Annotated in this window: 44 protein-coding genes (2 of these 44 running past the window's edge); 33 read left to right on the forward strand and 11 right to left on the reverse strand. The window is 70.8% G+C overall.

Going from position 1 to position 57,671, the window contains the following annotated elements; genetic code table 11:
- The 3 genes in view from ACX114_RS16515 to nadC are tightly spaced (at most 53 nt apart) and all read left to right on the forward strand, a layout consistent with a single transcriptional unit that may run on beyond the window.
- Positions 1 to 589, forward strand: partial view of a response regulator gene (locus tag ACX114_RS16515; RefSeq protein WP_459299048.1) — the 3' end only. 668 nt of this gene lie to the left of the window's left edge; 589 of the gene's 1,257 nt are visible here — the last part of the coding sequence; its start codon lies off the left edge, out of view; it ends in the stop codon at positions 587 to 589.
- A gap of 53 nt (positions 590 to 642) precedes the next feature.
- Positions 643 to 4,107, forward strand: coding sequence for a valine--tRNA ligase (locus tag ACX114_RS16520; protein ID WP_459299049.1), 3,465 nt, complete (start codon positions 643 to 645; stop codon positions 4,105 to 4,107).
- Between the two features lie 9 nt (positions 4,108 to 4,116).
- Positions 4,117 to 4,995, forward strand: coding sequence for a carboxylating nicotinate-nucleotide diphosphorylase (gene nadC, locus ACX114_RS16525; RefSeq protein ID WP_459299050.1), 879 nt, complete (start codon positions 4,117 to 4,119; stop codon positions 4,993 to 4,995).
- 78 nt (positions 4,996 to 5,073) lie between these two features.
- Here nadC and ACX114_RS16530 read toward each other — a convergent pair whose 3' ends face one another.
- The gene (locus tag ACX114_RS16530) at positions 5,074 to 6,693 is read right to left on the reverse strand and encodes an alkaline phosphatase family protein (RefSeq protein WP_459299051.1); all 1,620 of its coding nucleotides are present in this window, start codon (positions 6,691 to 6,693) and stop codon (positions 5,074 to 5,076) included.
- A gap of 93 nt (positions 6,694 to 6,786) precedes the next feature.
- On the opposite strand from ACX114_RS16530, the gene ACX114_RS16535 reads away from it, so the two are divergent.
- The 4 genes from ACX114_RS16535 to ACX114_RS16550 all read left to right on the forward strand — a co-directional run bounded on the left by ACX114_RS16535 (position 6,787) and on the right by ACX114_RS16550 (position 9,285).
- Entirely contained in the window at positions 6,787 to 7,197 is a 411-nt protein-coding gene (locus ACX114_RS16535) for an acyl-CoA thioesterase (RefSeq protein ID WP_459299052.1), read from the forward strand.
- A 41-nt stretch (positions 7,198 to 7,238) separates the two neighbouring features.
- Entirely contained in the window at positions 7,239 to 8,204 is a 966-nt protein-coding gene (gene glpX, locus ACX114_RS16540; RefSeq protein ID WP_014396138.1) for a class II fructose-bisphosphatase, read from the forward strand.
- 43 nt (positions 8,205 to 8,247) lie between these two features.
- On the forward strand, positions 8,248 to 8,673 hold the full coding sequence (locus ACX114_RS16545) for a type II toxin-antitoxin system RatA family toxin (protein WP_459299053.1): 426 nt from the start codon (positions 8,248 to 8,250) through the stop codon (positions 8,671 to 8,673).
- Between the two features lie 432 nt (positions 8,674 to 9,105).
- On the forward strand, positions 9,106 to 9,285 hold the full coding sequence (locus ACX114_RS16550; protein ID WP_043321424.1) for a hypothetical protein: 180 nt from the start codon (positions 9,106 to 9,108) through the stop codon (positions 9,283 to 9,285).
- A gap of 105 nt (positions 9,286 to 9,390) precedes the next feature.
- On the opposite strand, the gene ACX114_RS16555 is transcribed toward ACX114_RS16550, so the two are convergent.
- Positions 9,391 to 10,479, reverse strand: a complete 1,089-nt coding sequence (locus ACX114_RS16555; protein WP_459299054.1) for an ADP-ribosylglycohydrolase family protein — start codon at positions 10,477 to 10,479, stop codon at positions 9,391 to 9,393.
- Between the two features lie 80 nt (positions 10,480 to 10,559).
- On the opposite strand from ACX114_RS16555, the gene eno reads away from it, so the two are divergent.
- Genes eno through ACX114_RS16570 form a run of 3 tightly spaced genes read left to right on the forward strand, consistent with a single transcriptional unit; the run spans position 10,560 to position 13,578 of the window.
- Positions 10,560 to 11,858: a phosphopyruvate hydratase gene (gene eno, locus ACX114_RS16560; protein ID WP_459299055.1), complete on the forward strand. Its 1,299-nt coding sequence runs from the start codon at positions 10,560 to 10,562 to the stop codon at positions 11,856 to 11,858.
- 2 nt (positions 11,859 to 11,860) lie between these two features.
- Positions 11,861 to 12,652: a 5'/3'-nucleotidase SurE gene (gene surE / locus ACX114_RS16565; protein WP_459299056.1), complete on the forward strand. Its 792-nt coding sequence runs from the start codon at positions 11,861 to 11,863 to the stop codon at positions 12,650 to 12,652.
- A 44-nt stretch (positions 12,653 to 12,696) separates the two neighbouring features.
- Positions 12,697 to 13,578 (forward strand): peptidoglycan DD-metalloendopeptidase family protein, encoded by an 882-nt coding sequence (locus tag ACX114_RS16570; protein ID WP_459299057.1) that lies wholly within the window; start codon positions 12,697 to 12,699, stop codon positions 13,576 to 13,578.
- On the opposite strand, the gene ACX114_RS16575 is transcribed toward ACX114_RS16570, so the two are convergent.
- Entirely contained in the window at positions 13,575 to 14,585 is a 1,011-nt protein-coding gene (locus ACX114_RS16575) for a 2-dehydropantoate 2-reductase (RefSeq protein WP_459299058.1), read from the reverse strand. The genes ACX114_RS16570 and ACX114_RS16575 overlap by 4 nt on opposite strands.
- A complete protein-coding gene (locus tag ACX114_RS16580) occupies positions 14,582 to 16,111 on the reverse strand; it encodes an acyl--CoA ligase (protein ID WP_459299059.1) in 1,530 nt (509 codons plus the stop codon). Before ACX114_RS16580 ends, ACX114_RS16575 begins: the two co-directional genes overlap by 4 nt.
- A 129-nt stretch (positions 16,112 to 16,240) precedes the next feature.
- Here ACX114_RS16580 and ACX114_RS16585 point away from each other — a divergent pair, with 129 nt between their 5' ends.
- From ACX114_RS16585 to ACX114_RS16610, 6 genes are all read left to right on the forward strand, one after another.
- Positions 16,241 to 17,023: an SDR family NAD(P)-dependent oxidoreductase gene (locus ACX114_RS16585; protein ID WP_459299060.1), complete on the forward strand. Its 783-nt coding sequence runs from the start codon at positions 16,241 to 16,243 to the stop codon at positions 17,021 to 17,023.
- Between the two features lie 63 nt (positions 17,024 to 17,086).
- Positions 17,087 to 18,124, forward strand: coding sequence for a hypothetical protein (locus ACX114_RS16590; protein ID WP_459299061.1), 1,038 nt, complete (start codon positions 17,087 to 17,089; stop codon positions 18,122 to 18,124).
- 17 nt (positions 18,125 to 18,141) lie between these two features.
- The gene (locus tag ACX114_RS16595) at positions 18,142 to 19,284 is read left to right on the forward strand and encodes a tetratricopeptide repeat protein (protein WP_459299062.1); all 1,143 of its coding nucleotides are present in this window, start codon (positions 18,142 to 18,144) and stop codon (positions 19,282 to 19,284) included.
- A 2-nt stretch (positions 19,285 to 19,286) separates the two neighbouring features.
- The gene (locus ACX114_RS16600) at positions 19,287 to 20,609 is read left to right on the forward strand and encodes an AHH domain-containing protein (protein WP_459299063.1); all 1,323 of its coding nucleotides are present in this window, start codon (positions 19,287 to 19,289) and stop codon (positions 20,607 to 20,609) included.
- A 14-nt stretch (positions 20,610 to 20,623) separates the two neighbouring features.
- Entirely contained in the window at positions 20,624 to 21,193 is a 570-nt protein-coding gene (locus ACX114_RS16605; RefSeq protein WP_459299064.1) for an imm11 family protein, read from the forward strand.
- A gap of 36 nt (positions 21,194 to 21,229) precedes the next feature.
- Positions 21,230 to 22,027: a hypothetical protein gene (locus tag ACX114_RS16610; protein WP_459299065.1), complete on the forward strand. Its 798-nt coding sequence runs from the start codon at positions 21,230 to 21,232 to the stop codon at positions 22,025 to 22,027.
- Positions 22,028 to 22,065: 38 nt separating this feature from the next.
- Here the strand turns inward: ACX114_RS16610 and lexA are convergent, their stop codons facing one another.
- Positions 22,066 to 22,734 carry a transcriptional repressor LexA gene (gene lexA / locus ACX114_RS16615; protein WP_014396152.1) on the reverse strand — a complete coding sequence of 223 codons (669 nt, stop codon included), beginning with the start codon at positions 22,732 to 22,734 and terminating at the stop codon, positions 22,066 to 22,068.
- A gap of 196 nt (positions 22,735 to 22,930) precedes the next feature.
- Between lexA and ACX114_RS16620 the strand changes: the two genes are divergently transcribed.
- From ACX114_RS16620 to ACX114_RS16645, 6 genes are all read left to right on the forward strand, one after another.
- Positions 22,931 to 26,269: a response regulator gene (locus tag ACX114_RS16620; protein WP_459299066.1), complete on the forward strand. Its 3,339-nt coding sequence runs from the start codon at positions 22,931 to 22,933 to the stop codon at positions 26,267 to 26,269.
- Positions 26,266 to 28,104 (forward strand): sensor histidine kinase, encoded by a 1,839-nt coding sequence (locus tag ACX114_RS16625; protein ID WP_459299067.1) that lies wholly within the window; start codon positions 26,266 to 26,268, stop codon positions 28,102 to 28,104. Before ACX114_RS16620 ends, ACX114_RS16625 begins: the two co-directional genes overlap by 4 nt.
- Positions 28,105 to 28,136: 32 nt before the next feature.
- A complete protein-coding gene (locus ACX114_RS16630) occupies positions 28,137 to 29,105 on the forward strand; it encodes a FecR domain-containing protein (RefSeq protein WP_459299068.1) in 969 nt (322 codons plus the stop codon).
- A gap of 183 nt (positions 29,106 to 29,288) precedes the next feature.
- Positions 29,289 to 31,193, forward strand: a complete 1,905-nt coding sequence (locus tag ACX114_RS16635) for an Ig-like domain-containing protein (RefSeq protein ID WP_459299069.1) — start codon at positions 29,289 to 29,291, stop codon at positions 31,191 to 31,193.
- A complete protein-coding gene (locus tag ACX114_RS16640) occupies positions 31,190 to 34,825 on the forward strand; it encodes a flagellar motor protein (RefSeq protein WP_459299070.1) in 3,636 nt (1,211 codons plus the stop codon). The genes ACX114_RS16635 and ACX114_RS16640 overlap by 4 nt, the downstream gene beginning before the upstream one ends.
- 24 nt (positions 34,826 to 34,849) lie before the next feature.
- Entirely contained in the window at positions 34,850 to 37,936 is a 3,087-nt protein-coding gene (locus ACX114_RS16645) for a hypothetical protein (RefSeq protein ID WP_459299071.1), read from the forward strand.
- On the opposite strand, the gene ACX114_RS16650 is transcribed toward ACX114_RS16645, so the two are convergent.
- Entirely contained in the window at positions 37,920 to 39,275 is a 1,356-nt protein-coding gene (locus ACX114_RS16650; RefSeq protein WP_459299072.1) for a DUF4388 domain-containing protein, read from the reverse strand. The two genes, ACX114_RS16645 and ACX114_RS16650, sit on opposite strands and share 17 nt — an antisense overlap.
- Before the next feature lie 27 nt (positions 39,276 to 39,302).
- Here ACX114_RS16650 and ACX114_RS16655 point away from each other — a divergent pair, with 27 nt between their 5' ends.
- Positions 39,303 to 39,692 carry a VOC family protein gene (locus ACX114_RS16655; protein ID WP_459299073.1) on the forward strand — a complete coding sequence of 130 codons (390 nt, stop codon included), beginning with the start codon at positions 39,303 to 39,305 and terminating at the stop codon, positions 39,690 to 39,692.
- A gap of 59 nt (positions 39,693 to 39,751) precedes the next feature.
- On the forward strand, positions 39,752 to 41,194 hold the full coding sequence (locus ACX114_RS16660) for a GspE/PulE/PilB domain-containing protein (protein ID WP_459300183.1): 1,443 nt from the start codon (positions 39,752 to 39,754) through the stop codon (positions 41,192 to 41,194).
- Between the two features lies 1 nt (position 41,195).
- Here the strand turns inward: ACX114_RS16660 and ACX114_RS16665 are convergent, their stop codons facing one another.
- From ACX114_RS16665 to ACX114_RS16685, 5 genes are all read right to left on the reverse strand, one after another.
- Positions 41,196 to 42,155, reverse strand: coding sequence for an alpha/beta fold hydrolase (locus ACX114_RS16665; protein ID WP_459299074.1), 960 nt, complete (start codon positions 42,153 to 42,155; stop codon positions 41,196 to 41,198).
- A gap of 35 nt (positions 42,156 to 42,190) precedes the next feature.
- Entirely contained in the window at positions 42,191 to 43,114 is a 924-nt protein-coding gene (locus tag ACX114_RS16670; protein WP_459299075.1) for a serine protease, read from the reverse strand.
- A 144-nt stretch (positions 43,115 to 43,258) separates the two neighbouring features.
- Entirely contained in the window at positions 43,259 to 44,425 is a 1,167-nt protein-coding gene (locus tag ACX114_RS16675; protein WP_459299076.1) for a hypothetical protein, read from the reverse strand.
- A gap of 230 nt (positions 44,426 to 44,655) precedes the next feature.
- Complete coding sequence (locus ACX114_RS16680) at positions 44,656 to 46,608, reverse strand: serine/threonine protein kinase (RefSeq protein WP_459299077.1); 1,953 nt, start codon at positions 46,606 to 46,608, stop codon at positions 44,656 to 44,658.
- 40 nt (positions 46,609 to 46,648) lie between these two features.
- Positions 46,649 to 47,041, reverse strand: a complete 393-nt coding sequence (locus ACX114_RS16685) for a PEGA domain-containing protein (RefSeq protein WP_459299078.1) — start codon at positions 47,039 to 47,041, stop codon at positions 46,649 to 46,651.
- 349 nt (positions 47,042 to 47,390) lie between these two features.
- On the opposite strand from ACX114_RS16685, the gene ACX114_RS16690 reads away from it, so the two are divergent.
- From ACX114_RS16690 to ACX114_RS16730, 9 genes are all read left to right on the forward strand, one after another.
- Complete coding sequence (locus tag ACX114_RS16690) at positions 47,391 to 48,392, forward strand: isopenicillin N synthase family oxygenase (protein ID WP_459299079.1); 1,002 nt, start codon at positions 47,391 to 47,393, stop codon at positions 48,390 to 48,392.
- Positions 48,385 to 49,116 (forward strand): PIG-L deacetylase family protein, encoded by a 732-nt coding sequence (locus tag ACX114_RS16695; protein WP_459299080.1) that lies wholly within the window; start codon positions 48,385 to 48,387, stop codon positions 49,114 to 49,116. Before ACX114_RS16690 ends, ACX114_RS16695 begins: the two co-directional genes overlap by 8 nt.
- Positions 49,113 to 51,026 (forward strand): glycosyltransferase, encoded by a 1,914-nt coding sequence (locus ACX114_RS16700; RefSeq protein WP_459299081.1) that lies wholly within the window; start codon positions 49,113 to 49,115, stop codon positions 51,024 to 51,026. Before ACX114_RS16695 ends, ACX114_RS16700 begins: the two co-directional genes overlap by 4 nt.
- A gap of 38 nt (positions 51,027 to 51,064) precedes the next feature.
- Positions 51,065 to 52,168, forward strand: coding sequence for a class I SAM-dependent methyltransferase (locus ACX114_RS16705; protein ID WP_459299082.1), 1,104 nt, complete (start codon positions 51,065 to 51,067; stop codon positions 52,166 to 52,168).
- Between the two features lie 222 nt (positions 52,169 to 52,390).
- Positions 52,391 to 53,890 carry a methyl-accepting chemotaxis protein gene (locus ACX114_RS16710; protein WP_459299083.1) on the forward strand — a complete coding sequence of 500 codons (1,500 nt, stop codon included), beginning with the start codon at positions 52,391 to 52,393 and terminating at the stop codon, positions 53,888 to 53,890.
- A gap of 114 nt (positions 53,891 to 54,004) precedes the next feature.
- Positions 54,005 to 55,144 (forward strand): proprotein convertase P-domain-containing protein, encoded by a 1,140-nt coding sequence (locus ACX114_RS16715; protein WP_459299084.1) that lies wholly within the window; start codon positions 54,005 to 54,007, stop codon positions 55,142 to 55,144.
- Between the two features lie 99 nt (positions 55,145 to 55,243).
- Positions 55,244 to 55,675, forward strand: a complete 432-nt coding sequence (locus ACX114_RS16720; RefSeq protein ID WP_459299085.1) for a MauE/DoxX family redox-associated membrane protein — start codon at positions 55,244 to 55,246, stop codon at positions 55,673 to 55,675.
- Between the two features lie 43 nt (positions 55,676 to 55,718).
- Positions 55,719 to 56,210: a tenascin-X gene (locus ACX114_RS16725; protein WP_459299086.1), complete on the forward strand. Its 492-nt coding sequence runs from the start codon at positions 55,719 to 55,721 to the stop codon at positions 56,208 to 56,210.
- Between the two features lie 23 nt (positions 56,211 to 56,233).
- Positions 56,234 to 57,671 carry the 5' portion of a hypothetical protein gene (locus ACX114_RS16730; protein WP_459299087.1) on the forward strand. Its footprint extends 71 nt past the window's final position, so 1,438 of the gene's 1,509 nt are visible here — the first part of the coding sequence; the start codon lies at positions 56,234 to 56,236; its stop codon lies beyond the right edge, outside the window.

Below are 57,671 nucleotides of genomic sequence, written 5' to 3' on the forward strand. Positions count from 1 at the left end.
GGGGGCGCGTCCTCCGCCGGGTGCGCCGCCTCCGGGCATGGGTGCGCGTCCGCCGGGTGCGCCGCCTCCGGGCGCCATGCCTCCGGGTGCGCGTCCTCCGCCGGGTGCGCCGCCTCCGGGCGCGCGTCCGCCGGGTGCGCCGCCTCCGGGCATGGCCGCGCGTCCTCCGGGCCCTGGCGCCCCGAACATCCCGGGCGGCTTCCCGCGTCCTCCTGGCGCCGCGCCGCTGCCGTCCGCGCCTCCGCCCGCGGCGGTGCCCCCGGCCGCCCGTGCCCGGGATCCGTTCGGGCTGGGCGCGCCGGCCGCTCAGGCGCGCACGGAGAGCATCCGCATCGAGGACTCGCTGCCCGAGCCCAGCGGCGCGGAGGAGATCTCCCTGGACATCGGTGGCCCCGCGGCGCCTGCCGCCACGCCCGCGCGCGCCCGTCCGGCCGCGGATGGCGGCGAGGCCCAGCTTCGCGAGGCGCTGTCGAAGGCGTCCCGCGAGGTCATCGAGAAGATTGCCTGGGAGGTCGTTCCGCAGCTGGCGGAGACCATCATCCGGGAAGAGCTGGAGCGGCTCATCAAGGACCGCGAGACCCAGCATTGATTCGCAGTTCCCTCTGATTCCCCGCCGGCCCCGTCGGGGGCCGGCCGCTTGCAATGACTGACACGACTGAACTGTCCAAGGCCTACGAGCCCTCCGAGGTGGAGGCGCGGTGGTACAACCACTGGCTGGAGCGTGACTACTTCCGCGCCGAAGCCCCTTCCTCCAAGCCGCCGTTCAGCATCGTGCTGCCGCCGCCCAACGTGACGGGCAGCCTGCACATCGGCCACGCGCTCACCGCGACCATCCAGGACATCCTCACGCGCTGGAAGCGGATGAGCGGCTTCAACGCGCTCTGGCTGCCGGGCACGGACCACGCGGGCATCGCCACGCAGATGGTCGTGGAGAAGGAGCTCAAGAAGACGGAAGGCAAGAGCCGCCACGACCTGGGCCGCGAGGCGTTCCTCGAGCGCGTCTGGACGTGGAAGGGCAAGTTCGGCGCGCGCATCGGCGAGCAGCACCGCTACCTCGGCGCGTCCCTGGACTGGAGCCGCGAGCGCTTCACCATGGACGAGCAGTCCTCGGCCGCGGTGCGCGAGGTGTTCGTCCGGCTGTACGAAGAGGGCCTGATGTACCGGGCCCAGAAGCTGATCAACTGGTGCCCGTCCTGCCGCACGGCCCTCTCCGACCTGGAGGTGGAGCACGAGGAGAAGAACGGCTCGCTCTGGCACATCCGCTACCCGGTGAAGGACAGCGACCGCTCGCTCACCGTGGCGACGACGCGCCCGGAGACGCTCCTGGGCGACACGGCCGTCGCCGTGCACCCGGATGATCCGCGCTACCTGGGCCTCGTGGGCCGCAGCGTGTCCCTGCCGCTCACCGACCGCGAGATCCCCATCATCGCGGACGGGGAGCTGGTGAACATGGAGTTCGGCACCGGCGTGGTGAAGGTCACGCCCGCGCACGACTTCAACGACTACCAGACGGGCCTGCGCCACAAGCTGCCGATGCTGTCCATCCTGGACGAAGCGGCGCGCATGACGAAGGACACCGGCAAGTACGCGGACCTGGATCGCGCGGAGGCGCGCAAGCAGGTGCTGGCGGACCTGACGGAGCTGGGCCTGCTGGAGAAGGAGGAGCCGCACAAGCTGAACGTGGGCACCTGCCAGCGCTGCGCGACGGTGGTGGAGCCGCGCCTGTCTCCGCAGTGGTTCATCAAGATTGAGCCCTTGGCGAAGCCGGCCATCCAGGCCGTGGAGGAGGGCCGCACCAAGTTCGTCCCCGAGTCCTGGACGAACACGTACTTCCACTGGATGAACAACATCCACGACTGGTGCGTGAGCCGCCAGCTGTGGTGGGGCCACCAGATCCCCGCGTGGTACTGCGGCGCGTGCACCCCGGCGGAGGAGCGCTCGAAGGACACGGCGGACGTCATCGTGTCGCGCACCCCGCCGGAGTCCTGCCCGAAGTGCGGCGGCAAGGAGCTGACGCAGGATCCGGACGTGCTGGACACCTGGTTCTCGTCCGCGCTGTGGCCGTTCTCCACGCTGGGCTGGCCCAAGCAGACGGCGGATCTCCAGACCTTCTACCCGACGTCCGTGATGGAGACGGGCCACGACATCATCTTCTTCTGGGTCGCCCGGATGATGATGATGGGCCTGCACTTCATGGGCGATGTGCCCTTCCGCACCGTGTACCTGCACGCGATGGTGCGCGACGAGAAGGGCGAGAAGATGTCCAAGACGAAGGGGAACGTCATCGATCCCCTGGACGTCATCCTCGGCGCGAAGGCGGAGTCGTTGCAGCCGTCCCTGCGCAACCGCTTCCCGCAGGGCATGCCCGCGCACGGCGCGGACGCGCTGCGCTTCACGCTGGCGTCGCTCACGCAGCAGGGCCGTGACATCAAGCTGTCGATGGACCGCCTCGGTGGCTACAAGGCGTTCTGCAACAAGCTGTGGAACGCCAGCCGCTTCGCCCTGATGAACATGGGCGACTTCAGCCTGGACAAGACGCCGCTGGAGGGCCGCAAGCTGACGCTGGCGGACCGGTGGATCCTCTCCCGGCTGCAGAAGGCGACCCAGGAGACGCGCGCGTCGCTGGAGGCGTTCGGCTTCGCGGAGGCCGCGTCCACGCTGTACCAGTTCCTGTGGGCGGAGTTCTGCGACTGGTACATCGAACTGGCGAAGGGCTCGCTCTACGGCGAGGACGCGGAGGCCAAGGACACCACGCGCGCGGTGCTGGTGACGTGCCTGGACCGCATCCTGCGGCTGATGCACCCGTTCATGCCGTTCATCACCGAGGAGATCTGGCAGAAGCTGCCGATGTCCCGGCCCACGGAGAGCATCTGCATCGCGGCGTACCCTGAGCCGGAGGCGGCGTGGGTGGACGCGGACGCGGAAGGCGAGATGGCGCCGGTCATCGCGGCCATCGAGGGCCTGCGCACGCTGCGCGGCGAGAGCAACCTGCCGCCGTCCGCCAAGGTGAAGGCGGTGGTGCAGAGCCCGGACGCGACGACGCGCGAGTTGCTGGAGCGCTGGCGCGCGTACCTGATGCCGCTCGCGGGCCTGTCCGAGGTGGTGGTGGGCCCCCCGGGCGCCAAGCCTCCGCAGGCGGCGGCGTTCGTGAGCGGCAACCTGGAGATCTACGTGCCCCTGGCGGGCCTGGTGGACCTGGACGCGGAGCGCGACCGCCTGAAGAAGGAGATCGCCCGCGCCGAGCAGGAGCTCGCCAGTCTGCAGCGCAAGCTGGACAACCCGAACTTCGTGGCCCGTGCTCCGCCGGACGTGGTGGAGAAGGACAAGGCCCGGGTGACGGAGCTCCAGGAGCGCACGGTCAAGCTGCAGGATCACCTCCAGCGCATCGCCCCGGAGCCCCCCATGTCCGAGACGCCGTCGCCGTTGCCGGGCAGCACCGAGTCCGAAGCCCCTGAAGCGTCCGAGTCCCCCGCGCCCGAGAGCGCCCCGGTGCCCGAGAGCGCTCAGGTGAAAGTGGCCACCGAGCCGCGGGCGCCGAAAGACGAAGAGGTGAACCTGGGCCAGGAGCTGAAGGGCGAGATTGAAGCCGAGGAGGCTTCGCAGGCGCCCCAGGCCGCGGATCCGGTGGTCGAGGAGGCCCTCAACAAGCTGCGCGAGGGCACGAAGGAAGGGCTGTCCGCGGCGGACCACCACGACCTGGGCGTCGCGTACATGAGCATGGGGCTCGTGGACGACGCGATGCGCGAGTTCGACCGGGCCAAGGAGGGCGGCGACGCCCGCGAGGCGCCGCAGGGTGCGGCGCCGGTGAAGAAGGCCCCGGCGAAGAAGGCGGCGAGCAAGAAGACGGCCGCGAAGAAGGCGGCGGTGAAGAAGGCCCCGGCGAAGAAGGCGGCGGGCAAGAAGACCGCCGCGAAGAAGGCTCCGGCGAAGAAGGCTTCCGCGAAGAAGGCGGCGGGCAAGAAGACGGCCGCGAAGAAGGCGGCGGTGAAGAAGGCCCCGGCGAAGAAGGCCTCCGCGAAGAAGGCGGCGGGCAAGAAGACGGCGGCGAAGAAGGCCGCGGCGAAGAAGACCACTCGGGGCAAGCCGGCTCGCAAGGCGCGCCGGTAGGAGGCGGAAGTGCAGCAGGATTATCTCGATCGGCTCATCGCGCTGTCCCTCGACGAGGACCTGGGTGCCGCGGGGGACGTCACCTCGCTGGCGGTGGTCCCCGCCGAGGCGGAGGGCAGCGGTGAGCTGGTCGCGAAGGAGCAGATGATCGTCGCCGGCCTGGACGCCTTCGTCCGCGTCTTCCACATGGTGGACGCGGAGGTGGAGGTGGAGGTCCTCAAGCGCGACGGCGAGGAGATCAAACCGAAGGTGGTCGCCGCGCGCGTCCACGGCAAGCTGCGCTCGCTGCTGGCCGCGGAGCGCACGGCGCTCAACCTGGTGCAGCGCGCCGCCGGCATCGCGACGCTGGCCCAGCAGGCGATGACCTCCGTGCGAGGCTCGAAGCTGCGGGTGCTGGACACGCGCAAGACGCCGCCGGGCATGCGAGGCCTCGCGAAGCACGCGGTGCGCATGGGCGGCGCGTCCAACCACCGCTTCGGCCTCTTCGACGGCATCCTCATCAAGGACAACCACATCGCGGCGGTGGGCGGTGACATCACCGAAGCGGTGCGCCGCGCGAAGCTGAACGGCCCCCGGCTGGTGAAGATTGAAGTCGAGGTCACCAACTTCAAGCAGCTGGAGGAGGCCATCGCCGCGGGCGCGGACGTCATCATGTTGGACAACATGGACGACGCGCAGATCCGCGAAGCGGTGAAGCTCACGGCGAGCCGCGTGCCCATCGAAGTCTCGGGCGGCGTCACGTTGGACCGGCTGCCGAGGCTGGCGAAGCTGGGCGTGGACTTCGTGTCGATGGGCGCGCTGACGCACTCGGCGCGGGCCATGGACCTGTCGCTGGAGATCGCGACGACGAAGAAGCCCGCACGCAAGTCCCGCTCCGCGCAGGGCTGAAGCGCTCAGCGGTCTTCACGAATCCAAGGGCAGGCCGCGAGGTGCGGTCTGCCCTTTTCATTCAGGCCTACCGAACGCTCACCGCGCTCCCGTGAGTGCCTCCACGCGCGGCTTGCCCTCCGTCGACGCGGGCATCCCCATCTCCAGCAGCGCGGACAGGGTGGGGGCCACGTCCACGGGGTTGATCTCCTCCAGGAACAGCCCCGGCTTCACGCCCTTGCCCGCGAACACCACCGGCACCTGCGTGTCATACGAGTACGGCGTGCCGTGGTTCGTGCCGCGCGGGTAGTCGCTGACGACCTGGAACGGCTTCGCCATGAACACCACGTCGCCGCTGCGCACCGGGTAGTAGCCCCGGCGCATCGCCGCCATGAGCCCGCCCTGGTCCGGCGCCGTGTCCAGGTCGTCCTTGGCCACCGCCCACACGGCATAGGGCTGCTTCGCCAGCCACGCCGCCGCCGCGCGCCGCACCGCCACCGCGTCCACCTGGCCGGACTCCAGCGCCTTGCCGCCCAGGTACACGTCCAGCTCCAGCAGCTTCACCGTCACGTCCACGTTGAACTTCGCCTTCAGCTCCTGCGCCAGGCCCTTCGCCGCCTCCACCGGGTTGAGCCGCGCCGCCGGCACGCCCGCCTGCGCCCACGCCTCCGGAATCTCCGCGCCGCCATGGTCCGCTGACAGCGCGATGACCAGGTTCGCCTTGCCCCCCGCTGCGCGCTCGGCCGCGGCGATGAGCTCTCCCATCGCCTGATCCAACCGCAGCATCGTGTCCTGCATCTCCCACGAGTACGGACCGAACGCGTGGAACACCGCGTCCGTGCCGCTGAAGCTCACCGCGAGGATGTCCGGCACGTCGTCCTTGCCCAGCGCCTCGCCCTCCAGCGCCGCCTTCGCCGCCTGCACCAGCAGGTCGTGCGAGTACCCCGACACCGCGAACGCCCGGTACGACGCCGGCCCGGGGGCCTGCTGCCCGCCCTTCAGCGCATGCGGGAACACGCGCCCCATGCCGTAGGCCTCCGGCTCCATGGGGCGGTCATCGTCTCCGATGTATTCGGCGCGCGGACGCAGCAGCTCCCACGTCTTGCTGAACGCCGCGTCCGGCAGCTTGCGCGCGTTGAACGCCTGCATCCACGCGGGCTCCGCCTTCGCGTACCAGGTGCTCGTCACCATCCGCCCCGTGGCCTCGTCGAACCACCAAGCCTGGCCCTGGCGCCCGGCCAGCGGGATGGCCGCCCGCGACTTGTACGACAGCGCCACCACCTTGCCCCGGCCCTGCGTGGACACCCGCAGCCGGTCCGCCAGCGTCTCCGCCATCAGGTTCACCGGGCTGGTGTCCGAACCCGGGGGCGTCTCTCCGTTCAGCACCGGATGCGTCGGGTCCGTGTAGACCTGGACCGCCTGCCCGGCCGCGCGGTCGTAGATGTCGTTGTCCACGATGCCGTGGCGCCAGGGGTTCGCGCCCGTGGCCAGCGTCGCGTGTCCCGGCGCCGTCCGGGCCTCCGCGTAGGCGTACCGGGCGTAGGGGTAGTAGGCGCCCGTGGAGAGCAGCCGGCCCAGGCCTCCTGTGAGGCGCGGACGGTTTCTCAACAGGACGTCGCTGCCCATGGCGTCCACGCTGATGAACAGCGTGAGCTTCGGGGCCTTGGCGGAGGCGGGCAGGGCGAACAGGACGAGGAGGGCGGCAATCAGGCGCGACATGGGGCGGCAGCCTCTCCGGCCGGATGAACAGAAGCAACCAACATGCGCGCCCACCGCTTGGACACGTCACCCCGCCCTGATATGGGCGCCTCAATGGTCGAGGCACGGCTGCGCGTCATCTACGGCGACACGGATCAGATGGGGGTCGTCTACTACGCGAACTACTTCCGCTACTTCGAGTTCGCCCGCAGCGAGTTCTTCCGTGCCCACGGAGGCAGCTACCGCGAACTGGAGGGCACCGGGCTCCTCTTGCCCGTGGTGGAGGCCAGCGCCCACTACAAGGCGTCCGCGCGCTACGACGACATGCTCCTCATCCGCACCACCCTGGGAGAGTTGCGCCGCGCGTCACTCGTGTTCACCTACGAGCTGCTGCGCGACGGTGACTCCCCCACGCTCCTGTGCACCGGCCGCACCATGCACGCCTGCGTGGGGCGTGACGGCAAACCGCAGCGGCTGCCCGAAGCCATCGCCCGCCTGAAGGCCGCGGACGACTCCGACATCTGACTTTTTCCCTTCCCGAATTCCCGAACGAGGAGCACCCGACAATGGATCGCAACCTGGCAATGGAGGTCGTGCGCGTCACCGAGATGGCGGCCATCGCCTCCGCCCGCCTCATGGGCCGCGGCAACAAGGACGAGTCCGACCAGGCCGCCGTGGACGCGATGCGCCGCGCCTTCGACGCGCTGAACATCGACGGCACGGTCGTCATCGGCGAGGGCGAGCGCGACGAGGCGCCCATGCTCTACATCGGTGAGCGCGTGGGCGCCCGCAACGCCGGCGCCCCCGAAGTGGACATCGCCCTGGACCCGCTGGAAGGCACCAACCTGTGCGCCTACGGCCGCCCGGGCTCCATCTCCGTCGTGGCCATGTCCAGCCACGGCGGCCTGCTCAACGCGCCCGACACGTACATGGAGAAGCTGGCCGTGGGTCCGCGCGCCAAGGGCGCCATCGACCTGACGAAGTCCCCCACGGAGAACCTGCGCTCCATCGCGGAGCGCATGAAGCTCTACGTGGAAGACCTCACGGTCATGATTCTGGACCGCGAGCGCCACGCCGACCTCATCAAGGAGGTCCGCGCCGCGGGCGCGCGCGTGCGCCTCATCGAGGACGGTGACGTGGCGGGCGCCATCGCCACCTGCTTCGAGGGCTCCGGCGTGGACGTGCTCATGGGCATTGGCGGCGCGCCGGAAGGCGTCATCGCCGCGGCCGCCATCCGCGCCACCGGCGGCGACATGCAGGGCCGGCTGGTGCCCCGCAACCAGGGCGAAATCGAGCGCGCCAAGAAGATGGGCATCAGCGACATCCACAAGATCTACACCGCGGAGGAGCTGGCCCGCGGCGAGGTGATGTTCGCGGCCACGGGCGTGACGAGCGGCGACTTCCTCAAGGGCGTGCGCTTCTTCGGCGGCGGCTGTGAGACGCACTCCGTCGTCATGCGCAGCAAGACGGGCACCGTCCGCTTCATCCAGTCCATCCACAAGTTCGACAAGAAGCCGGGCTACGCGCCGTAAGCTGTCCGTCAGCCTCGTCCCTCACTCCACCGGAGACTCCGCCATGGCCGGCGCCACGCGCACCATCACCATCAACGCTCCCGTCGAGAAGGTCTTCGACATCATCACCAACTACGACCGCTACGCGGAGTTCCTCCCGGAGGTGAAGAAGGTCTCCACCTCGCAGCGCCAGGGGAACACCGTCCAGGTGCACTACGAGGTCGATGTGGTGAAGCGCATCAAGTACACCATCCGCGTCACCGAGGAGCGCCCCAAGCGCATGTCCTGGACCTTCGTCGAGGGCGAGGTGATGAAGGACAACAAGGGCAGCTGGACGCTGGAGCCCGAGGGCGAGGGCAAGACGCGCGCGACCTACAACGTCGAGATGGCCCTGGGCGCCCTCATCCCCAAGGCCATCATCAACACCCTGACGGAGACTCAGCTCCCCAAGATGCTGGAGGCCTTCAAGCGCCGCGCTGAAGCGCCCTGACGTCTTGCGTCGGCGCCTTTCGTCGACGCCCTTCGTCACCGCTGACCAACCGCGTCAGTTTTCCGCCCGCCTGCCTGTCATCCCGTACGGCCCGTGCCGTGCAAGGGAGCAGGAGGGCGGGCGGGCCCTTTTCGGCTGGAGCCGTGCCACGCAAGGGGCGGGGGGCCACCTGAAATGAGTCGTGTTGCGGCGCGCGGCGGACGCATTAGGATCAGGCGAATTTTGAACGTCCACGGACGTCTCCCTGACATCCGTGGCACGGTTGCTCTGTCCCGGATGTCGGGAGCTGGACGAGCAGCCATGCGGAATCAGGGTCGCGTCCCCAGAAAGAAACCGGGGTTCTTAATTTGCATCAAAGAGATGTGGAAGTGGTAAGGGGGCGGGACGGCGGGCGTACATTGGGGTACGTAGGCTGAGGGAGAAACCGAACCCATGCTCGACGCGTTCATCATTGAAGAAATCAAGCGCCGCGAGCGGCTCCGCCGCGAGGATTACGAGCGGCCGGTGGTGGAGCTCCCACTGCCTGCACCCGATGACCGTCCCCACCGGAGGACGGACACCGAGGAAGAGAAGCCGTCGCGAGGCGTCGTCGTCATCGACCTGCTCGGCTGATGACCCCATCCCACCCGTGGCCCCGGAGCCACGGCGTGTCCTCAAGCCCGCGGTCGGGCCGTCCCTTCCGGACGACCCCCGCGGGCTTCGCATTTGCGGGCCTCCTCACGGCGGGGCCAGCAGCAGCAGGTGCCGGGGGTGGTACACCTCCCACAGCACCGTTCCCTTCTGGAGGGGGTTGTAGGGCTGGAGGGCCAGCAGGACCTTCTGGCGCCACTCCTCCGGCAGCGCACCCTCGCCATGGAAGGCGCCCACCAGCGCCCCGGTGACGGCGCCGTGGACCTCCGTGTCGCCGCCCCGGTGGACGACATCCAGGAGCGCCGCTTCGGCGGTGGGGACGTGGATGAGCTCCCAGAAGGCCAGCCGGAACGCTGCACGCACCGCGTTATTGCCGGGCCGGTGCATGTGCAGCTCCGGGCCGTAGAGTTGTGGATCGTCCTGCGCCGCCAGAGCCAGGTCCTCGCGCAGGAGCTTCGCGGCGAAGGACACCTCCTGGACGTAGTCCTTCTCCTGCTTCCCCAGTGCGGCGGCGGCCAGGGAGATGCCCACCTCCGCGGCGGGCAGCAGGTCCGCGGCCTTCAAGTTCGGTCCGCCCGTCACCGCCTTGGCGATGGCGGCGCACAGCCCGGCGCCGGCCAGTTGGCTGCGCGGGTCGAAGTGGGTGAGGGCGGTGTCCTCCAGCGCCGCCTTCGCCAGGGCGAAGGAGTCCCTCGCCAGGTGCACGCCCAGGGGCACCACGCGCGGCAGGGCGCCCGCGGGGGCCATCCGCCGGAGGTTCTTCTGCCAGACGCGCTTGCCGGAGTCCTTCACCACGGGCGGGAGGCTCGCGTCGCACTCCTGGAACAGCTCCTTCATGGGCTCGCTGACGGAGAAGGCGTGCGACTGCCAGGCCCGGTAGCGCTTGAGGGCGTCCCCCGCGTCGTAGCGCTTCATGTCCCGCAGGCTCAGGGCCAGCGCCACCGCGAGCTGGGTGGGCTCAGTGACCTGCCCCTTGCGCAGGTCGTGCGGACCGCCTCCGTGCATGCCCTGGTACGGCCCCTCGGCGAGCTGGGGGAAGGCCGGCGCGTAGAAGGGCCTCCCCGCGGTGGGGACGGCCAGGGCATTGCCGATGGCGAGGCCCAGGAGGGCGCCCCGGGCACGCTGCCCGGGGAGCGGGTCGGGGCCCGTGGCGCGACGCTTGGGAGGAGGAGGCATTCGGCGGCTGGACACTGTAGCAGGCGGGCAGTGCGAGCGTGCTTGCCCGTTCCGCCCGTGCTTCGTAGAACCGGCGCCCTATGACCGAGATCGCTCAAATCCTGGCGCGTGAAGTGCTCGATTCCCGTGGCAACCCTACCGTGGAGGCCGAAGTGCTTCTCGTGGGCGGCTCGCGTGGCCGCGCGACGGTGCCCTCCGGCGCCTCCACCGGCGAGCACGAAGCGCACGAGCTGCGTGACGGCGACAAGGGCCGCTACCTGGGCAAGGGCGTGAAGAAGGCCGTGGACCACGTGCGCGACACCATCGGGCCGGCGCTCATCGGCATGGACGCCGTGGACCAGGTGGCCGTGGACCAGCGGATGATTGAGCTGGACGGCACGTCCACCAAGTCCAAGCTGGGCGCCAACGCCATCCTCGCCGTCTCCATGGCCACCGCGCGCGCCGCGGCGGACGCGCACGGCCTGCCGCTGTACCGCTACGTGGGTGGCCTGCAGGCGCGCACGCTGCCCGTGCCGCTGATGAACATCCTCAACGGCGGCGCGCACGCGGACACCCGCGTGGACGTGCAGGAGTTCATGGTGGTGCCCGCCGGCGCGAAGACGTTCGCGGAAGGGCTTCGCTGGGGCGCGGAGGTGTTCCACGCGCTCAAGAAGATTTTGAAGGGCCGCAAGCTGGCCACGGGCGTGGGCGACGAGGGCGGCTACGCCCCGGACCTGCCGGCCAACGAGGAGGCGCTCAAGCTCATCATGGAGGCCATCGACGCCGCGGGCTTCAAGGCGGGCGAGCAGCTGTTCCTGGCGCTGGACGTGGCCGCGAGCGAGTTCTTCGACAAGGGCTCCAAGAAGTACAAGCTCAAGGGCGAGGGCAAGGAGTACGACTCGCAGGGCCTGCTGGAGTACTACCGGGACCTGTCCCAGAAGTACCCCATCATCTCCATTGAAGACGGCATGGCGGAGGATGACTGGGAGGGCTGGAAGAAGCTCACCGACGCGCTGGGCGACAAGGTTCAGCTGGTGGGCGACGACCTCTTCGTCACCAACGTGGAGCGCCTGTCCAAGGGCATCGAGACGGGCACGGCGAACTCCATCCTGGTGAAGGTGAACCAGATTGGTTCGCTCACGGAGACGTTCGACGCGGTGCGCATGGCGCACAAGGCGGGCATGACGTCCATCATGAGCCACCGCTCCGGCGAGTCCGAGGACACCACCATCGCGGACCTGGCGGTGGCGCTGGACTGCGGGCAGATCAAGACGGGCTCGGCGTCGCGCTCCGACCGCGTGGCCAAGTACAACCAGCTCCTGCGCATCGAAGAGGAGCTGGGCGCCGGTGCCCGGTACGCGGGCCGCACCGCCTTCCGCTCGCTCGCGAAGAAGCAGTGACCGTGAGCACCTCTCGCCCCCGCATCCTCGTCTCCAACGACGACGGCTACTTCTCCGAAGGGCTGCAGACGTTGGTGGAGGCGGTGAGTCCCCTGGGCGAGGTGTGGGTGGTGGCGCCTGACCGCGAGCAGAGCGCCGCCTCCCATGCCATCAGCCTGCACCGGCCGCTGCGCATCAAGGAGGTGCGCGAGCGGTGGTTCGCCGTGGACGGCACCCCCACGGATTGCTCGTATCTGGCGGTGAACCACTTGCTGAAGGACAATCGTCCCCAGCTCATGGTCTCCGGCATCAATCACGGCGCGAACCTGGCGGACGACATCATGTACTCCGGGACGGTCGCGGCGGCCATGGAGGCCGCGTTCCTGGGCATCCCGGCCATCGCGTTCAGCCTGGTGACGCGGGGGCCGTTCGACTTCGGGCCGGCGGGCCGCTTCGCGCGGGCGCTGGTGACGGAGGCGCTGTCGCGGCCCCTGCCGCCCCGGATGCTCCTCAACGTGAACATCCCCGGCGGCGTGGAGCCGGACGGCTACGTCATCACGAAGCAGGGGCGGCACTCCTACGGACAGAACGTCGTGGAGAAGGAGGACCCGCGCGGCCGCAAGTACTACTGGATTGGCGGCACGGAGTACGCGCACGACGACATCCCGGGCAGCGACTGCAACACCGTCATCGACGAGAAGCGCGTGTCGGTGACGCCGCTGCACTTCGAGATGACCGACCACGGTCGCATCCCCGAGCTTTCGGGGTGGAACCTGCAGGGCTTCAAGCGGCACGGTTCAGGCGGTGGTGCCTGAGGTTGGGGCCGGGCGGCTCCAGCCGAGCGGGCAGGGCGCTCTGGGTGTTGCTCGCGGCCGCGCTGTTCGGCGGCTGCGCGAGCACCCAGGCCGCTTCCTCCTCCCAACTGGACACGGCCGGCGTGCGGCCCGAGTCGACGAGCAACGGCAAGCCGCTGGCCTTCGCGCTGAGGCCCTCGCACGAGGAGCCGGAGCTGGTGGCGGTGCGCCACCGCGTGGCGGCGGGCGAGACGATGTACCGCATCGCCAAGACGTACGGCATCACGGTGGAGGAGCTGGCCCAGGCCAACGGCATCAAGGATCCGCGTGAGCTGGCGGTGGGCAAGGAGCTGCTGATTCCGGGCAGCGAGCCGCCGAAGTACGGCGACCCGGGGCCGCTGTCCGACGAGGAGCCGGAGCTGGTGCTCTCCAAGCCGGGGCAGGCGCCGGTGTCCACGCCGCGCCGCTCGGTGCCGGTGGTGGCGCGCCGCGAGGAGCCGCGTGCGCGCGTGGTGTCGGGGCGTCCGGGAGCGCCGTCGCGTCCGAGGCTCGCGACGCAGGGGATGCTCGACTGGCCGTTGAGGGGCGTGCTGTACGGCCGCTTCGGCAAGAAGGGCAAGGAGCCGCACGACGGCATCGACCTGGCGGCGCCCGCGGGCACGCCCGTCAAGACGGCGCAGGAGGGCACGGTCCTCTACGCGGGCGAGCAGAAGGGCTACGGCCTCATCGTCATCGTGGAGCACGCGGCGCCGCTGATCACGCTCTACGCGCACAACCGCGACCTGCGCGTGAAGACGGGGCAGAAGGTCCGGCGCGGTCAGGTCATCGCCACGGTGGGCGAGTCCGGCCGCACGTCCGGCCCCCACGTGCACTTCGAGGTGCGCGTGGACGGCAAGCCGGCGGATCCGCTGGAGTACCTGGGCGTGATGCCGTCCGCGAACGACTAGGTGGCTTCGGGCGCCGGAGGCGTCACGCGCGGCGGATAGCCACCAGCGTGCCGGGCGCGCTCGCGCACCAGGGCGAGGATGTTCTCGCAGGTGGGCATGGGCTTGCCGGTGAGCTGCCCCAACTCCACGACGGCTCCCAGCAGCGCGTCGATCTCCATGGGGCGCCCGCGCTCCAGGTCCTGGAGCATGGACGTCTTGTGCGCGCCGACCTGGGCCGCGCCCTGGATGCGCTGGTCCACGTCGATGAGGAAGCGCGTGCCCAGCGTCTCCGCCACCGCCTGCGCCTCCAGCATCATCGTGCGGGCCACGGCGCGCAGATCCGGCTGGCGGGAGAGGACGTCGAGCGTCGCGCCGGTGAGCACGGACAGCGGGTTGAAGGCGAGGTTGCCCCAGAGCTTCACCCAGATTTCATCGCGGATGCGCGGGCGCACGGGCGACTTGAGCCCGGCCTTCATCATGAGTTGCGACAGGGCCTGCACGCGCGGGCTCTTGCTGCCGTCGGGTTCGCCCAGCGTCACGCGGTCGTTGTACGTGTGCACGATGACGCCGGGAGAGACGACCTCCGCGGCCGGGTACACCACGGTGGCGATGACGCGCTCGGGAGGCAGGGTGCGCAGGATGACGCCGCCGGGGTCCACGCTCTCGACGTGGCGGCCTGCGTACGGGCCTTCGAGTCCGTGGAAGTACCAGTACGGCACGCCGTTGATGCCGGTGACGAGCGCCGTCTCCGGGCCCAGCAGCCGGGCGATTTGAGGCGCGGCGGCGGGCAGGGCGTGGGCCTTGAGCGTGAGGAAGACGTAGTCCTGCGGGCCCGCGTCGTCGGGCGAGTCCGTGCAGTGCGGACGCACGGTGACCGTCTCTCCGCCGCTGGTGAGCGTTACGCCGTGGGCGCGCATCGCGTCCAGGTGGGCGCCTCGCGCGATGAAGGTCACGTCCGCGCCGGCCTGGAGCAGCTTGACGCCCAGGAAGCCGCCGATGGCGCCCGCGCCGAAGATGGCGATCCTCATGACGTGAGCCCCAGCCGCTCCGCGAGCCCGATGCGCTGCACCTTGCCGGTGGGGCCCTTGGGCAGCTCCGTGAGGAAGACGATGCGGCGGGGCACCTTGAAGTCCGCCACGCGTGACGCCACGAAGTCGCGCAGCTCGCGCTCGGTGGGCGTGTGGCCCTCGCGAAGGACGACGGCGGCGGCCACGTCCTCGCCGAGCTTGGGGTGGGGCAGGGCGAACGTCACGGCCTGCTGCACGGCGGGATGATCCAACAGCACGGTGTCCACCTCCAGCGGGCTCAGCTTCTCCCCGCCGCGATTGATCAGCTCCTTCAGCCGTCCGGTGAGCCGCAGGTAGCCCTGCGCGTCGAGTGCCCCCTGGTCGCCCGTGCGGAACCATCCGTGGGTGAAGGCGCGCGCGTTGGCCTCGGGATTGTTCACGTAGCCGGACATGACGTTGGGGCCGCGGATGACCACTTCACCCGTCACACCCGGGGGCAGCAGCGTGCCCGCCTCGTCCATGATGGCGACCTCCGGCCCGGCGGCGAGCCCCACCGACCCCGCGTACCGGGGACGCGGTGGCAGCGGGTTGGAGGCCATCTGGTGGGCGGCCTCCGTCATGCCGTAGCTCTCGATGACGGGCACGCCGAAGACGCGCTCCAGCTCCTCCATCACCTGCGGTGGGAGCGATGCGGAAGAGGACCGGATGAAGCGCAGGCGGTGGTCCTTCAGGCTGTCCGCGTTGCGATGGGCTCGCTCCAGCAGCGCCTGATGCATGGTGGGGACGGCGGTGTACCAGGTGGGGCGGACCTCCTCGAACCAGGAGAAGAAGCGCAGGGCGTTGAAGCCGGGAGTGCACACCACGCGTCCGCCGGCCGCCAGGCTGGACAGCACCGCCGCCACGAGCCCGTGGATGTGGAACAGCGGCATGATGTTGAGGCACGCATCCGTGGGCCCCAGGCCCAGCTGCGCGCCGATGTGCCGCGCGGAGGCGCTGAGGTTCGAGTGCGTCAGCGGCACCTGCTTGGGCCGCGCCGTCGTGCCCGACGTGTGCAGCACCAGCGCGACGTCGTCCGTGGAGGCGGGGCCGGGACAGTGCGCCGCGCTGGAGAAGGGCTGTCCGGCCACGAGCGTGAAATGCCCCGCGGGGCCTTCCTGTGTCGGACGCAGTTCGATGAGCGGAAGGCCGCGTGCGCGCGCGACCTCGCGGGTCGGCCCCTCCGCTCCTTCGAGCACGATGAGCGCCCGGGCCTGGAGGTCGTCCAGGTAGAACGTGAGCTCGTCCACGCGGTAGGCGGGATTGAGCGGCGCGGTCGTCGCGGCGCTCGCCACGGCGAGGAAGGCCGCCGCCATCTCCGGACCGTTGGGGAGCACCAGCGCGACGCGGTCTCCCTGTCCCAGCCCCCACGCATTCAGTTGCTCACGGACCTTCGTGGTGAGGTCCCGCAGCGCACCGTACGTCATACCCTGCCTGCCGGGCGCACCGAGCGCTATGTCCTCCGGCCGTCCGCGTGAGAGCAGCGCTTCGAGGGTGTCCATCCGCTCCATGCCGGGCTCCACGTCCTCGGGGTCCTCCTCCGAATATGGCCGTGGATCGCCACGGGCAACCGCTTTGTGTGTGGGCACGGGTCTTCTGCTCGCGGGTGCTGCTATATCGGCCGGCTGGGAGGCATCACCATGTCGCGGAAAGTGGCGCTCATCACCGGCGCGTCAGCGGGCCTTGGCGTGCAGTTCGCGGAGCAGTTCGCGAAGGACGGGCACGACGTCATCCTCGTCGCGCGCGGCGTGGCGAAGCTGGAGGAGCTGGCGCGCAAGCTGGAGCAGGCGCACGGGGTGAAGGCGCACGTGCTGCCGGCGGACCTGGGACAGCCCTCCGCGCCGGAGCAGCTCTTCGCGCGCGTGCAGGAGCTGGGGCTCGCGGTGGACTTCCTCGTCAACAACGCGGGGTTCGGATCCTCTGGACCGTTCCTGGAGCAGGACCTGGGGCGCGAGGCGGAGATGGTGGAGGTCAACTGCTCCGCGCTGCTCAAGCTCACGCACCTGTTCGCGCGGCCCATGCGCGAGCGCAAGCAGGGGCGCATCCTCAACATCGCGTCCACCGCGGGCTTCCAGCCGGGGCCGTACATGGCCACGTACTACGCGACGAAGGCGTTCGTGCTGTCGTTCACGGAGGCGCTCGCGGTCGAGCTGAAGGGCTCGGGCGTGACGGTGACCTGCCACTGTCCGGGGGCCACGAAGACGGAGTTCGCCGGGCGCGCCGGCAACGCGGAGTCCCGCCTGTTCAAGCGGCCGGGCGTGGCGGAGGCGCCCGAGGTCGCGGGCCACGCCTATGCGGCGATGATGCAGGGACGGGTGGTCTCCATCCACGGCGTTCTCAACTGGCTGGCGGCCTTCTCGGTGCGGGTCAGCCCGCGCGCCGTGGTGCGCTCCATCGCGGCGAAGCTCAACCAGCAGGAGTGAGCGGGCAGGGAAGCGGCCACGGAAGGCCTGGGCGCGGGCCGGGAGGAGGGTAGAGTGTCGGCCGTGTCCCGCCTCTCCCGGCTCTTCATCACGTGCTTCATGTCGCTGGCCTCGCCTGTCTTCGCCCAGGAGGGGGCGGCCGTTTCCAAGCCCGAGCCCCTCACCGTGGCGGTGCTGCCCCTGGCGGCCAACGCGGCGGGGAAGGATGCCGCGACAGGCATCACGTCGCTCATCTCGGGGCGGCTCGCGGAGTCGCCCCGGCTGCGCGTGCTGTCCCAGCGAGAGCTCCAGCAACGGGTCGGCACGGAGCGCCAGCAGGAACTGGTGGGCAGCGCCCCTTGCGAGAAGAGCGAATGCGTCCAGACGCTGTCCACGCTGACGGGCGCGCGTTACGTCCTCACGGGCAGGTTGGATCGCTTCGGAGACCAGTACCTCCTCGCCGCGAGCCTCGTGGATACGCGGGATGGCCGGACCCTCGCCCGCCCGCGGGCGGAGGCCTCCGAGGACGGCGAGCTCCTGCGCACCGTGGTCGCCGTGACCGAGGAGCTGAGCATCGCGCTGGATTCGCCCGGTGAGGTCGTCCAGGCCCGGCCGCTCTTGGGCGGCGCGGTCGCGTCATCGCCGGGAGGCGGGCTGACGCTGGGGCTGCGCTTCAACAACAGCTTCATCGACAAGGTGTCGTCCTTGAACCCGGGCCTGGACCTGGAGGTGGGCTACTGGTTCCACCCGGAGTGGCAGGGCTTCGTCCAGGTCGGCTTCACCTGGGTGCATGCGGGCGGCACCGACGAGGGCGAGCTCAACGTGCTGCCCAGCATCGTGGGGGCGCGGCACTATCACCGCCTGGAGAAGGACCTGCGGCCGTACTGGGGCTTCGGCCTGGGTGTGCAGTTGTCGTTCGGCGACTACGGCATCTTCCAGAGCACGGGGCCGCTGCCGTCCGTCGTGGGATTCGTGGGGTTGGAGTACCTGCTGGCGGGCCACGTGGGCTTCCAGTTGGAGCTGGGAACGAACATCGCGCAGGCGGTGCTGGGGCTCGCGGACGACGGCGCGGGCGACGGCCTCAACTTCGATGTCAACGCCGGCATCGCGTATCACTTCTGAGTCTTCCGGAGCCTCTCATGTCCTCGCGTCTGCGTGCCCTGCCGCTCATTGCCCTGCTGGCCTCCGGGGCCTGCACTGAAACGCCGAAGCTCGACCCGAAGGACCAGGCGGAAGGGCTCTACCTCCAGGGCAACTCCGAGTACCTCAAGGGCAACTTCGACGCCGCGCTCAAGTCCTTCGACGAGATGAAGACGCTGGCGCCGGGAGACCCGCGCCTGCCCGCCGCGAGGGGCGAGGTGCTCCTGTCGATGAGCCGGCTGGAGGATGCCGCGAAGGAGTTCGAGGCGGCGCTGCGGTTGGACGCGAAGCGCTCCACCAACTGGAGCCGGCTGGGGTTCATCCAGGCGCAGCTGGGCAAGAAGGACGAAGCGAAGCAGTCACTGCAGAAGGCGCTGGCGCTGCACCCGAAGGACTTCAACGCGCTGGAGCAGCTGGGAGAGCTGGCCGAGGAGCGCGGCGACCACGACGAGGCGGTGCGCCACTTCACGCAGGCGGCCGAGGCCGCGCCGGACGCGTCAAAGGCCGACCTGCTGGTGCGCGCGGTGGACGTGCTGACGAAGCAGGGGCGGCAGGACGAGGTGCTCGGGCTCTTGCGCAAGGTGACGGGGCAGGGCGTGAGGACGCCGGAGGTGCTGACGGCGCTGGGAGACGCGGAGGTGCGCGCGGGCCGGTTGCCGGAAGCGGCGGCGGTGTACGAGGAGGCCGCGAAGAAGTCGCCCAAGGATCCGACGCTGTGGGAGCTGGTGGCGGAGATCCAGCTCAAGCTGAACAAGCGCGAGGAGGCGCTGAAGGCCTACGGCGAGTCCCTGAAGGTGAAGGACCGCGCCGTCGTCCACGTGGCGCTCGCGAAGGCACACCTGACGGCGGACGACCGCGCGGCGGCGGAAGGGGAGCTGCAGAAGGCCCTGGAGACGGTGTCGGGCGCGGACGTGGGAGAGATGCAGGAGTTGGCGGACCTGCTCTCGGCGATGGGACGCAAGCAGGACGCCCTGCGCATCCTGACGAGCCTGGGCTCGGAGCCGGGGCACGCGAAGAACATGGAGTTGCAGTTGTCCACCGCGAGGCTCGCGCGTGACCTGAAGGACACGGCCGCCGTGCAGGCCGCGTGCGCCCGTGTGGCCGCGGCGGCAGCGGATGGTGGCGTGGTGAAGTGCCCGTAGGCATGTGCCGTGGGTGGCTCTGCCTTCTTCTTTTCCTGACGGGCTGCGCGTCCAGCCGGGTCGTGCGCCTGGACACAGGGCGTGCGGACCCGGTCGTCGTGACGCCCCGGGTGGAGGAAGAGGCTCCGCTGGAGGACGCGGAGCTGACGAAGGTCGAGTTCAAGCGGGCCGTTTCGGAGTTCGCGCGTGACGTCCGGCCATTCTCGCGTCCGCTGCGTGACGCACGGGCGTTGTTCGGCATGCCAGAGCGCAGTGGCGTGTTCGGGTACGAAGCGCGCACGCATCGGATTCTTCCCCTGGGAGAAGCGGAGGCGCGCGAGCTGCACCTGCTGGATGATGCGTCGGCGGAGCTGACGCGCGCCTATGGGCGGTGGTGCGAGCGCAAGAAGCAGGGGCAGGACTGCCTGTCGCTGCTGGAGGAGGGGCCACTGCTCGGAAGCGACGGGCGGTATGCGCTGGCCCTGGCGTTGGCGATGGACTCGGTGTGGGCCGAGACGGCGGAGGCACTGCGGGGTGTGGTGAATCCGCAAGCGGTCTTGGCCACGGTGACTGCCTCGGTCACGGTGTACCTGCTGCTGTGGTCCTTGCCCGAGCCCGTGTCCAAGGGGCTGGCGGCGCTGATGACCGCGACGGCCATCGCGTATCTGGGCGTGGACACGGTGTGGGGCCTGCTGAACGGGTGGTTGACGCTGGTGAAGCAGGCGGACCGGGCGCTGACGTTCGACGATTTGCGCGAAGCAGGGGAGGGCTACGGGAAGGTGCTGGGGAAGAACGCCGCGCGGGTCTTCGTGATGCTGGCCACTGCGGCGGTGGGCAACACGGTAGGGCTCGCGGCGAAGACCCCAGTGCTCCCGGGCTCGGCGCAGGCGGCGCTCGCGGTGGAGGCACAGGCGGGCTTCGCGTACGCGGGCATGGGTGGCGTGCGGTCCGTGGCGATGACCGCGGATGGCTTCACCATCGCGCTGGCGCCAAACGCGGTCGCGATGTCGTCAAACGGTGGCAGCCAGAAGCACCACCTCGCGACCCTACGAAACAATGTTTCCGTTCATCGAGGAGGCCCGTGGACGCCGCGCTTCCAACGCATCTTCAAGAAGGCCGGGATGGAGTTGAAGGACCCGGAGAACGTCGTCGAGGTTCCGGGACATCGAGGCCCCCATCCTCAGCGGTACCATCAGCGCGTCTATGACCGACTGGAGGAGGCTACACGCGGGTGTCGCAGTGTCGACCAGTGTCGCGAAGCTCTCGTCGCTGAGCTCAGGAAGTTGGCACAAGAGGCCACCACGGAAGGCTCAGGCCTCCACAAGCTGCTCATGAGAAGCGAGTGAATCCGGAGCCATCCATGCCACGGCGCTACTTTCGGCTTCTCGATGACGTCACTCTCCCAGGTCGATGGGAACTGGGCATTCCGCTGGACGCGAGTGGGAACGAGGTCGAAGACCCTTGGTTGTTCAGGGAGGGCCGCCCCGTTCCTCAGCAACAAGGGCTGCTCGTCCCCGTGGAGCATCCGGGGACGCCCCTCGACTTCTCCTTGGCCGGCTTCAGCACGCCCGTTGTCAGCGCGCGGGTCGCAGCTGTTTTTTCAGAGCTGGCAGCGCAGGACATCCAACTTGTGCCCGTGGACGTCCATGGACATCAGGGGCCGTACGCCATCCTCGTGGCGACCCGGCTCATCCGCTGCATTGATGACGAAGCTTCCGACGAGGTGATCCGGTGGACGCCTCAAGATGGCCGGCCGGACCGGGTGGGCCAGTATCGCGACGTCGACGGCATGCGTATCGACCCAGCCCAGGTCGGCGATGTTCAGGTGTTCAGGACGTGGGGATGGCCCATCGCCCTCATCATCTCCGAGGACATCAAGCTCGCGCTGGAGCGCATCCGCGCCACGGGAATACGGTTCACCGAAGTGTGATTGTCGCGCCGTGCCGGAAGTCCGAGGGGGAGACACATGTCGCGCTTGTGCGGTCTGCTGTTGCTGGGCCTGACGCTGGCTTGCACGGAGCCACCACCTCCGCCTGATCCCCAGACCTGGCCCCGCTCCCAGAACTCGGGGCTGGGCACCGTGACGTCGGTGGAGCGCGTGCACGTCACCCGGGGCTTCAGTGTCCTCCGGGGGGAGGCTCAGCAACAGGTCATCGTTCACGAAGGGCTGTTGATCCGGCTCCAGGGCTTGAGTCCGCTCGACTTCATGCCCACGGCCCTCGGTCCCGCGTCACTGCTGCTGGGGGACAGCCGGGGACTGCTGCTGTCCATGCCCTACGGGGACCTGCGCGGTGGGACCTTCGTGGTCCTCACCGAAGCGCCACCTCCAGGAACCGAAGCCGGACTGTGGATGACCGGTCACGGAGGCCTCGATGTCCTGAGTGGGATTGGCTTCAAGAACGCCCAGGTCCGCGCACTGGCTCCAGATGCAAATCGCGGCGTGAACATCCAGACGCCCGCCGCTGATGCACCCGTCGCCTCCTATCTCTCGCTGGAAGCGCTGAAGGAGAAGTTGCGGGGCCCCCGTTCCATGAACGGCGTCCCCGCGCCCGAACTCTGCGCCAGCATCCACGTCGCCTGCGGCTTCACGGAGACCCCGCACGGCCGCATCGACTGCGGCGTGTGTCCCCAGGGACAGACCTGCACCGCGGACAACACCTGCTGCACGCCCGCGACCTGCGCCTCGCTGGGACGCTCCTGCGGCTCCGTGGTGCCGGACGGCTGCGGCCAATCGCTCGACTGCGGTGCCTGCCCCGTCCGCTGACCACCCGGGCTCACAATGCCCGGGCGGAAAGTCACTGCTTACGTCCGGCCGCCCTGCAGCTTCCGGTACACACCCACCACCTGCCCCAGAATCATCGTGGAGCGGAAGTCCGAGCGGTTCACGTAGATGGGCTGCATCGTCGCGTTCGCCGGCTGGAAGCGGATGCGGTCCTGCTCCGGGTAGTAGCGCTTCACCGTGGCCTCGTCCTCGATGAGCGCCACCACGATCTCCCCCGGCTGCGCCGACGGCGTCTTCTTCACGAAGAGGTAGTCCCCGTCGTGGATGCCGTCGTCGATCATCGACTGGCCCTTGACCCTCAGCGCGAACACCTCCCGGCCGTTCACCCCGCCCAGCAGGAAGCTGTCGATCTTGACCGAGTCCTCCATGTGCTCCTGCGCCAGCGCCGGCGCACCCGCCGCCACCTTGCCCAGGAGGGGGATCTCGATCATGCCGGACTCCCGGCTCTTCATCCCGAGGCCCAGGAGCAACCTCGCCCGCTTGGTGGGCACCAGCGAGCGGCTCTGCTGCTCGCCCCGGGTCAGGTAACCCTTGCGCTCCAGGGCCTTCAGGTGGTCGTTCACCCCGTTGGTCGACCGGATGTCCATGTGCTCCCCAATCTCCCGGATGGTCGGGGGGAAGCCTCGGACCTCCGTCTCCTTCACGATGAAGGTCAGGATTTCGCGCTGGCGCTCCGTGAGCTCTTCCATGGCCGCACTCCTTCGCTCGGTCGCCCGCCTGCTCTGGCGGTGATGGGCAACAGAATTTCAGTGGCCCATGCTCCCTGAACATACGTGTAGAGTCAATCTGTTCAGTACCCCCACCCATACCCGCCGTGCTGCCCCCCACCCGTCCTTCTCGCGGCTTGAGGAGGCGCGTTGATCTCGGCGTACACTTGGCGCCGCCGTGTCCGACCTCCGCCATACGCTGCTCTTCGTCGATGACGAGGCCGACGTCCTGGACATCCTCAGCCGGATGTTCCAGCGACGCTACCGCGTCCTCACCGCCCCCCACGGCAAGGCAGCCCTGGAAATCCTGCGTACCGAGTCCGTGGACGTGCTCGTCACGGACCAGCGCATGCCGGAGATGACCGGCATCGACCTGGTCAACGCCGCCAGGGCCGAGGGCATCGACGTCACGACGCTCCTGCTCACCGCCTATACGGACCCGCAGGACATCATCGCGGCCATCAACCAGGGCCAGGTGTACCGCTACGTCACCAAGCCCTGGGACGTGAACGACCTGCTCATCACCGTGAAGAACGCGGTGGAGTTCGCCCAGCTCAAGAAGGACAAGGAGAAGCTCATCCGCCAGCTGCACCAGCGGGTGGAGGCCCTCTTCGTCCTCTACGAGGTCAGCCGCGCCAGCGCGAACGACCCGGCCAGCTACGACGCCATCATCGACCGCGTGCTCACCGCCGTGGCCCGCGTGCTGCCGTACGACTGCGGCGCGGCCCTCATCGCGCCGGACGGTCAGCGGGGCGCCACGCTGCGCCTGCGCTGCGTGGGCAACGTGGGGGAAGAAGCGCTCCTGGGCGTCAAGGAGTCCATGCTCGGCGCGTACCGCAAGAGCAGCGGCCTGCCGCTGCCGGAGGACCGGGTCATCACCCGCGTCACCGGCACCACCACCAAGGACTCCGCGTCCCCCGTCGTCTACCCCAACCAGCTCACGGTGAACCTCACCGCCGCGGGGAAGCCCGTGGGCATGCTGTCGCTGTTCTCCCACCGCGCGGATGCGTTCACGGAGGACGACGGGCTCTTGCTGGACGTGCTCGCCAACCAGACGGCGGACGCCATCCAGTCGCTGCGCTCCGCGGAAGAAGAAGCCCGCCACCGCATGGAGCGCATGGTCGCGTCCATGGCGGACGGCGTGGTGCTCACCGACGAGAAGAACGACATCGTGGTGATGAACCCCGCGGCCCGCCGCATCCTGCACGCGGGTGAGGAGGGGCAGGGGCCCTCCAACCGGCTTCTGGAGGAGCGCCTGGGCTTCCAGCCGTTCCAACTGGTCCGCAACCTGGAGTACAGCGGCCACCAGGTGCTGCGCGAGGACGTGAAGCTCTTCGACCGCACCGTGCAGACCACCGTGACGCCCGTCAACGACGCGCGCGGCACCCTGCGTGGCGTGTGCGTGGTGCTGCGGGACATCACCGACCAGAAGCGGCTGGAGGAGCGCAAGGACACCTTCGTCTCCATGGTGAGCCACGAGCTGCGCACGCCGCTCACCTCCATCACCGGCGCCCTGGACCTGGTCCTCAACCGGATGGCGGGGGACATCAACGAGCGGCAGCACCGCTACCTGTCGCTCGCCAAGGACTCCGCGGAGAAGCTCAACAGCATCGTGGACGACCTGCTGGACCTGTCGAAGTACGCGCAGGGCCGACTGAAGATGAGCTTCGAGCGCATCTACCTGGAGGAGCTCGTCCAGCGCGTGGTGGAGAAGTACGGGCCCGCCTTCGCGGAGAAGCGCATCCGCGTGGTGCCCCTGCTGCCGCAGCACCCGCTGCGCGCCATGGTGGACCCCAACCGCGTGAACCAGGTGCTCAACAACCTGCTCAACAACGCGGTGAAGTTCACGCCGGAGGGCGGCGAGGTGCGCGTGGAGCTGCGCGCCACGTCCAGCCTGCCCGGCTACGTGGTGCTCTCCTGCTGGAACAGCGGCGACCCCATTCCGGAAGAGAGCCTGGAGCGCATCTTCGACCGCTTCGAGCAGGCCCGCACGCAGGCGAACCGCACCGTGCGCGGCACCGGCCTGGGCCTGCCCATCTGCCGCAACATCGTGGAGGCCCACGGCGGCCGCATCTGGTCCGAGCCCTCCCAGAACGGCGTGCGCTTCATCGCCGTGCTCCCCACGGAGCCGCCCCAGGACGTGCTGTCCCAGGCGGCCGTGGACACGCTGCTGCCGGCGCCTCAGCCCATCCGCGCGGACTCGCGCGGCAAGGTGCTCATCATCGAAGGTGAGCCCGAGGTGGGCCACATCATGAAGGCGCTGCTCGGCGCCCGGGGCTACCGCGTGCGCCTGGCGTCCACCGCGGAGGAGGGCCTGGCCGCCGCTCGCAACCTCCACCCGGACGTGGTGCTGGTGTCGGTGCGGCTGCCGGACGTGGACGGCCTGCGGCTGGCGGAGATCCTCCGGAATGATCCGGAGACGCGCCGTGCGCCGCTCCTGCTCACGTCCGCGTTCGACGAGCGCCAGCGCGCCTTCCGGGCCGGCGCGGACGCGTTCCTCGTGCGCCCCCTGGCTGGGGACAAGCTGCTGGCCACGGTGGACTCGCTGGCGCGGGGCCGCGCCGGGGCGCAGCACGGGCGCGTGCTGGTGGTGGATGACGACGCGAAGATCGCCTCCATCTGCCGCGAGGTGCTGGAGGGCCTGGGCTTCGAGGTCGGCGTCGCGCACAGCGTGGAGGAGGGCCGGCGTTCGCTGCGCGAGCGCAGGCCGGACGCGGTGCTCCTGGACGTCACGCTGCCGGACGGCGACGGGTTCGCGTTCCTGGAGGAGATCAAGGCCGAGCGCGCCAGCGGCCACATCTCCGTCATCTTCATCTCCGCGCGCACGGAGACGTCGTCCAAGGTCCGCGCGCTGAAGCTGGGCGGGGACGACTACATCACCAAGCCCTTCGACGCGCTGGAGCTGGGCGCGCGCGTGGAGAGCATGCTGCGGCGCAAGGAGCAGGAGCTGTCCTCCTCGCCCACCACGCAGCTGCCGGGCTCCACCGCCATCGAGCGCGAGGTGCAGCGCCGGCTGGGCGCGCGTCAGCCGTTCGCGTTCTGCTACCTGGACCTGGACAACCTCAAGGCCTACAACGACTACTACGGCTTCGCGAAGGCGGACGGCGTGGTGCGCCAGACGGGCGACCTGATGCGGGAGGTCTTCCAGCAGGAGGGCGCGCCGGGGGACTTCCTGGGCCACGTGGCCGGGGACGACTTCGTCTTCATCACCTCCGTGGAGTCCGTGGACCGGGTGTGCCAGCGGGCGATTGAACAGTTCGACCGCATCATCCCGCTCTACTACGACCGACAGGACCGGGAGCGCGGCCACATCGAGGCGGAGGACCGCTTCGGGGAGAAGCGCGAGTTCCCCATCATGAGCGTGTCCGTCGTGGCGGTGATGACGGACGGCGTGTCGCATGACCACGCGGAGCTGGCGCGCCGGGCCGCGGACATGAAGAAGCGGGCCAAGGCCATCTCCGGCTCTGTCTTCCTGCGCAGCGACCTGGAGCGCGTGGTCCGGTCCGTCACTGGATGAGGCTCTACCAGCAGCTGGTCCTCTTCATGCTCGCCGCGACGGTGCTGCCCCTGGCCATCGTCGGCTTCCTGCTGCTGTCGCGCTCGGAGCACGCGCTGGCCCAGCGCATCGACGAGCAGCAGCGCGCGCTCGCCACCGCCACCGCCGAGGCCGTGGAGGCGAGCCTGATGGAGGTCGTCAACGGCCTCGCCCGCTCCGCGGAGCTCCTGCCCTGGGACCGCGCCACGCCCGACGAGGTGCGCGGCATGCTGATGCTCCTGTATGGCCAGTCCACCTCGGTGAGCGCGGTCATCCAGGCGGACGCGAACGGACAGCCCCTGGGGCCCGCGGTGTTCCGGAGCGCGGAGCCGCTCGAGCGCCATCCCGCCTTCGACGCCGCGCGCGTTCCCCAACTGGCGCACGCGGTGCCGGTGGAGAACTTCCGGGACGGGGGCAAGGGCCAGGCGGCGCTGGGCAGCGCGTACGTGCACGCGGGCTCGGGCGTGGCCGCCGTGGCGGTCGCGGTGAAGCTGGGCTCCTCGGAGGATGCGCCATACGCCATCGCGGAGCTCGTCTTCACGCAGCTGGAGGCGCTGCTCGCCCGGCGCGCGAACGACGGGCAGCGGCTGGACGTGGTGAACTCCGAGGGGCGCGTCGTGGCCAGCTCCGAGGCCACCCGCCGCATGGTGGCGCTGGAGCCGGAGCTGCGCGAGGCGCTGACGTCCGCCCTGAACGCGGAGGGTGGGCGCAGCTTCCAGCTGAAGGACCCCGCGCGCCGGGTGAGCGTGGCGTGGGTGAACACGCTGGAGATGGGCGTCGTCGTGACGGAGGACGAGGCCCTGGCGCTGACCCCCGTGCGGGAGCTGCGCACCACGGTGCTCGCGTCCGTGGCGGGCGCGCTGCTGGTGCTCCTGGCGCTGGGGGCGCTCTTCACGCGGCGGTTGGACCGGCGGCTCGCGGAGGTGGTGGTGGGCGCGGAGGCCTATGGCCGCGGCGAGCTGGAGCGCCGCCTGCGCGTGGAGGGCCAGGACGAATTGAGCGAGCTGGCGTCCACCTTCAACCGCATGGGCGCGGAGCTGGAGGCGTCTCGCGCGCGGCTGATGAGCTGGAACGACGACCTGCGCGTCCGGGTGGAGGAGGCCACCGCGGAGCTGCGGCAGGCGCAGTTGCAGCTGGTGGAGGCCCAGAAGCTGGCGGCGGTGGGCCAGCTGGGCGCGGGCGTGGCGCATGAAATCAACAACCCGCTGGCCGGCATCCTGGGCAACGTGCAGCTCCTGCTGCTGGACCGGGCGCCGGACGACATGGACTTCGAGACGCTGCGCAAGATTGAACAGAGCGCCAAGCGCTGCAAGGACATCACCCAGAACCTGCTGCGCTTCTCCCAGCAGCGCGAGCGCCCGGACCTGCGGCCGGTGGACCTGAACGCGGTGGTGCGCGACGCGCTGAGCCTCACGGAGAACCAGACGCGCGGGGAGGGCATCGAGCTGGTGACGGAGCTGGGCGCGGAGGTGCCTCGCGTGAAGGCGGACCCCGGTCACCTGTCGCAGGTGGTGCTGGCGCTCCTGTCCAACGCGCGCACCGCCATGCTGAAGACGCCCGTGAAGCGCCTCACCCTGCGCACGGGTGAGCGTGACGGGATGTGCACCCTGGAGGTGGAGGACACCGGCAAGGGCATCGCGGAGAGCATCCGGCCGCGCATCTTCGAGCCCTTCTTCACCACCAAGGACATCTGGTCCAATGTGGGCCTGGGCCTGAGCGTCGCGTGGCGCATCGTCACGGAGGCCGGGGGGACGCTGGAGGTCCGCTCGGAAGAAGGGCAGGGGGCCCGGTTCACCGTGGTGCTGCCCCGGGCATGAAGCCCGGCGCGTGTGGTAGCTAGGGCCTTCGCATGGCTGCTCCCCCATCCCGCAGGCGACAGGCGCCGTTCCTCATCGGGCTCGTGCTCATCCTGGCCGCGCTGCCGGTGGGCTGGTTCGTCTTCCTGCGGGAGCCTCCCGCGCCATTGCCGCCCCAGGCACCTCCGCGCCCCGCCGTCACGCAGGCGGAGGCGAAGAAGGCCGTGGAGCTGGTGCTGAGCTCCTTCGAAGGCACGGTGGACGTGCGGCATGGCGACGGGCCGTGGGAGCCCGCCAGCAAGGACATGCCGCTGCGGCCCACGGACGTGGTGCGCACCGGGCGTGGATCCTGGGCCGTGGTGCTCAACGGTGAGTCCGTGGAGCTGCGCATGGAGGCGGAGACGGAGATCTCCGTGGAGGAGATCTCGAACGAGCTGTCGAGGGTGATGCTGAGCAGCGGTCTGGCCACCGCCACCGTGCGAGGCCGGCCCAGCGTCCGCCACACCTTCATCCTGAAGGCGAAGAACGGCGACGCGGAGGCCAGCACCTCGCAGGGTACCTTCACCATGAGCAACAACGGCAAGGGCACCGTGAGCGTGGGCACGCGTGAAGGCGACGTGAAGCTGACCGGCAAGGAGGGCAAGTACGTCATCGTGCGCGCCGGCCAGCAGTCCATCGTTCGACCTGGCCAGGCCCCCACCGCGCCGGCCCCCATCCCCAGCACCGTGTTCCTGAAGATGGATTGGCCCAAGGGCAAGACGCAGCGGAATCAAGAGGTCGCCATCGCCGGCCGCACGGAGCCGGGCAGCCGCGTGACGGTGAACGGCGCCAGCGTGCTGACGGACGAGGAGGGGAACTTCAAGCTCGGGGTCCCGCTCGAGAAGGGCAAGAACACCGTCCAGGTGAGCGCCGTGGGGGTGGGCGGCGCGCGCCAGGAAGAGAAGCGCGAGCTGGTCCTGGACACGCGGCCGATCGTCGAGGTCGAGGACCCCTGGAAGCCCACCGGCGGTTCCACGCCCTGATCCACCGGGTGGGGCTTCGGGTCCTGTGAGAAGAGGCCCACCTCGTGGGTGGGGCGGCGTAACGGGAGCACCCTTCGTGACGAAGGGGACCGCCTTCGTGCGGCTCATGGTACCAAAGTGGTGCCGTCCCGGCGGAGGGCCTTGTAGAGTCGGCACGCCCTGGAACGTCTCCTGCTCTCCGCGTTGATCTTGGTTTCTGCCCCGGCCTGGGCGGCTTCGCTGGAGCTGCTCGGCCCGGACGCGCCCGTGCCGCCGGAGGGCTTCACGGTCGCGGTGGTGCGCCGGGACGCCGGGGGCCAGCCGGTGGCGTTCACCCCCTCCTCCGTGACCGCGGAGGGCGCGGAGCTCAAGCCCGGACCGGAGGCGCCGCCGCTGCGCACCTGGGTCGTGGTGCCCAAGGCTCAAGCGCGCGAGGTGGTGGTGCGCGTGAAGGGCGACGGCGAGGAGGCCCAGGGCCGTTATGACGTGGGGCCGCCCGCGAGCCGCATGGAGCTGTCGCTGGAGCCCGCGCTGCCGGTGAAGGGGCGCGACACGGAGGCGACGCTCACCGTGAAGCGGCTCCGGCAGGATGGGACGCCGGATGACAGCGGCGCGCCGCCGGTGCTGCGTGCGAGCACCGGGCAGGTGGAGGGGCTCCAGCACACGGGGCCGGGCACGTACACCGCCCGCTACGTGCTGCCGTCGACGCGCTTTCCCGAGGCGGCCATTCTCGTCGCGCTGTCCGCGTGGCCACATCCGCAGTCGGTCCATGGGGCGTATGGGCGGCTGCTGGTTCCGCTGGCGGCATCGGTGAACCTGCCCGGTCGGAGTGATCCCGGGGGGCAGGTGTCGCTGGAGGTGGCGGGGACGCGCTTCGGGCCAGCGCCGGTGGACGCGGCAGGGCGCTTCGTCCTGCCGTTGGTGGTTCCTCCCGGCTATCCGCTGGCCCGCGGAGAGGTGAAGGACGAAACGGGCCACGTGGAGCGCATCGCCATCGACCTCCAGTTGCCGCCCACGGATGGCCTGGCGTGCGTGCTCAACCCGGAGCGGCTGCCCGCGGACGGCGCGTCCCAGGCCCGGCTGCTATGCGCGACGAGTGATCCGAAGGGGCTCCCCGTGGCGGATGCGCGCGTCACGGTGAAAGCGAAGTACGGCCGGCTGGCCGGGCCCGTTCGCGACACGAACGGCATGCTGGAGTGGCGCTACACGGCGCCGCGCAAGCTCGCGGCGGATGAGCTCATCGAGGCGGCATGGCCGCAGCGGGGCCCGGGGTCACGCGAGTCGCTGCCCATGCAGTTGGTGCGGGGCCCGGTGCGCGACGTGACGGTGTCGCTGTCCGAGACGACGGTGCACGCGGGTTCGGTGGCGCGGGTGGTGGTGACGGCGCGGGACGCGGCCGGGCAGCCTCGGCCGGACGCGAAGGTGGATGTGGCCTCTTCCGAGGGGACCGTGGGGCCGCCGGTGGAGTCCCCTCCGGGGACGTTCACGGTCCCGTGGACCGCGCCGGAGAACGGGTCCCAGCAGAGCACGCACGTGATGGCGCGCGCATACGGTCCGCTCGGGACGGAGCCCGCGCGGCTCGCGGTGTGGCGGGTGCCTTCGGGGCTTGTGGCGGGCGTGGTGGACCTGGCGGGCTGGCCGGTGCCCCGTCAGCCGCTGCGGGTGAACGGCAAGGAGCAGGTGACGGGGGATGACGGGACGCTGTCCGTGAGCGGGTGGGTGCCCGGCAAGGTGCGCGTGTCGCACGCCGTGTGGCCGGGGCTCGACGTCACGGTGCACGTGCTGGGCCCCCAGGGGCCAGTGTTCCCGGAGTCCGAGCCGCTGGTGCCCGAGCGCATCGATACGTCGGTGAAACTGGCGCCGCCGCTGCCCGTCAACGTGCGCGTGCGCGTGGAGGGTGCCCGCGTGACGTGCTGGGTGGAGGACCCGGGCGGCCAGGTGCTGAAGGATCGCCCGGTGCACGTCGCGCTGTCCGAGGGTGAGAAGGGCGATGTGTCCATGCAGGACGGGCTCACGCGCTTCACCGTGCAGGGCGCCAAGGGCCCCGTGAGCGTGTCGGTGGCGGACGTGCGCACCGGCGTGACGGCGATGGAAGAGGTGCGGCCTTGAGCGTCGGGGCGTGGCGGAGGGCCTCGCTGACGGGCTCGACCGTGGGCGTCCTGCTCGCGCTGCTCCTGCTGTCGACCGTGGCGTCCGCGCAGTCGCTGTCCGCGGATCTACCCACGCAGGCGTCGACCATCGCCGGGCGCGTCTGCGTGGACGTGGACGGAGATGGGCTCTGTGGACCCGATGAGCCTGGGCTCTCGGACGTGCGCCTGGTGCTGGCCACCGGCCGTGAGGTACGCACCGATGCCTTCGGCCGCTACCACCTCACCGGCGTGGACTCGCGCGTGCCGGACCTCACCGGCGGTCCGCACCTGCGCCCCGGCCGCCATGCGCTGAAGGTGGATCCGCGCAGCCTTCCGACGTCCAGCCAGGTGGTCCCCCGCGTCGCGACCGTGGAGGTGCCGTGGGGCGCCGCCGCCCTCCAGGACTTCGCCGTGCGGACTCCACCCACGCGCCCTCACGCGGCCCCCACCTCTGCCTCCGGCCGGCCTCCCGAGGCGCGCGCCGCCGACCACGGCAAACTGCGCTTCCTCATCAGCGGCCAGGCCTCTCCCGGAGACCGGGTCCGCGCGGGCGACGTGGATGCCACCGTGGACGACTCCGGCGCGTGGCTCGCGAGCGTGCTGCTGGATCCGAGCCGGGACAACGTCATCGCCATCAACACCACCTCGCCCGATGGCGCGGTGGTGTTCACCCAGCAGTCCTTCGACGTGGTCCGGCGCGGTGAGCACGGCTTCATCGTCATCCCTCGCGAGAAGGTGCGCGTGGGCGCCGTGCACGGGCTGTCCCCGAACGCCCCCCTGCCCACGGGAGACACCTTCCTGCGTCTGGAGGTGGCCCCCGGCACCCAGGTGACGACCCGGGACACTCAACTCGTCGCGGTCCCCGAAGGCGAGGTCCGCCTGCCCGTGCGGCTCGTGTCGGGACGCAACACGGTCCCCCTCTCGCTGGCCCCGCCACAGCGGCCAGGGATCGCCGTGTCCGTGACGGTCGAAGCGCGTGCCCAGCCCTTCGTCGTGGGCCTGCTCGACGTGGAGGCCAGCCTCGCGCCGGCCGGCGGGGGCTTCCGGCTGCGGGGCCGCGGCGCCCTCCACGGTGAGGCCTGGCTGGGCCCCGTGCAGGTGGTGGGCGAGCTGGACCTGACCGACACCGACCTACGCCAACTGGACGACGCGCCGCTCGCGGACTGGCTGCGTCCCCGGAGGCCCGAGCGCTTCGACCGCTGGCCCGACCCCGACCTCGCTCCGGCGGAGTGGGGTGACAACTCCGTGTCCCTCACGCCCAACCCCACGGAGGGGCGCCTGCGTTTGGAAGCGCGGCATGAGCAGTACGGCCGCGCGGGCTTCGGCACCTACCGCGCGCTCCTGCAGGACCGCGAGGTGGGCCGCTACCACCGCCCGCTCTTTGGCCCCTACGCGGAGCTGCGCGAACAGCTGGGCCCCGTGAGCGTGGGCTTGGACGCGTTCGCGGGCGGGCTGGTGGACCCCACGCGCGGCCTGGCCGCGACGCCCGCGCATGAAGAGCTGCGGGCCACGGGCGGCAGCCTCTACTACCTGGGCGGCGGCACCGTGGCGGAGGGCTCCGAGCTGGTGCGCGTGGAGGTGCGCGACGGCGTCACCGGCCTGCCGCTGGGCGAGCAGCACCTCATCCGGGGCCGCGACTACGACATCGACTATCTCGCGGGCCGTATCCTCCTCGCGCGCCCGCTGTCGTTCCTCGCTGGCGCGTCGCTCCTGCGCACGGACGCGCTCACCGAGGCGCCGGAGCCGGTGCTCGTCGTGGACTACGCCGTCCTGCACACGGGCGACCCGCGCGACTCGGTGGGCGGCGAGGCCTGGGCGCGCTGGCGTGACTCCACCGTCGGCCTGTCCGCCGTGCGCGAGCGCCGGCTGGGTGCGCCCTTCCAACTGCTGTCGGGGCGGGGGCAGACGGAGCTGTGGGGCTACTCGCTCCTCGCGGAGGCCGCGAGCAGCCGGGGGCTCGCGGTGGAGTCCTCCGTGTTCGGCGTGTCGGACGATGGCGGCCTGTCCTTCCTCCGCCCGGTGGGCACGCAGGATGACCACGGCGGCGCGGTGACCCTGCGCCTGAGTGGCCCTGGAGTCCTGGGCCCCGCTCACGGTGGCGCCGTGGCGGCGGTGTGGCGCGAGCGCTCCAAGGGCTTCTCCGACGGCGCGCACCTGGATGCCGCCCGCTTCCGCCAGCTGTCCCTGCGCGTCACGCAGCCCGTGGGCCCGTTGGCGCTCACGCTCCTGGGCGACGAGCGCCGCTCGGCGGATCCGCGCCTGCCCTTCGAGGACACGCCCTTCGGTGCCCGCACGCTGGGCGCCGCCGTGGCCTATGAGCGCGACGAAGGAACCGTGCGCCTGGAGCTGCGCGACAGCTGGCTGCGCGCCACGGAGGTGCCCGGCGAGGGCGCCGCGCTCGAAGGTGGCCGGACGTCCCTGGGCGTATCGGTGTCCCGCGTGCTGACGTCCCGCCTCACCGTGTCCGCGGGGCACCGGCAGCGGCTGCACGAGCGCGGCTCGGGCCTGGGCCGGATGAACGACACGTTCACCTCCGCGGGCGTGGACGTGAACCTGGACAACGACACGTCCGTGGGCGTGAAGGGCGGCTGGGGGCCGGAGCTGGGTCCGCAGGTCTGGCTGGACGCGCGCGCCCGGCGCGGCAATGAGACCTACTACGGCGGCTACTCAGTGGACGTGGACGGGCCGGACTTCGGCCTGGGCCGCGCGGTGACGGGGGCTCGCACGGAGGTGGGGGACGGCACCACCCTGTTCGTGGAGGACGTGAGCGCGCACGACGCCATGTCGATCCGCCAGGCCCGCGCCGTGGGCTTCCAGTACGCGGTGGGCCAGAGCGGCCTCAACCTGGGGGCCCGCTACGAGCGCGGCGTGCGCCACCCGCTGGACATCCAGAGCGACCTCACGCGCGACGTGGCCAGCGTGTCCGCGCAGTGGCTGCGTGAGCGCTTCCGCGCGGACGTGCGCGCCGAGCTGCGCCACGAAGAGGGCACTCCCGCGCGCGGCGCCTCCGGCCCGGTGGACCGCACGCAGGTGGTGCTGGCGCTGGCCGCGGAGGGCCAGTTGATGAAGGACGTAACGGCCTCCGGGCGGTTGGACTTCGCGCACACGGCGGGCCGGGATGGGCTGGAGGCCCGGTTCGCGGAAGGGTTCGCGGCGCTCGTCTGGCGGCCCGGTCCCTGGCTGGTGGTGGCCCGCTATGGCCTCACGCGCGAGCTGTCCCCGGGCGCCCGCTTCGCTTTCGGGGACCGGGTGCTCCAGACGGTGTCGCTGATGCCGGCGGTGCGGCTGGGCGAGCGGCTCTCCGTGGCGTCCGGCCTGCACGTCGGACGCTCCAGCCTGGGCGAGTCCTCCCGCTGGGTGTGGACGGGCACGCTGCGGCCCTCGGTGCGGCTGCTGGGTGGACTGGAGGTCGCGGTGGAGGCGGCCCGGCGCACGTCGGCGGCGGATGACCAGGGGCTGACGGCGATCCGGCCGGAGGTGGCTTACCGGCTGGACGAGCGCCTGCGGGTGGCCCTGGGGTACACGGTCCTGGGCTTCAGCGGCTTGGGTCTGGAGGCCGAATCGGAGGATGCTCCGGATCGCCTCTATCTCCGGGCGGAAGTGGCCTGGTAGTCGCCGGGCAGAGGGAAGACGAACGTGCGAGTCGGGTGGATCCTCCTGGGACTGGGGTTGTACGCGGGCGTGGCTCGCGCGGAGTGGACCCACATCCAGACCCAGGCGGGAACCCCGAAGGACGTGACGGTCTTCCGGCCCGGCTTCTTCGCCGTGGCGACCGACGGCCAGCTGTATGTGTCGCGCGATGGCGTCGTGACGACCCTGAACGTGGGCATGGTCGGCAGCTTCCTGCGCGGATCCACCTGTGTGGTGGGCATCCGTCTGGACGGGACGCTCCAGAGCGTGGGTGGCTGCTCGGCCGCGGATGACGGCAAGCGCCTGTTCCCCGATGAGGGCAACGACCTCCAGGTGCGCGCGGTGCGCGTCACGGCGGACGGGGGCGTGGGGTATGCCGTCGCCGCCGAGGGGCCCTTGCAGACACCGCAGTTTCGGACCTCGCTCCTCCCCAAGGAGGGCATGGCCGAGTGGGGCGCCCTGACGCCTTCGGAGACGGGCCTCAGCGCCCAGCCTCAGCTCGCGGTGCTGCCTCCGCAGTCGGATGGCCTGCCGCAGGCGCTGTTCGCCGTGGCCCAGCCCTCGAATACCGCCGCCTTTCTCTGGTACCGGGGCACCACCGGGCTCTACTCCCTGGCCACGGGCATCGTCCCGGCGAAAGCGGCCCACAGCGTGGCGCTGCTGCCAGGCGCGACGCCGGATCAGCCGCTCGCGTTCTTCGGCAACGAAGCGGACCTCTTCCGCGGGACCCTGGGCGGCCCCATCGTCCCGTTCGAGTCCATCCCGCTGGCCCCCGGTGTGTCCGACGTCGACGCGCTCGCGTTCGACACGGTGAGCGGCTCCAGCGCGGGGACGGGCTTCGGGCTGCTGTTCCTCAAGCAGGACGGCAAGGTGGCGGCGTACAGCGCGGAGCCGGTGGTTCCGCCCGCCCTCCCGGGCACGCTCTGGCGGCAGAACACGTCCCTGCCCACGGGCATCCCCCAGGCCGCGTTGCGGTTGGCCTGCGCGGATGCGTCCTACTGTGTCGCCATCCTCAACGGGCCCGCGCAGAACGTCCTCATCTACCGGAACGCGAGCCCTCCCACCGTGAGCGAGCTGCCCTCCACACTCGGCGTGGACGAGGGCGAGACGAAGAGCGTGGACCTCAAGCTGCGCGACCCGGACGGGGACGCGGTGCGGCTGTCCGCCACCGTGCGCGCGGGCAGTCCCATCGCCGTCGTTCAGTCGCCGCTCGACTCGCGCGAGGACAGCGGGCTGAAGCTGACGCTCACCGCGCCTTCGGGCATCTGCGCGTCCCAGACGTCGTACCTGGACGTGGTGGCCTCCGACGGCCTGCGCGCGCACGACACGTCGAAGGTGGTGGCGCTGGTGCTGAACCACACGCTCAAGCCTGGAGCGCCCCAGGTGGATGCGGCGAGCAACGACTTCTTCATGGGAGGGCCCTCCGGCACCTTCACCGCCAAGCGGGGCACCACCGGCTGCGAGCCCGTCAGCTACACCTGGACGACGCCCCCCGCGGCCCCCAGGCTCGACGTGAAGGCGGGCGTGGCCACGTTCATGCCCCCTTCCTCCCTGGTGGACCGCTGCAAGCCGGGGATGACGACCTACAACTACGCGGTGACCGCGAACGACGGAACGTGGGACTCCCCCGCGACGACCGTCCCGGTGCGGCTCCACCCCTGGGGTCCCCCGGAGGCGCCGTTCACCAACCCCTCGCGCGACGTCTTCTCCGGCACGGCCTTGCTTCCCCAGGCGACCCACGTGTGCGGGGGCACTCCCGGAACGCCAGGCTTGCCGCCGGTGTCCACGTTCTGGTCGATCCTGGAGAATCCCTCGAACGTGTCGGTGACGGCCCTCCAGGGCAATGACCAGCGTCCCGTGGGCCAGGACCCCATCGAGGGCAACTCCGTGCTGCTCGCCGGGGGGACTTGCGCGGAGCCCCTGAAGTTGAAGCTGCGCGCCTTCAACCGCATCACCGTGGACGGCTTCGCCCTCGACAGTGCCTCCTCCGACGTGGAGGTCTCGGTGAAGCCGCGCTGGGTGCCCCTGGAATCGGTGAAGACCCTGGTGGACCTGGAGCCGGCGGAGGAGCGCATGCTGCGCGGCCACGTGAAGACGGATCCGCCGCTCAACTGCACGGGCATGCGTCCCCTCACCACGGTGGTGACGCTGGAGGACCGCGACGACCCCAGCAAGGTGTTCGACACGTGGACGGCCACCGGAGGCGGCGGCGACTTCGCACTGGACCTTCCGCCCATGTGCGGCAGCGCCAACTACACCGTGCGCGCGCGCGTTCACGAGGGCGGCGTCGTGGCGCCAGAGGCGACGAAAGACTTCTCCCGGCAGGCGCGTGACGTGGTGCTGGGCGAGCTGAGCGGTGAGCTCATCGCCACCTGCGGCGATGGCGCCCGGGGCACGCTGCGCCAGACGATTCCGGAAGGGGCCTGCTCGGCGGTGGACCTGAGGTGGACCCAGGACGGCGGGCCGGCGTTGGCGTCGCTCGTTGGCCAGGGGGACTCGGTGTCGCTGGCCACGGAGGACACGCAGCTGGAGTCCCTGGTGGGCGAGCTCGTCACCCTGGACGTGTCGGCCACGGGCGAGGGCGCCAGCGGGGCGGCGCGCGAGCACGCGGTGCGCATTGGCGCGCGGCCCTTCGTGACGGTGGATCGGCGCACGGAGACGGGAGAGGGCATCAACTCCGGCCAGGTGGGCGTCACGGTGACCCTGCGCAACGACACCGCCTGCGACGTGAGCTCCATCCACTACCGGGAGACCGTCACCGGCGCGCAGGTGGTGCCCCAGAGCATGACGTTGAATGGCCAGCCGGTGACGCCGGTGGATGCGTCCGCGCAGCACTTCGAGGTGGCGCCAGTGCCGCTGCCCGCGGGCGCGACCGCGAAGCTCACGTACGTGGTGCGCACGGCGCTCCTGGCTCCGCCGAAGTACACGGGCACGGCGTCGCTGCGCGCGGTCGTCGTGTCGCACGCGGAGCCGCCGCCTGCCTCCACGTCGGGATGCGGGTGCTCCGGCGGAGGCTCGGGCGTGACGGCCTTCGGGCTGGGCGCGCTGGCGTGGGCCGCGCGGCGCCGGCGGGGCGTCAGAGCCCGAAGCTGATGCGCTGGCGGCGGTTGGGCGTCTGCTGACGCTCCTCCAGCACGCCCGACAGCTCCAGGCCACGCAGGGTGGCCAGGGCCTCACGCTCGGACAGGTCCGTGAGGGCGAGCAGGTCCTCCACCGTCTTCGTGCCGTCCGCGAACGCGAGCAGCATCGCCTGCGGCCCCGCCAGCTTCAGCTCGTGCAGGCCGTAGGGCGGATCCGCCGTGGGGAACAGGCGGCGTCCGGGCGCCATGCGCTGGCGCAGCGCCACCAGCGTCTCCGTGCGCGTGACGCCCTCCAGGATGAGGTCGCCGGGGAAGAGCGACAGCGGCACCAGGTCCGCGCGCTGCGGCCGCATGGGGCTGAAGCCATAGCCGCCCTCCGTCCACGCGAAGGTGGACCAGAGGATGTCCTTCACCTGCTCCTCCAGCAACTGACGGCGCTGCTTGGGGCTGAGCAGGCCACGCTTGAGCAGCGCGTCGCCGGTGCGCAGCGAGTGCTCGCGCGCGTAGCCCGCGGCCTCCGCGAGCTGGGCTTCCGTGAGCGCGCCCTTGCGCAGGCAGAAGCGGCCGAAGCGCTCCGGGGCCAGGTTGGAGGCGGCGTACACCACGCGGCCCGCCTCGAAGTAGACGACCTTGAGCACCGTGCCCTGGCGCAGCTTGAGCTCACCGTGGTGGCGCGCTTCGTAATAGGCGTTGAGCAGCCTCGGCACCGACGTGTGCGCCAGGTCTCCGCCGAGCGACCACTCCGGCAACTGGCGCCGCTGACGCACGGGCGCGGGCGCGGCCTCCGTCCACACGGCATCGCGCTGCGCGAAGGGCAGGGGCAGGGCCTCCGACACGCCGGGGGCTTCTTCCGGGGGCGTGGGTTCGGAGGGCTCGGACGGGGCGAGTGCGGACGCGAGCGCGGGCTCCTCCTCCGTGGGCGTCTCCTGGACCAGCTCCTCCAGGACGAGCAGGTCCACCTCGTCGAGCAGCTCTCCGTGCGTCACGGGCGGCACGCCGGCGGCCTCCTCCAGCGCGCTGATGACGACGTCCAGCTCGAAGGGCTTCTCGAAGAAGGCACAGGCGCCGTGGACCTGCATGGCCTCCTGGGCGAAGCGGTCACCCTTGTAGACACCGCTGACGGCGATGGCGGGGATGCCGTGCGCGCGCAGGGCTCCCAGCACCTCGCTGCCGCGGATGTCCGGCAGGAGCAGGTCCACCAGCGCGGCGTCGAAGCGCGAGTGGGGGCCCAGGGCCTCCAGCGCGGACTCACCCGTGAAGACGGTGAGCGCCTCATGGCCTCGGGTCTCCGCGACCGTGGCGATGAGGGAGGCGAGTTCCTGGTTGTCCTCCACGATGAGCAGTCGCGCCATGGGCCGGCAGACCCTACCATCAACTCCATGACGGACGTTCAGGGCTTCCACCACGTGGCGATTCAAGCGAAGGACGTGGAGCGCGTGACGGCGTTCTATCGCGACCTGCTGGGCTTTCCGGAACTGAAGCGCCACCTGCGGGAGGACGGCACCCTGCGGAGCATCTGGGTAGGCGTCCCCGGGGGCGCCTTCCTGGCCATCGAGGCGGTGGACGGGACGCCAGAGGTGGTGCCGTTCCGCCATCCGGCGCCGGGGCTGCTGATGCTCGTGTTCCGGATTCCCCGCGAGGCGCGGGGTGGGGTGGTGGAGACCTTGGCCCGCGCGGGGGTGCCGCTGGAGCACGAGACGCGCTGGACGCTCTACGTGCGGGACCCGGAGGGCAACCGGGTGGGGCTGAGCCACCATCCAGACGACTAGGGGTGCGTGCCCGGCCGGGTGCTTGCGGAGGGTGACGGGGCATGGCTACAAGCGGCCCCATGCGCCTGGGTGAATTGCTCGTGAAGGACGGCCTCGTGTCGGCGGCGGGGCTGGAGGAGGCGCTGGAGTCGCAGGTGGTCCACGGCGGCCGGCTGGGGACGAACCTGGTGGAGCTGGGGCTCCTCTCCGAGCAGGACCTGGCCAAGGCGTTGGGCCGGCTTCACAACTGCGCCTACGCGTCCGGGGAGATGGTGCCCGACCCGAAGGCCGTGGCGCTGGTGAACCCCAACGAGGCGGACGACAAGGAGTACCTGCCGATGCGGGCGGACGCGACGCGGCTGAGCGTCGCGGTGGTGAACCCGCATGACTTCACGACGTTGGACGCCATCGCGTTCAAAACGGGCAAGCGCGTGGTGCCGGTGGTCATCCCCGAGTTCCGGATGAACCAGTTGCTCCGGCGGCACGCGAAGGCGTTCCGGCAGCTGCGGGCCATCGACATGAACGCGGTCCGGCCGAGGCCCGCGAAGGGCGCGGCGGCGGAGCTTCAGAAGGCGGCGGAGCGGCCGCCGGACCTGATGAGCGAGGAGGAGTTCCAGTCCGTCTACGCGCAGGCGCTGCGCGGCGGCTCGGATGCCGAAGCGGACGTGCTGGAAGGGGAGATCATCATCACCGGCGAGGAGGTGGTGGAGGCGCCCGTGACCGCGCCGCCCCAGGGCCGGCCCGCGATGCCCGCGCAGGCGCGTCCCGGAGCGCCCGTGCCGCCGCGAGTGGACATCCCCGCGCACATCGCTCCGTCCGTCCCGGCGCAGGGAGTGCCCGCGCAAGCAGCACGTGCCGCGAGCACGGCGGGGCAGGGCGCGGCGAGGCAGGGAGTGCCCGCGCACGTCGCGGCGCAGGCGGGAGCGCAGGGCGTGCCCGCGCACGTCGCGGCCCAGGCCGGTGCGCCGGGCGCGATGCCTCCAGGAGCCGCGCCGACTCCGCCCGTGGCCGCGAAGCCGGTGGCCCCTCCTCCCACGCCGCTCACGTTCCCGGAGGCCCAGGCGGAGCTGGGGCGCAGCTCGGACCGCGAGGACGTGGCCCGCACGGTGCTCCGCTTCGCCATGGGCAAGTGGCGCCGGTGCCTGCTGCTGTCCGTGCAGGGCAACCTCGTCACCGGCTGGCACGGCATGGGGCAGGGCGTGAGCGACGAAGGTGTCCGCCGCATCGGCGTGCCGCTGCGCGACCAGAGCACCTTCCGCCTCGTGCGCGACCTGCGCTCCCACTTCGTCGGCCCGGTGAAGCGCGACGCGGCGATGGGCATGTTCTACCGCCTGATCGGCGGAGGCTTCCCCTCGACGGCGGTCATCCTGCCGCTGCTCGTGCGCGGCAAGGTGGTCCACCTGCTCTACGTGGACAACGGAGCGGAGCAGTTCACCCCGCCGGACGTGGGCGAGCTGCTCATCCTCTCCCAGGGCGTGGGCCGCTCGTACGAGGCGATGATGCGGCGTCGCAAGAGCGCGTAGCTCACTCGCCTCCAGTGGACCGTTCAGGTGTGGGTGCCAGCACGGGCATCGCATCCGGACGGTCCCACAGGACGAAGTGGCTGCACCCGTCCAGCTCCACCACATTGAGCCCCGGCTTCGCGCGCCCGGCGCTCTCCCTCATGGACGCGGACTCCAGCACCCGGTCCTTCCCCGGGACGAGCACCGTGCCGCGCCGCACGTTGCCGAACAGGGACGCATCGCGCGCCTGACTCCAGGCTTCGATGTCCCGCAGGTTGGCCATCATCGTCGCCACCCGCTTGGGGTTGAACGGGAAGGCCATGATGAGCTCCCGCTTGCGAGCATTCTCCAGCGGCCCCCACGCGCCCCGGTTGTGCTTCGCGATGGGCGCGAGCCGCCACAGTGGGATGAGGAACGGCAGCAGCCACAACTGCGAGGGCGTCAGGCTCCGGTAGGGGCGGACCTGCGGGAGCACGGGCGCCTCCAGCACCACCTCCACCCGTTCGAAGAGGTCCGGCCGCAGCTTCGCGGCCTCCAGCACCACGGCGCCTCCGCGCGAATGTCCATGGACGCGCACGACGTCCGTCCGGGGCAGGTGCTCCAGCGCCTGCACCAGCACCGCGGCGTCATGCGCGATGGTGCCCTCCGGTTCCGCTGGCACCTTCGCCCAGGGGGCGGACTCCTCGCGAGGGTCGGTGATGGGCAGGTGGTAGTCGCAGCTCGTCAGCAGGATGAGCTGGAGGTCGGGCTCGCGGTAGTGGTGCGTGAAGTAGCGCATGTCCGCCACGAAGCCGTGCATGACGATGACCGTGGCGCGGGGCTGCTCGCAGCGCCGTTCGGCGATGACGGCCTTGCCCACCCGGTAGACGCGTCCGTCGAAGGGCTCGCTCGCGCGGGGCGTGCCCACCCGGTGCATCAGCCACCAGCGCGCGGTGGGGACCAGCACGGCGGCGCCAGCGAGGACTCCAAGAGCGACGAACATGCCGGCCATCATAAGAGTGGAAGGTCGCGCGCGCCCTACCTGACGGCGCTGAGGCTCTGGATCTGCGTATGGATCCACGGGATGTAGTTGGAGACCCGCGTGTAGATGCCGGGCAGTCCTGCCCGCGCGCAGCCCACCCCGAAGCTCACGATGCCCTGGAGCACGTAGCCCTGGGAGCCCTTGACGACGAGCGGTCCGCCGCTGTCGCCCTGGCATGCGTCCTTGCCCCCTTGCGCATACCCGGCCCCGAACATGGCCGCTTCGTCGATGACGATTCCTTCTGGCCTGTAGCTGTTGGCGACGGACTGATGCCCGAGGACGGGGACGCCCACTTGCAGCAGGATGCTGGACGTGTCGTAGCCGCCCTCGCGTGTCAGGCCCCAGCCCGCGACCGTCGCCATCGTGTTTTCAGCGACGCGCACTCCGGAGGCTGGGAGGCAGACAGGGACGCGCGTGTTGCTGCCCGCGAGCTGAGGGGCCAGGTTGGGGCGCATGCCCGAGGACTGGCCGCAAGCCCCGGCGACGCTCGTGTCGAACTTGATGGGCTTGTCGAGCTTGAGGACGGCGATGTCGTTCAGCGTCGTGTCCGGATTGTACTGGGGGTGGTGGACGGCCACCGCCACCCCCGCGGTCACTTGTGTGGCCGTGGGGCGGTACAGGTCATGCGCCCCGGCGGACGCCGTGACGTTGGCGTAGCCGTCATAGATGCAATGGGCCGCGGTGAGGACGATGTCACTCTCCTCCTTGGTAGCGCTCACTCGCACCAGGCTGCCTCCGCAGAAATGGCTGCCGTACTGCTGCAGGCTGACGATCCAGGGGTGGGAGTTCGGCCGGGCCTCGACGCCTCCGACGATCTCCTGGGCCGTGCGACCCACGGGTTCGAAGGGGGACTGCTCGGCCTCCGGACCACCGCACCCGAGAAGACCGACCGCGACGACGACTCCGCTCATGAAGCGCATGCACTCTCCTGTTCCAGGTGCGGATCGGGAGAGCAATCGACGTGCCGCGTGCGTGCGTCCTGGGTGTCCGCCCTGAACATGCGACGGCACGTCGCCGTGTGACATGTCAGCGGAAGTGCATGACACGTCAGTGGATGGCAGGGCTCATGGGTCCATGGGGAGGAGCGCGTCGCGTGAGAGTACCCTGGACGGCCCGCGCACCACCAGTCTGCGAGCCTTCTGGAAGAGCGGCACGGGCGGATCCTCCGACACGTAAACGCCCCAGTAGTACTCACCGGGAGCCAGGCCGGGCAGCACCACCTGCTGAGGGCTGCCCTCGCGCACGATCACCGGCTGCCGCAGCTCGCGGTCTCGCGCGACGACCAGCCGGTAGCGTGGCTCACCGCCCGTGGACTGCCACGCGAAGACGAGGTCCTCGGAGGCCGAGCCATCCGGGACCTCATGGCCATCGCGCGGCGTGACGAGCAGGCCCCGGGGCCGCTGGCGCTCCACGAAGATGCGGCGGGCGAAGCCGGACTCACCCGGCCGTCCGGCCTCATCCAGCGCGGACACGCGCCAGACGAACATGCCGGGCTCCGGCGGGACGAACGTGAAGTCCGGGCCCTCCACCTGCGTGTCGACGATGCGCCGGGTGAAGCCCATGTCGCGCGCCACCTGCACCTGGTAGCTCCGGGCGCTCTCCAGCGGCTTCCAGCTCAACGGGATGCGCAGCTCCGAGCTCCACGCGATGCGCGCGTCCACGCCCGGCGAGAGGCTGGTGGGGAAGGGCGGGCCGTCATGCTCGGAGTCCTCCAGGCCGCGCGCGACGTCCAGCCAGGTGCCGGCCTCGAGCGTGCGGCGGTGCGCGCCTTCGGACAGCAGCAGCCGTCCACGGGAGACACTGAGGTGCATGCCGCGCGCGGTGCGGGTGACGCGGAACTCCGTGGGGCCCGCGTGCGCTTCCACCGTGAGCGCCACCTGCCGTCCGTTGTCGCCGCGAAGCACGAGCGGACCATCGGGCAGCGCGTCTTCAGGCAGCAGCCCCCGCGCGGTCCCTGACTCCAGGGCCACCACCGAACCGCCGCTCTCCAGAGGCGCGGGCCGCTCCACCAGCACCACGGTGCGTTCCTCCAACTCGATGCGGCCACCGCCCCGAAGCTCGATGCGCGTGGACGCATCCGGCCCGGTGCGCACCCAATCGCCGGAGCGGAACGTGGCGCCCGCCTCGAACGGCTCCCAGTACGCATTCGCCGTGCGCAGCGTTTCGACAGGGCCACGCGCGACAGCACAGGTGGCAACGATGGCGGACAGCTCCCGCGACACGGTCTCCACCGCGCCCGCTTCCTCCGAAGTTCGCGAGCAGCCCGCGACCATCAGAAGCAGAACGCACCCCAAGGCGCACTGACGCGGAAGCCCGGAAGCCCTCATGCCCCCAGTCCTACGCAGCCCCCATGTCCGGTGGATCTCCAATGCAGCCGTGGTCCCAGGGGGATGGCCTACGCCCATCGCCGGATTCAACGTGAGGTCGCCTTGCCAGGCGCTCGCGCATGGACGGGCCGCGCTCATCGCACCCTCCAACCCGAAGGGGCCTTGCGAAGCTCCTCCTCCAGGAACCGGAGCTGGATGCGGGTCGCGCTCCGCTCCGGTGCCGCCTCCAGCGCGGCGCGCAGATGCGCCATCGCCTCCGTGACGTCCCCGCGCTGCGTGGCCTCCGCCGCCAGCCGTTCGAACGCATCCGCCAACGCCGCCAGTCGCGAACGCACGCGCGGATCTCCGGGCCGCAGCGACCGAGCGGCTTGCAGTTGCGCCAGCGCCGTGTCCTCCCCCGCACCCGTCAGTTTCGCCACCGCGATGAGCCGGTCCGCGCGGGACAGGTGCCCGGCCAGCTCCGCCTCCCTCGCGCGCAGGGGCCACATCAACGCCGCACCCGTCGCGCAGAGGATGGCGAGCGCCAGCGCGCTCCACCGCAGCGCCCTTCCATGCCGCGCGACCGCCAGCTTCGCGGCCACCGGAATGCGCTGCTCCACGGCCATGCGCCATCGGCGGTAGCGCGGGAACGCGTGCGGCCGGTCCTTGCCCCGCGCGGTGCCCATCAACACTTCCGTCTCGCGCCGGGCCCGGTCCAGCGCTTCGCCGAACAGCTCGTGCATCGTCCGCACCAGGTCGAAGGGGGGCAGGGTGCTCCGCACGCGCTCCAGCGCATGCCGCAGCACCTTCGCGCTGGGCGCTCGGGCGGATGGATCCGGCGACGTGGCCCACTGCACCAGCCGCTCCAGCTCCGGCGTCACCTGGGAATTGAAGTGCGACGGCTTCAACAGCCCGGAAGGTCCTTCCGTGCCACTCGCGGCCTCCGAGGCCCGGTGCAGCGTGAGCAACTCATAGAGCACCAGCCCCATGCCGTGGATGTCCCACGCGGTATCCGGGCGCACTCCAGCGGTCTGCTCCGGCGCCATGTACGCGCGCTTGCCCACCACCAGCAGGTCATTCCCACTGGCGATGCTGGCGGATGCCACCCCCATGTCCACCAGCTTCACCTCTCCATGCAGCCCCACGAGCAGGTTGCCCGGGCTCACGTCCCGGTGCACCAGGTTCAGCGGGCGCCCGTCCAGGTCGCGCTGCCCATGCAGGTACTCCAGCGCCTTGCCCAGCTCGATAGCGATCGTCACCGCCAACGCCACCGGAGGAGGACGCCCGCGCTGCCGCAGTGCCTGCACCAGGTCCGCGCCGTTGCGGCCGTGCACGTACTCCATGGCCATGAAGGGCCGGCCCGCCGCGCTGCCCACGTCGAACACCTGGATGACATTGGGGTGCTGCAACGTGGCGCTCAGCCGCGCCTCGGTGAGGAACAACTCCGAAAGGCGAGGGTGCCGCGCGTACTCCTGGAACACCAGCTTGAGCGCCACCAGCTTGTCCACGCCCACCGCCATCGTGCGCCGGGCGAGGATCACCTCCGCCATGCCGCCCGCGCCCAATCGCTGGAGCAACTGGTACGGCCCGAACGCGTCGAACGGCCGCAGCCCGCCCTGCCACGCCTCCGGGTCGCGTGCGTGCAAGAGCTCCAGGTGCGAATAGTCATTCAGCGCGGACACGCCCTCCACCGTGGAGCGCGGCCGGATGCCCACCGGCGTCGGCTCCTCCCGCCACGACTCCGCGTTCCTCGAGGGCGCACCGGCGGACGTGCTCGCGGCGGGAGCCCCCACCGCCGCGGGAGCCACCGGTTCGCGAGGGCTCAGCGGCAGCGGGAGGCTGCCCTCATCCAGCGCGACGAACTTCACGAAGTAGCCGCGCACCCAGCCGGACACGCCGTGCTCCATCACCCGCACGCGGCCGGAGACCACGGGGCCAGCCCCCTGGAAGGCCACCTGGAGCGCGAACTCCGTCCCGATGGGCTGCGGCGTGTCCTCGGGAACGAACAGACCGTGCTCCGTCATGCTCTTCCACAGCCGCGCGCGAGACTCCGGCGCATCCGCGAACGGCAACCGGAACAGCCGGCCCTTTCTCTTTGGCAGCTTCACGGCTGTGCCTCCCCCCTTCGGATTGAAGGTGCGCTTCGCGTCAGGGCGAAGCGGTCAACGTCACCTGGATGGGCTCCGGCCGGTCGCCCACCATCACCTCGGCCCGCCACGTGTCGTGGCCCTCCAATCGGACGCTCACCTGGTGGACCCCGGGCGAGAGCGGCAGCAGCGTCCCCAACTGCCGCGCGAGCCCCATCGCGCGGCCGTCCACGAAGACGCGCGCCTGGTCCGGCATCACGTCCAGGCGCAGCCCCGTCGTCACCGGGCGCTCCACGCGCACCACGCGGGGCGCGGGAAGCATCGCCGGACGGATGGACTCCATCCGCAGGAGCGCCAGGGCCTCCACGTCCCGGGAGACAGGCGCGCGAGCAGCACAGGCGCAGGTGCCGGCCATGAGCAGCGGGATGAGCAGACGTCTCGGATGCGGAGGCATGACAGGAATTGGGCGCGAGCGCGGGGACCTCCGTCAAGGCACCGGCCCCCGCGTCGCAATCGTTGTTCCCACTCGTACAAACCGGTGAAAACAGCGCTCCCCGGAGGTGTCTTCCGGACCCACCGGTCCGGGTCATTTCCCAGAGGGAAGATGCGATGTCACCAGGTGGACGGATGGCCCTTGTCCGCGCCGTGTAGCCCCGCGCGCGTGAGTGACGGTGCGTGTGTGCCACGCGACCTGGGAGGTGACTGGGTTTGAGAGGCATTGGACCCGGGTCCGTGTCCGGGGGGATCCACGCATGTCAGACGCCACCCGTAGCCTGCGACACGTTCCAGCCTGATTCCCACCCATGACGACCCGACATCCCATGCCCGCCACCGCGCCACGGACACCGGCCCCGTCCCTGCCACCCAGACCCTTCACCTCCGCGCGGGATGGCCTCGTGCGCCGTCAGCCCCAGCGCTTCGCGGACATCCGGCCGCTCAAGCTGGAGGACTTCGTGTCCGGAACGCCGCGCCAGCGCGAGTCCTTCGCGCGGCGGCTCATCACCCATCTGTCCGAGCGCGGCTTCTTCTACCTGGAGCGGCCCACGGCCTTCCTGGAGCGCCACGCCCTGGCGGGGATGTACGAGCGGTACGAGGCGACCTTCCAGCACGCGCTCCTGGCGCACCCGTACCTGCACGCGCTCCTGCCCGCGGCCACGGTGTTCGAGACCGGCTACAACGCCACCTGGTACCCGGAGTCGCCGGTGGTGCGGCAGCCCATCGAGGCCTTCATGGCCAAGCCCGCGACGTGGACGGTGTTCCGCCGCCGCCTGGTGCCGGAGCCGGTGCGGGAGCTGCTGGAGGCCTCGGAGGACGCGTACGACGCCTGCCACGCCGTGGGCGTCGTGCTCCTGGAGGCGCTGGAATTGGGCTACGGCCTGCGCCCCGGGGGGCTCACGCGGCTGTTCCGCCGCCGCACGGAAGGGGCGGTGCGGTTCGTGAAGTACCACGCGCCCAGCACCGCGCGGCGCAGGCGGGAGGTGGTGGCGCACGCGTCGGAGCCGCACTCGGACAAGAGCTTCTTCACCTTCAACCTGGGCGAGTCCCGCCCGGGGCTGGTGTGGCTGGACGGGAACACGCCGCGCCTCATGCCCAACGACGAGGGGCACTGGCTCATCACCTCCGGCCGCTTCTCCGAAGGGCTGACGCGCGAGTTGGACGCGCCGGTGCGGGCGTTCCGGCACACGGTGCACAACGACGGCGAGCGCGTGGTCATCCTGGGCTTCGTGACGCCCGAGGGCGACCTGCACGACCTGCCGCTGGACGCGTGGCCCGCGCCGCGGCTCGCGGGAGGCGCCCGTGGCTGAGCTTGCGCGCAACGGAAGGGACGAGGGGCCGGAGCACGTCTTCTTCTCCCCGCATCCGGACGACGTGGCGCTGGGGGCGTACGCGAGCCTGCTCGGCGTGCCCCGGGGCATCGTGCCCACGCTCGTCACGGTCTTCTCCCAGAGTTGCTGGGAGTTCGTGCTGCCGGTGGACCCGTCGCGGGCCATGGCGGTGACGTCGCTGCGGATGGGCGAGGACCGGCGGTTCGCCCGGGCGCATGGGTTGGACCTGGTGCACCTGGGCTTTCGCGACACCAGCCTGCGCGCGCCGCCGGGAGGCCCCACCGAGGCGGAGGAGGCGCGGGCGGCGCTGGCCTCGCGCGTGATGCTGGCGCTGGGCGAGGTGCTGGCGAGCGTGTCCCCGGACGCCATCTGCTACGTGCCGCTGGGCATCTCCAGCCACGTGGACCACCTGATGGTGCGCGACGCGGTGCGGGCCCTGCGCGGCGGGCACAACGTCGTCTACTACGAGGACCTGCCTTACTCCGCGCACCACCCGGAGGATGAGATCGTCGACTACGCGTGGGCGCTCGGGCTGTCGCCCCGGTGTCTGGACGTGACGACGCTGTGGTCCGCGAAGCTGCGCGGGCTGTCCTTCTACGCGAGCCAACTGGAGCCCCAGACGCTGCCCGCGGTGGAGGCGCACGCGCGGCGGCTGGGCGCGGGCCGCGGGATGGCCGAGCGCGTCTGGACGGTGGCGCCATGAGCACGCGGGAGCCCTGGGCGGAGGGGGACATGCTGGTGCACCTCTCCTATGAGGCCACGCGCACGCTGGGCGGGATGGGCGTGGTGCTGGAGCACCTCCTGTCCGAGCCCGAGTACCGGCGGGCCTTCCCGCGCACGCTGCTGGTGAGCCCCACGGTGCGGCCGTGCGGCCTGGGGAGCTACGCGCCGGAGGAGTCGCTGGCGCGCGACCTGGAGGCGCACGGCGAGGTGTTCTACAGCGGCCTGCGCCGGGACAACCCGGAGCGGTGGGAGCGCGTCTTCCGGCCGGTGGAGGAGCAGCACGACGTGTCGTTCGTCTACGGGCGGCGCGACGCTCCAGGCGGTCCGGTGGAGGTGCTGCTCGTGGACCTCACGGACGTGCTCCGGGGCTACCGGGTGAGGATGGGCACGCTGCCCAATTTCCTCGCGCGGCTGCACACGCTGCTCGGGGTGGACCTCCCGTTCGACTGCCGGGGCCCGCGTCCGGCGGCGTGGCGGGGGCTGTCGCGGATGTGGCGCGAGCGCTTCGGCACGCGGCTGGGCGCGGCGCCCTGGGTCAACCGCCTGTTCCGCAAGGCCGTGCGGCACGGCCTGATGGACGCGCCCGCGCTGGACCACGACGCGATGCTGGCCATCGTGCTCGCGGAGCCCGTCTTCGACGCGCTGGAGCGGCTGCGCCCGAAGGACGCAGCGGGGACGGTCATCCTGGCGCAGGAGCACCTGTCGCTGCCGCTCGCGTACAAGGCGCTGCTCGATGGGCGGCGCTGGTGCCGCACCGTGTACTACGCGGGCGAGGTGCGCACGCCCCGGGTGCTCGTGGAGTACGGCCAGGAAGGGCAGGGCGCGTCCGACGCGCGCTTCTACAACATTCAGCGTCTGGGCTTGGAGCAGGGCAGGACGCTGGACGAGGTGTACCCCGTGGGCGCTTGGCCCAACTTTCAAATCCTGCGCAACGGCCACCTGTGCGACCGCGTGGGCGCGGTGAGCGCGTCCGTGGCGGACGAGCTGCGGTTCCTGGACGCGCGCTATGCGCTCCAGCCGGTGACGGTGGTGCCCCACGGGCACCGGCCCATCGAGACGGGCTGGGACGCGAAGGAGGCCGCGCGGGCGAAGGTGCTGGCCCACGCGCGCAAGGCGTGGGGCAGGGACTTCCGCCTGCTGCTCACGCACATCGCGCGGGACGAGGTCTGCAAGGGGCTCTGGCGCGACGTGGACGTGTGCGAGCACCTGGCCACGCTGCTGCCCCCGGAGCGCAAGCCCGCGCTGCTGGTGATGGTGACGGAGTGGAACGAGGCGGAGCCGTCCGACAACCTGCGCACCCTGAAGGCGCGAGTGGACGCGTTCAACGCGAAGGACTCGGGCCTGCACATCGCGCTGGTGAACCAGCCCACGTGGCCCGCGGGCCTGGACTTCACGCGGGATGACCTGCACCGCGCCACGGACGTGTCGCTGGGACAGTCGCTGTATGAGTCCTATGGCCTGGCGCAGCTGGAGGCCCTGGGCTGCGGCGCCATCTGCGTCATCTCCGGAGTCAGCGGCGCCCGGCGTGCCCTGAAGGCGGTGTGCGAGCGGCAGGGCCTGTCGGAGGCCGCGCATCCGAACCTCGTGGTGTCGGACCCGGTGGCGGATGCGCGGGCCGCGGGCGTGGCGCACTCGGTGGAGGCCTGGAAGGCGCTGCCCGCCAGCGTGCTGCGGGAACAGGAGCTGCGCACCGCGGAGCGCGTGGCGGAGGAGGTGGTGCGGAGGCTTCCGCGCGACGCGCACGAAGGCCGCCTCCTGCTCGCGACAGGCTGGGCGCTGTCGGAGCGGCTGGGCTGGGAGCCGCTCATCCGCGAGCAACTGCTGCCGCTGCTGCGCTTCCCGAAGGAGGAGGCGCAGGACGTGTCCGACTGGAGCGCGGCCCACGGCTGAGCCCCTGATGGAATCCCTTTCAAAGTGGAGCGCGGAACATGGCTGAGAACGAGCAGGCCCCGTCGCTCATCGTCGTGGCCCACCCCGAGGACGTCGTCCGGCTGTTCAGCACGGTGGCGCCGGGTGCGGACGTGGCGGTGGTGACGGAGGACGGGAGCGCGGGCCGGGAGCTGGAGGCCGTGGGCCGGGCCCTGGGCGCACGGAGCACGCACCTCCTGTTGTCACCTTCGGAGGTGGGGCCCTGGTGCCGCGAGCAGCGGCTCCGGGGCGGCGCCCGCGTCTACACGCACAGCCCGCAGGAGGATGCCCCGCTGCACCGCGAGGTGGCGCTGCTCGTCAGCCGCGTCTTCGACCGGCTGTGGGTGCCCGCCACGGGAGCCAGGCCCACCGCCTGCACGGTGCTGGACGACGCGGCCTTCCAGCGCAAGCTGGGGCTGCTCAATTCGCTCTACCGGGAGCGTCCGGACGGAGCCGCTTCGGGCGCGTGCACGGACCCCGTGCGTGACGGGCCCGGCATCGAGGCCTTCACCGACGTGCGGGCCGGAGACGTGGTGCGCGCCCTGTCCCTCACGAAGCCGGAGATCTTCTCCGAGCTCGCGGACCCCTGGGGCTTCGCCCATTCCACCTACGAAGGGGAGCGCTTCGCCCTCACCGCGAAGGTGCTCGGGACGCTGCGCGACGCGGGGGCACCCCGGCGCGTGGTGGACGTGGGCGCCTGCGAGGGAATGATGACCGAGCACCTGCTGACGCTCTTCCCGGACGCGAACATCCGCGCCGTGGAGTCCGAGCCCCGCTTCGTCACGCGCCTGCGCGAGCGGCTGGGGGGCCACGCGCGCGTGCGCATCGTGGAGGCCAGCGCGGAGGACGTGGCGCTGGAGGCGGACCTGGTGCTGCTGGCGGAGGTGCTCTACTACCTGTCCGAGGACGCCACCCGCGACCTGCTGGACCGGATGCATGCGTCCCACCTGCTCACCTCCTACGGCGGAGGTTTCGGCGCCCAGGTGCATGCGGCGCTCGCCAGGCGCGGATGGAGGTGCGTCCGGTCCGCGACACTCCCGGGCCGCATCGAACCGGTGGACGGCGCCACCAGCCCGCTGCTCGTGCGCCGCGCGGGCACCGAAATCCGGCTCTGGGAACGGTGATAACAAGAATTCGGGGATGAAACCCGGGACTCTCCCGGAAGAATCCGCCTCGGCTCTCCCGGAACGCTCCTGCGTCTGGAGTTGATGCTTATCCGTGTCTGGAAATCGCGTGTTGCCAATCACACGCGAACTCTCCATGGTGGACCTGCCAGGCAGCCCCCGCTGCCGGGCATGGCCCCGAGGATGCCCCGGCCCGGGCATCCCCGCGCGGAGGGCCCCGCGATGAGAATCCACCTGTCCGAAGCCGACGTCTCCACGCGGTCGCGTCAGCGCTTCCAGGAGCAATGTCTGGCATTGGGGCGGCGCACGGACCGGATGTTCGTCGTCCTGATGGTGTTGCAATGGCTGGCGGGCATCGCGGCGGCGGCGTTCGTGTCGCCGCGCGCCTGGACGGGCCTGGAGGGCGCGGTCCACTTCCACGTCGAGGCCGCGGTGGGCCTGGGGCTGCTCTTCAGCGCGCCGCCGGTGGTGCTCGCGCTGGCGCGTCCCGGGCGTGCGTCCACCCGGCACGTCATCGCGGTGGGGCAGGCGCTGATGTCCGGACTGCTCGTCCACCTGATGGGCGGCCGACTCGAGACGCACTTCCACATCTTCGGCTCGCTGGCGCTGCTCTCCTTCTACCGGGACTGGCGGGTGCTGCTCACCTTCAGCGGCGTGGTGGTGGCGGACCTCTTCCTGCGCGGCTCGCTCTGGCCGGAGTCCATCTTCGGGGTCCACGCGCACGAAACCTGGCGGTGGCTGGAGCACGCGGCGTGGGTGGCGTTCGAGGACGTCTTCCTCATCGCCTCCTGCGTGCAGGGCCAGCGGGACCTCCGGGAGGCCGCGCGGCGCGAGGCGCAGCTGGAGCTGTCCCGGAGCGCGGTGGAGGAGCAGGTCGTCCGGCCGCTGATGGGCTCCGCGAGCGCGCTGCGCGACTCCGTGACGACGTTGGCGGAGTCCACCGGCGAGCAGCGCCAGGAGCTCTCCCGCCAGGCGCGCGCGCTGGAGGAGACGCGGGTGACGGCGGAGGAGATCCGCCAGACGTCGGTCGTGGCCTCGGCGCAGGCCGCCCGGGTGCTGGAGGCCACGCAGCAGGCCGGGGACGTGGGCACGGCCGTGGAGGAGGCCATTGGCCAGGGCGTGGAGGGGCTGGCGGACCTGCGCGCTCAGACGGCGGACCTCTCCGAGCGCCTCCAGGGGCTCTCGGCGTTCACGGAGCGGATCGCCGGCATCACCCGCACGGTGCAGGACCTGGCGGACCAGTCCAACGTGCTCGCCATCAACGCGGCCATCGAGGCGGCGCGGGCCGGGGAGGTGGGCCGGAGCTTCGCGGTGGTGGCGCGGGAGATGCGGGGCCTGGCGTCCCAGTCCGTCACGGCCACGCAACAGGTGCGCGCGGTGCTGGAGGACACGCGCTCCCGAATCCAGGGGGTGGTGGACCTCACCCGTCAGGGCGGCGAACGCATGGGCCGGAGCATCGAGTCCATCCGCGCCTCTGGCGAACGGCTGGGCATGCTGTCCGGGCTGGTGAAGGGCAACGCGGACGCCGTCCGCCAGATCTCGGCCTCGGTGAGCCAGCAGTCGGCGGGCGTGTCGCAGATCTTCACCGCCGTGTCGGACCTGACGGCGCTGATGCAGGCCTCGGTGGCCCGGGTGGAGGCCACCCACGCGGCGGCGGACCGCCTCCAGCAGGTCACCGACCAGGTCCACGGCGTCATCGCGCTGTATCAAGAGAGGACCTGAACGGTCACCGACACGCGGCCTGTCTTGGAGTACATGGACGCCATGAACTCCAGACTCCGTCGTTTTCTGTCGTTTTCCTCGGTTCCCCTCCTCCTGAGCTGCGGCGCTGCCGCGGTGTCGGACACGCCGGCCGAAGCGCTGGCGGTGCAGACGCAGGAGCTGGCCACGGGCACGCCCGCGGGCATCGGGGTGGTGCTGTTCCTCAACGAGTACGCGCTGACCTTCAACATGCTGGACACGCAGGTGCCGCTGAACGCGCAGGCGGCGCAGAGCATCATCAACTACCGCTTCGGGCCGGACGGCATCCCGCACACGGCGGATGACAAGCGCTTCGTCTCCATCGAGCAGGTGGACGCGCTGCCCCAGGTGGGGCCCGCGGCGCTGGCGGCGCTGGAGGCGTACGCCCGGGGCACGGGCCGGGTGGAGCTGCCGGTGGACGGCTGGGTGGGCACGTTCCATGGCGTGTCCTTCAACGTCGCGGAGGCGCGCCGGGTGCTGGCGGTGGTGAACACGCAGCCGCTGGCGGCGCTGCAGTCCACGTACAACGTGCCCGCGGCGGCGGCGAACGCGATGGTCGCCGCGCGGCCGTTCTACGACATCCTGACGCTGGGCCGGCTGGCGTCCGTGGACGCGACGGCGTTGCAGAACCTGAAGACGGCCACCCAGCAGGGCGAGGAGGGTGACCCCTGCACGGGCGTGGGGACGTGCGGGCCGGACCTCCACTGCGAGGGCAAGCCGTATGACGGCTCCAGCCCCTACGGCCGCTGTGTGACGACGCTGCCCATCCCGGGTAACGACACGTCGTGTTCGCGCTTCGTGCCGTGTCAGGAGGGGCTGGCGTGCCACGGCCTGGACTCCGGTGCGACGGAGGGCTGGTGCCGGCCGGCGTGGATGTCCGGTGAGTTCACGGCGTACGCGGACCTGACGCTCCAGGGGAACACGACGCCGCTGACGGCGACGCAGCCGGTGGTGGGCCTGGCGACGGTGCCGGAGGACATCACGGTGGAGCTGGACCTGGCGCACAACAACCCGTCCAAGCTGGTGCTCACGCTGGAGGATCCGGGCGGTGAGACGGCGCTCCTGTGGGACGGCCCCAACGAGGGCACGCCGCCCAAGCGCATCCCGGTGACGCGCGGCATCCCCCGCGACGGCTCGGTCAACGGACTGTGGAAGCTGCACATCGTCAACCCGTCGGGCGTGGGCAACGGCAAGCTGCGCGAGTGGAAGCTGAAGCTCACCAGCCGCTGGGACTGACGCGCATCCTTCGAGCCCATCGAAGGATGATTTGACGCCCGCGAGGCTTGTCCTCGCGGGCGTTCAGAGGGACACGGGAAGCCTTCCGGAGGTTTCCCGATGCCCGCGCCCTCGCAGCCTGTCGACAACGCACGTCTCGCTCACGCCCTGGCCCGGGTGGGGCTGGGGATGAACATCGCGCTCCACGGCCTCTTCCGCCTGCCGCAGCTCACGGCGTTCGCGGCGGGCATGCGCGACTCCTTCGACAAGAGCCCGCTGCCGCCGTCGTGGGTGTACGCGGTGAGCCTGGCCATCCCGGTGGCGGAGGCGGTGATTGGCCTCCTGCTGCTCGTGGGCGTGGAGGTGCGGCGCGTGCTGGTCGCGGGGACGCTGCTGATGCTGTTGCTCATTGGAGGCGCCTGCTCCGCGCAGAACTGGAACGCGGCGGGCATCCAGATGACCTACCTGGGCTTCTACGTCGTGCTCATCGCCACCGTGCAATACGACCACCTCTCCGTGGACGCATGGCGGCGGGCTCGAAGCGCGGGGTAGGGCATGTGCTATCACTGGGAGTCTCTCCAGCCGGGAGCGCTCCGTGAAAGCACGTCTGTTGATGGTGTTCGCGTCGTTGTCGTTGGGAATGCTTGCCGCGTGCGGCAACGTGGACATGGATTCCACGTCACTGGCGCGGAGCGGGTCCGAGCTCGGCTCCGAATGTCCCTGTGGAGGCGAGGGCCCGTGGAACTGTCTGCCCTGTGCCTTCATCTGCGGTGATGGCATCTGTGACTCGGCCAACGGCGAGTCCGTCAACACGTGCGCCGAGGACTGCACGCCGCTGCCCTACTGTGGCGACGGCTGGTGCAACAACGGCGAGACGAACGCCACCTGCCCGTGGGACTGCGGCCCCACCACGTGGTGCGGCGACGGACTGTGCAACGGAAGCGAGACGGTGGCGAGCTGCCTGTCGGACTGCGGAAGCCTGACGTGTGGCGATCACCTCTGCGACGCCCATGAGATGGGCTGGTGCTCGGACTGCGGCCCCATCTGCACCGGTCCGACCTGCCCGCAGTGGCCGCAGGACCCGTAACCACAAGGGCAGGTCAAAGACCCATGCAACGCATCCATCGTCATCATGGGTCCGCCGCGGCCCTGTCGCTGGCGGGCTTGCTGTCATTCGCCGGTTGCGAGCCCGCCGCGGTTCCTCATGAGGCCCTCACCGACACCACGGCTCCGCTGGCCCTCGGGCTCGGAGGCGACACCTCCTGCGTCTGGGGGAGCCCGGACTGCAACCTGTGCAGTCCGGACGTGCCGCTGCGCTTCCAGGAGCTGCGCGACCACGGTGAGGTGCTGGGCTTCCATCCCGGACCGTTCAACCTCAATGTGGCCTACCCAGGCGGCAATCACTGGCAAGGCATCCAGCGCCTGTCGGCCCTCTCGGGGCGCCTCCTCGTCCTGTCCAAGAGGGATGACGCTCCTGGCGGCAACGTGGGGCACCTGGTGCACATGGCCACCCGCGACGGGGAGGGCGGGCGCTTCCGCTCCAACCGGCTGAGCCCGGCCATCAAGGAACCGGAGGACACCGCTCCGCCGGTCGCGGACGCCGCGGTGGCGGCACTGCCGGTGCTGGACGGCTATCGCCACGGCGGCGGCATGCAGGCGGTGGGCAACATCCTGGCGCTGCCCATGGAAGAGGGGCCTGGCCTGGGGCGCATCGCGCTCTATGACTACAACGCGTCCCTGACGCCGAGCCCGTTCGCCTTCGTCCACGGTGAAACAACGACCGCGGGCACGGCCTCGTTCACGAAGCTGTCGGACGGGCACTTCCTGCTCGTGCTCGGGCAGGTGGACGCGAACACGCTGGAGGTCTTCCGCTCCTCGGAGACCGACCTCCGCTCCGCGACCAACCAGTGGGTGCGTGTCGACAGGTGGCAGAAGTCGGAGCTGCCGGACGGGCAGTGGGGCGCCTTCCAGAACCTCAACTTCGTGACGGACTGCAATGACTCACAGCTCTACCTGGTGGGCACGCGGCTGGGAGGTCTGCGCTGGGGCGCGGTGAGCGACGACTACGTGCACCTGTACCGGGTGCACCTGGACGGCCACCTGCGCCTGGAGCACGTCGCCTCCAAGCACCTGTACTGCAGCAACGATGGCTCGAGGCAGTGCAACCTGGATGCTGGCGGAGGCCTCTTCGTGGGTCCCGACCGCGGCCTCATCCTCTACGGCACCGAGCACGCGGATGACGGCCCCGGCTCGACGGTGAAGCTGGTGGAGTTCCGAAGCATCTGGGCGGACACCCGCTGTCGCACGGACATCGGGCACGCCTACGTCGACTTCTACGACGACTCCAACTTCAGCGACCGGGGCGTCATCTTCGACTACCGCGACCAGGGGCTGAAGAACTGGGCGCGCTTCGACGACGTCGACCGGTTCAACGACAAGACCTCCTCGGTGCGCTGGTGCATTCCGCCGGGCCACCGGGTGCGGCTCTACGACGACTCGAACTACAAGGGCAGCTCCAGGGACCTCGTGGGCGACGGCGCATTCCACG

It is taken from the genome of Corallococcus sp. M7, assembly GCF_054512695.1.

Bases quoted from the DNA above. Each gene is read 5' to 3' on its own strand.
- ACX114_RS16520 (WP_459299049.1), top strand. From the start codon at position 643: ATGACTGACACGACTGAACTGTCCAAGGCCTACGAGCCCTCCGAGGTG.
- ACX114_RS16530 (WP_459299051.1), bottom strand. From the start codon at position 6,693: ATGTCGCGCCTGATTGCCGCCCTCCTCGTCCTGTTCGCCCTGCCCGCC.
- ACX114_RS16535 (WP_459299052.1), top strand. From the start codon at position 6,787: ATGGTCGAGGCACGGCTGCGCGTCATCTACGGCGACACGGATCAGATG.
- glpX (WP_014396138.1), top strand. From the start codon at position 7,239: ATGGATCGCAACCTGGCAATGGAGGTCGTGCGCGTCACCGAGATGGCG.
- ACX114_RS16545 (WP_459299053.1), top strand. From the start codon at position 8,248: ATGGCCGGCGCCACGCGCACCATCACCATCAACGCTCCCGTCGAGAAG.
- ACX114_RS16550 (WP_043321424.1), top strand. From the start codon at position 9,106: ATGCTCGACGCGTTCATCATTGAAGAAATCAAGCGCCGCGAGCGGCTC.
- ACX114_RS16555 (WP_459299054.1), bottom strand. From the start codon at position 10,479: ATGCCTCCTCCTCCCAAGCGTCGCGCCACGGGCCCCGACCCGCTCCCC.
- eno (WP_459299055.1), top strand. From the start codon at position 10,560: ATGACCGAGATCGCTCAAATCCTGGCGCGTGAAGTGCTCGATTCCCGT.
- ACX114_RS16575 (WP_459299058.1), bottom strand. From the start codon at position 14,585: ATGAGGATCGCCATCTTCGGCGCGGGCGCCATCGGCGGCTTCCTGGGC.
- ACX114_RS16580 (WP_459299059.1), bottom strand. From the start codon at position 16,111: ATGGAGCGGATGGACACCCTCGAAGCGCTGCTCTCACGCGGACGGCCG.
- ACX114_RS16585 (WP_459299060.1), top strand. From the start codon at position 16,241: ATGTCGCGGAAAGTGGCGCTCATCACCGGCGCGTCAGCGGGCCTTGGC.
- ACX114_RS16595 (WP_459299062.1), top strand. From the start codon at position 18,142: ATGTCCTCGCGTCTGCGTGCCCTGCCGCTCATTGCCCTGCTGGCCTCC.
- ACX114_RS16600 (WP_459299063.1), top strand. From the start codon at position 19,287: ATGTGCCGTGGGTGGCTCTGCCTTCTTCTTTTCCTGACGGGCTGCGCG.
- ACX114_RS16605 (WP_459299064.1), top strand. From the start codon at position 20,624: ATGCCACGGCGCTACTTTCGGCTTCTCGATGACGTCACTCTCCCAGGT.
- ACX114_RS16610 (WP_459299065.1), top strand. From the start codon at position 21,230: ATGTCGCGCTTGTGCGGTCTGCTGTTGCTGGGCCTGACGCTGGCTTGC.
- lexA (WP_014396152.1), bottom strand. From the start codon at position 22,734: ATGGAAGAGCTCACGGAGCGCCAGCGCGAAATCCTGACCTTCATCGTG.
- ACX114_RS16625 (WP_459299067.1), top strand. From the start codon at position 26,266: ATGAGGCTCTACCAGCAGCTGGTCCTCTTCATGCTCGCCGCGACGGTG.
- ACX114_RS16630 (WP_459299068.1), top strand. From the start codon at position 28,137: ATGGCTGCTCCCCCATCCCGCAGGCGACAGGCGCCGTTCCTCATCGGG.
- ACX114_RS16650 (WP_459299072.1), bottom strand. From the start codon at position 39,275: ATGGCGCGACTGCTCATCGTGGAGGACAACCAGGAACTCGCCTCCCTC.
- ACX114_RS16655 (WP_459299073.1), top strand. From the start codon at position 39,303: ATGACGGACGTTCAGGGCTTCCACCACGTGGCGATTCAAGCGAAGGAC.
- ACX114_RS16660 (WP_459300183.1), top strand. From the start codon at position 39,752: ATGCGCCTGGGTGAATTGCTCGTGAAGGACGGCCTCGTGTCGGCGGCG.
- ACX114_RS16665 (WP_459299074.1), bottom strand. From the start codon at position 42,155: ATGTTCGTCGCTCTTGGAGTCCTCGCTGGCGCCGCCGTGCTGGTCCCC.
- ACX114_RS16670 (WP_459299075.1), bottom strand. From the start codon at position 43,114: ATGCGCTTCATGAGCGGAGTCGTCGTCGCGGTCGGTCTTCTCGGGTGC.
- ACX114_RS16685 (WP_459299078.1), bottom strand. From the start codon at position 47,041: ATGCCTCCGCATCCGAGACGTCTGCTCATCCCGCTGCTCATGGCCGGC.
- ACX114_RS16690 (WP_459299079.1), top strand. From the start codon at position 47,391: ATGACGACCCGACATCCCATGCCCGCCACCGCGCCACGGACACCGGCC.
- ACX114_RS16700 (WP_459299081.1), top strand. From the start codon at position 49,113: ATGAGCACGCGGGAGCCCTGGGCGGAGGGGGACATGCTGGTGCACCTC.
- ACX114_RS16705 (WP_459299082.1), top strand. From the start codon at position 51,065: ATGGCTGAGAACGAGCAGGCCCCGTCGCTCATCGTCGTGGCCCACCCC.
- ACX114_RS16710 (WP_459299083.1), top strand. From the start codon at position 52,391: ATGAGAATCCACCTGTCCGAAGCCGACGTCTCCACGCGGTCGCGTCAG.
- ACX114_RS16720 (WP_459299085.1), top strand. From the start codon at position 55,244: ATGCCCGCGCCCTCGCAGCCTGTCGACAACGCACGTCTCGCTCACGCC.